This is a genomic window from Iningainema tapete BLCC-T55, assembly GCF_014698965.1.
Taxonomy (GTDB): domain Bacteria; phylum Cyanobacteriota; class Cyanobacteriia; order Cyanobacteriales; family Nostocaceae; genus Iningainema; species Iningainema tapete.
The window spans coordinates 1-47947 of sequence record NZ_JACXAE010000130.1; the positions used below are offsets into that span (position 1 = coordinate 1).

At 40.4% G+C, this 47947-nt stretch carries 40 protein-coding genes; 20 read left to right on the forward strand and 20 right to left on the reverse strand.

Annotation, left to right across the window (positions count from 1 at the left end; genetic code table 11):
- Window positions 1-38: 38 nt before the first annotated feature.
- The 3 genes from ICL16_RS42710 to ICL16_RS42720 all read left to right on the forward strand — a co-directional run bounded on the left by ICL16_RS42710 (window position 39) and on the right by ICL16_RS42720 (window position 2704).
- Complete coding sequence (locus tag ICL16_RS42710; RefSeq protein ID WP_337907227.1) at window positions 39-1106, forward strand: ParA family protein; 1068 nt, start codon at window positions 39-41, stop codon at window positions 1104-1106.
- Window positions 1106-1849: a ParB N-terminal domain-containing protein gene (locus ICL16_RS42715; RefSeq protein ID WP_190838447.1), complete on the forward strand. Its 744-nt coding sequence runs from the start codon at window positions 1106-1108 to the stop codon at window positions 1847-1849. The genes ICL16_RS42710 and ICL16_RS42715 overlap by 1 nt, the downstream gene beginning before the upstream one ends.
- A 207-nt stretch (window positions 1850-2056) precedes the next feature.
- A complete protein-coding gene (locus ICL16_RS42720; protein WP_190838449.1) occupies window positions 2057-2704 on the forward strand; it encodes a hypothetical protein in 648 nt (215 codons plus the stop codon).
- 65 nt (window positions 2705-2769) lie between these two features.
- Here ICL16_RS42720 and ICL16_RS42725 read toward each other — a convergent pair whose 3' ends face one another.
- The 4 genes from ICL16_RS42725 to ICL16_RS42740 form a co-directional block, all read right to left on the reverse strand.
- Window positions 2770-5388, reverse strand: a complete 2619-nt coding sequence (locus ICL16_RS42725; protein ID WP_190838452.1) for a DNA translocase FtsK — start codon at window positions 5386-5388, stop codon at window positions 2770-2772.
- A 36-nt stretch (window positions 5389-5424) separates the two neighbouring features.
- Window positions 5425-7497 (reverse strand): ATP-binding protein, encoded by a 2073-nt coding sequence (locus ICL16_RS42730; protein ID WP_190838454.1) that lies wholly within the window; start codon window positions 7495-7497, stop codon window positions 5425-5427.
- A 52-nt stretch (window positions 7498-7549) separates the two neighbouring features.
- Window positions 7550-8386, reverse strand: coding sequence for a transcription factor RcaD (locus tag ICL16_RS42735; protein ID WP_190838457.1), 837 nt, complete (start codon window positions 8384-8386; stop codon window positions 7550-7552).
- Window positions 8387-8525: 139 nt separating this feature from the next.
- Complete coding sequence (locus ICL16_RS42740) at window positions 8526-8987, reverse strand: MgtC/SapB family protein (protein WP_190838459.1); 462 nt, start codon at window positions 8985-8987, stop codon at window positions 8526-8528.
- Between the two features lie 186 nt (window positions 8988-9173).
- Between ICL16_RS42740 and ICL16_RS42745 the strand changes: the two genes are divergently transcribed.
- Window positions 9174-11504 (forward strand): putative PEP-binding protein, encoded by a 2331-nt coding sequence (locus ICL16_RS42745; protein ID WP_190838461.1) that lies wholly within the window; start codon window positions 9174-9176, stop codon window positions 11502-11504.
- Here ICL16_RS42745 and ICL16_RS42750 read toward each other — a convergent pair.
- The 4 genes from ICL16_RS42750 to ICL16_RS42765 all read right to left on the reverse strand — a co-directional run bounded on the left by ICL16_RS42750 (window position 11501) and on the right by ICL16_RS42765 (window position 16651).
- A complete protein-coding gene (locus ICL16_RS42750) occupies window positions 11501-12673 on the reverse strand; it encodes a baeRF7 domain-containing protein (protein ID WP_190838463.1) in 1173 nt (390 codons plus the stop codon). The two genes, ICL16_RS42745 and ICL16_RS42750, sit on opposite strands and share 4 nt — an antisense overlap.
- Window positions 12674-12849: 176 nt before the next feature.
- Entirely contained in the window at window positions 12850-13506 is a 657-nt protein-coding gene (locus tag ICL16_RS42755) for a DUF1361 domain-containing protein (RefSeq protein WP_190838465.1), read from the reverse strand.
- Window positions 13507-13708: 202 nt separating this feature from the next.
- Window positions 13709-14785 (reverse strand): hypothetical protein, encoded by a 1077-nt coding sequence (locus ICL16_RS42760; RefSeq protein WP_190838467.1) that lies wholly within the window; start codon window positions 14783-14785, stop codon window positions 13709-13711.
- Window positions 14786-14959: 174 nt separating this feature from the next.
- Window positions 14960-16651, reverse strand: a complete 1692-nt coding sequence (locus ICL16_RS42765) for an iron uptake porin (RefSeq protein ID WP_190838472.1) — start codon at window positions 16649-16651, stop codon at window positions 14960-14962.
- 348 nt (window positions 16652-16999) lie between these two features.
- Here ICL16_RS42765 and ICL16_RS42770 point away from each other — a divergent pair, with 348 nt between their 5' ends.
- Window positions 17000-17818: an SDR family oxidoreductase gene (locus ICL16_RS42770; RefSeq protein ID WP_190838474.1), complete on the forward strand. Its 819-nt coding sequence runs from the start codon at window positions 17000-17002 to the stop codon at window positions 17816-17818.
- 71 nt (window positions 17819-17889) lie between these two features.
- Here the strand turns inward: ICL16_RS42770 and ICL16_RS42775 are convergent, their stop codons facing one another.
- Entirely contained in the window at window positions 17890-18366 is a 477-nt protein-coding gene (locus ICL16_RS42775) for a hypothetical protein (RefSeq protein WP_190838476.1), read from the reverse strand.
- Between the two features lie 188 nt (window positions 18367-18554).
- On the opposite strand from ICL16_RS42775, the gene ICL16_RS42780 reads away from it, so the two are divergent.
- Entirely contained in the window at window positions 18555-19379 is an 825-nt protein-coding gene (locus ICL16_RS42780) for a Uma2 family endonuclease (RefSeq protein WP_190838479.1), read from the forward strand.
- 2 nt (window positions 19380-19381) lie between these two features.
- Here the strand turns inward: ICL16_RS42780 and ICL16_RS42785 are convergent, their stop codons facing one another.
- Genes ICL16_RS42785 through ICL16_RS42795 form a run of 3 tightly spaced genes read right to left on the reverse strand, consistent with a single transcriptional unit; the run spans window position 19382 to window position 21740 of the window.
- Entirely contained in the window at window positions 19382-20104 is a 723-nt protein-coding gene (locus ICL16_RS42785) for an energy-coupling factor ABC transporter ATP-binding protein (protein ID WP_190838481.1), read from the reverse strand.
- Window positions 20105-20161: 57 nt separating this feature from the next.
- Complete coding sequence (locus ICL16_RS42790; protein ID WP_190838484.1) at window positions 20162-20824, reverse strand: energy-coupling factor transporter transmembrane component T family protein; 663 nt, start codon at window positions 20822-20824, stop codon at window positions 20162-20164.
- Complete coding sequence (locus ICL16_RS42795) at window positions 20817-21740, reverse strand: energy-coupling factor ABC transporter permease (RefSeq protein WP_190838485.1); 924 nt, start codon at window positions 21738-21740, stop codon at window positions 20817-20819. Before ICL16_RS42795 ends, ICL16_RS42790 begins: the two co-directional genes overlap by 8 nt.
- A 571-nt stretch (window positions 21741-22311) precedes the next feature.
- Here ICL16_RS42795 and treS point away from each other — a divergent pair.
- The 4 genes from treS to treY all read left to right on the forward strand — a co-directional run bounded on the left by treS (window position 22312) and on the right by treY (window position 32966).
- Window positions 22312-25716 (forward strand): maltose alpha-D-glucosyltransferase, encoded by a 3405-nt coding sequence (treS, locus tag ICL16_RS42800; protein WP_190838487.1) that lies wholly within the window; start codon window positions 22312-22314, stop codon window positions 25714-25716.
- Window positions 25717-26012: 296 nt separating this feature from the next.
- Window positions 26013-28142, forward strand: a complete 2130-nt coding sequence (gene glgX / locus ICL16_RS42805) for a glycogen debranching protein GlgX (RefSeq protein WP_190838489.1) — start codon at window positions 26013-26015, stop codon at window positions 28140-28142.
- Between the two features lie 40 nt (window positions 28143-28182).
- On the forward strand, window positions 28183-30027 hold the full coding sequence (treZ, locus tag ICL16_RS42810) for a malto-oligosyltrehalose trehalohydrolase (RefSeq protein ID WP_190838491.1): 1845 nt from the start codon (window positions 28183-28185) through the stop codon (window positions 30025-30027).
- Between the two features lie 146 nt (window positions 30028-30173).
- Window positions 30174-32966: a malto-oligosyltrehalose synthase gene (treY, locus tag ICL16_RS42815; RefSeq protein ID WP_190838493.1), complete on the forward strand. Its 2793-nt coding sequence runs from the start codon at window positions 30174-30176 to the stop codon at window positions 32964-32966.
- A 141-nt stretch (window positions 32967-33107) separates the two neighbouring features.
- Here the strand turns inward: treY and ICL16_RS42820 are convergent, their stop codons facing one another.
- Genes ICL16_RS42820 through ICL16_RS42835 form a run of 4 tightly spaced genes read right to left on the reverse strand, consistent with a single transcriptional unit; the run spans window position 33108 to window position 35729 of the window.
- Window positions 33108-33938 carry an energy-coupling factor ABC transporter ATP-binding protein gene (locus tag ICL16_RS42820; protein WP_190838495.1) on the reverse strand — a complete coding sequence of 277 codons (831 nt, stop codon included), beginning with the start codon at window positions 33936-33938 and terminating at the stop codon, window positions 33108-33110.
- Window positions 33913-34719 (reverse strand): cobalt ECF transporter T component CbiQ, encoded by an 807-nt coding sequence (gene cbiQ / locus ICL16_RS42825; RefSeq protein ID WP_190838497.1) that lies wholly within the window; start codon window positions 34717-34719, stop codon window positions 33913-33915. The genes ICL16_RS42820 and cbiQ overlap by 26 nt, the downstream gene beginning before the upstream one ends.
- Window positions 34703-35020, reverse strand: a complete 318-nt coding sequence (locus tag ICL16_RS42830) for an energy-coupling factor ABC transporter substrate-binding protein (protein ID WP_190838499.1) — start codon at window positions 35018-35020, stop codon at window positions 34703-34705. Before ICL16_RS42830 ends, cbiQ begins: the two co-directional genes overlap by 17 nt.
- Complete coding sequence (locus ICL16_RS42835) at window positions 35013-35729, reverse strand: energy-coupling factor ABC transporter permease (protein WP_190838536.1); 717 nt, start codon at window positions 35727-35729, stop codon at window positions 35013-35015. The genes ICL16_RS42830 and ICL16_RS42835 overlap by 8 nt, the downstream gene beginning before the upstream one ends.
- A 347-nt stretch (window positions 35730-36076) precedes the next feature.
- Here ICL16_RS42835 and ICL16_RS42840 point away from each other — a divergent pair, with 347 nt between their 5' ends.
- The 3 genes from ICL16_RS42840 (at window position 36077) to ICL16_RS42850 (ending at window position 38247) form a co-directional block, all read left to right on the forward strand.
- Window positions 36077-37075, forward strand: coding sequence for a multicopper oxidase domain-containing protein (locus ICL16_RS42840; RefSeq protein ID WP_190838506.1), 999 nt, complete (start codon window positions 36077-36079; stop codon window positions 37073-37075).
- A 232-nt stretch (window positions 37076-37307) separates the two neighbouring features.
- Window positions 37308-37793, forward strand: coding sequence for a transposase family protein (locus ICL16_RS42845; RefSeq protein ID WP_190838509.1), 486 nt, complete (start codon window positions 37308-37310; stop codon window positions 37791-37793).
- Window positions 37794-38043: 250 nt separating this feature from the next.
- The gene (locus ICL16_RS42850) at window positions 38044-38247 is read left to right on the forward strand and encodes a hypothetical protein (protein ID WP_190838511.1); all 204 of its coding nucleotides are present in this window, start codon (window positions 38044-38046) and stop codon (window positions 38245-38247) included.
- A gap of 32 nt (window positions 38248-38279) precedes the next feature.
- On the opposite strand, the gene ICL16_RS42855 is transcribed toward ICL16_RS42850, so the two are convergent.
- From ICL16_RS42855 to ICL16_RS42865, 3 genes are all read right to left on the reverse strand, one after another.
- Window positions 38280-38444: a hypothetical protein gene (locus ICL16_RS42855; RefSeq protein WP_190838513.1), complete on the reverse strand. Its 165-nt coding sequence runs from the start codon at window positions 38442-38444 to the stop codon at window positions 38280-38282.
- Between the two features lie 227 nt (window positions 38445-38671).
- Window positions 38672-38974, reverse strand: a complete 303-nt coding sequence (locus ICL16_RS42860) for a hypothetical protein (protein ID WP_190838515.1) — start codon at window positions 38972-38974, stop codon at window positions 38672-38674.
- Window positions 38975-39433: 459 nt separating this feature from the next.
- A complete protein-coding gene (locus ICL16_RS42865; RefSeq protein ID WP_190838517.1) occupies window positions 39434-39721 on the reverse strand; it encodes a hypothetical protein in 288 nt (95 codons plus the stop codon).
- Window positions 39722-40094: 373 nt separating this feature from the next.
- Here ICL16_RS42865 and cdf31 point away from each other — a divergent pair, with 373 nt between their 5' ends.
- Window positions 40095-40976, forward strand: a complete 882-nt coding sequence (gene cdf31, locus ICL16_RS42870) for a CDF family zinc efflux transporter Cdf31 (protein ID WP_190838519.1) — start codon at window positions 40095-40097, stop codon at window positions 40974-40976.
- Window positions 40977-41031: 55 nt separating this feature from the next.
- Here the strand turns inward: cdf31 and ICL16_RS42875 are convergent, their stop codons facing one another.
- Window positions 41032-41265: a hypothetical protein gene (locus ICL16_RS42875; RefSeq protein ID WP_190838521.1), complete on the reverse strand. Its 234-nt coding sequence runs from the start codon at window positions 41263-41265 to the stop codon at window positions 41032-41034.
- A 618-nt stretch (window positions 41266-41883) separates the two neighbouring features.
- Here ICL16_RS42875 and ICL16_RS42880 point away from each other — a divergent pair.
- The 6 genes from ICL16_RS42880 to ICL16_RS42905 all read left to right on the forward strand — a co-directional run bounded on the left by ICL16_RS42880 (window position 41884) and on the right by ICL16_RS42905 (window position 47877).
- Complete coding sequence (locus ICL16_RS42880) at window positions 41884-42459, forward strand: ferric reductase-like transmembrane domain-containing protein (RefSeq protein WP_202895987.1); 576 nt, start codon at window positions 41884-41886, stop codon at window positions 42457-42459.
- A 34-nt stretch (window positions 42460-42493) separates the two neighbouring features.
- Complete coding sequence (locus ICL16_RS42885) at window positions 42494-43906, forward strand: WD40 repeat domain-containing protein (RefSeq protein WP_190838523.1); 1413 nt, start codon at window positions 42494-42496, stop codon at window positions 43904-43906.
- 439 nt (window positions 43907-44345) lie between these two features.
- A complete protein-coding gene (locus ICL16_RS42890) occupies window positions 44346-45380 on the forward strand; it encodes a ComEA family DNA-binding protein (RefSeq protein ID WP_190838525.1) in 1035 nt (344 codons plus the stop codon).
- 83 nt (window positions 45381-45463) lie between these two features.
- Complete coding sequence (locus ICL16_RS42895; RefSeq protein WP_190838527.1) at window positions 45464-46423, forward strand: FTR1 family iron permease; 960 nt, start codon at window positions 45464-45466, stop codon at window positions 46421-46423.
- A gap of 128 nt (window positions 46424-46551) precedes the next feature.
- Window positions 46552-47361, forward strand: coding sequence for an MOSC domain-containing protein (locus tag ICL16_RS42900; protein ID WP_190838530.1), 810 nt, complete (start codon window positions 46552-46554; stop codon window positions 47359-47361).
- A gap of 213 nt (window positions 47362-47574) precedes the next feature.
- Window positions 47575-47877, forward strand: a complete 303-nt coding sequence (locus tag ICL16_RS42905; protein ID WP_190838532.1) for a hypothetical protein — start codon at window positions 47575-47577, stop codon at window positions 47875-47877.
- Window positions 47878-47947 lie beyond the last annotated feature (70 nt).

Sequence of the window (47947 nt, forward strand, 5' to 3'; positions counted from 1 at the left end):
CTTCAACAATTTCCGGAATCGGTTATTAGCTTGCTTTGGTGATTAGAACAGCTTATCACCATATATACGGGAGAACCGTTTTTCTATGTTCTGGCAAAGAAGTTGAGACTAAGATAGATGAAATCAGACTATTAATTGGCAGAGATAGTTTAAAAGAAATACAGATAGAAGATAATATAGTAACCCAATTACAGGAAAATAATTCAACATTTGAAAATGAGAGGCATTCAATGAAAATAATCGCAATTTATCATAATAAGGGTGGAGTAGGTAAGACAACTGTTGCTATTAACCTTGCAGCAGCATTAAGAACAAAAGGTAAAAGGGTACTTTTAATTGATCTAGATTCTCAAGCTAATTCTACTTTCGCAACCGGATTAATTAAATTTCAGTTTGAAGAAGATGATGATTTAAAAGATAGAAATGTATACCATTTAATAGAATCTGGTGATTTTAACTTTATTCCCGATATTGTTCGTCAGTCCCAGTATTTCAACAATCCAGACATAGACGTTATCCCTTCTCATATTACCTTAATTGAGTATCAGGACAAACTTAACAAAATATCTGCTAGCAGATATAGACTAGTTGCCAAATTAAAACGAGTGGAAAAAGAATACGATTTTGTAATTATTGATACTCCTCCTTCACGAGATTTATATGCTGAAGTTGCACTGATTGCTGCTGATTACTTGATAATTCCTTCTGACTTAAAACCATTTGCCAACCAAGGTTTACCAACGGTAAAGAATTTTATTAATCAAATTAATGAATCTAGAGAAGTTATGGGGAAGCCCCCCATTAACTTAATGGGCGTTCTTGCTTCCAAAATATCGCACAACGCTAAATTCCAACAGTATACTTTTCCCAAACAGAGAAGTGTTATTTCGGAGCGTTATCACCTACCTTTAATGGAAGCAGTTATATATGATAGAACAGTGCTGTCACAATGTATGAATCAAACCATAACAATTGGAGAATTAGAATATCCAGATCCAAAATCGATTCTCAAATATGCAGAAGAGGTTAAATCAGAAGCTCAAAAATCTGCAATGGAATTTGAGATTTTAGCAGATGAAGTTCTCCAAAAAATAGGAGTTAATTGATGATTAATTTTTCGCTTGTAGATGTAAAAAGTATTTCTTCCAATGTACCTCGTTCAAATTTTGCCGAGGCAGATTTAGATCAACTTGCAGATATGATTCTAGAAAGTGGGGGAATTATCAGACCATTAGTTGTGAAGGCAACAGGAGTAGAAAATTACACAGTTATTGATGGACATCTTGAATATTATGCAGCAGTCAGAGCAAAAGAAAAAAACCCTCGTCAAGGTGAAATGGTAAATGCCTTCGTCATATCACCTAAAATAGAGGATACAGTAGCAAAGCAAGCTACAGCTCTTAGAAGCTTAGAATCTTCGGATGAGAACACAGTAAAGCCTCCCGTTGGCACAGGAAATTTAGAACCACGTTTAGCAAATCTGGAATTACGTTATGAAAAGCAAATTAATGAGTTAAAGTCAGAACAAGTACAAGAAAGAGAGAGGCTAGACGACAGACTAAAACAGATTGAAAGTCAGATACCCAAACAGATTGTACCATTAGCGGCATTTAACACTCTCAGTCTAACTGAATTAACTTTCAGATTAAAAAGTGCTGGTTTTACCAATCAAACAGCTACTAAAGTTGCTGAAAGTGTAGAAAAGGAACGTAAGAAAAAACAGTTTGTATCTTTGAGTGATGTAGTGGAAAGAGTAAAAGTCACCAGTGGCAAAAGGCAGGTTAAAGGTATAACTAGCGATAAAATGGTCGATATAGTCGATAGTTGGTCACGACTTTTATTTTTTTAACCGTAAATAGTGCGCGTTACACAGTGTTAAGCACAACAATACTTACAGCGCCCCTTTAAGTCTTTGCGCAAGACATTACTCACTACCTTCTGGCTTCTCATGCCTGAAGCATCACCCTATTCCTCTGTAAAAATATCCGGAAAGCAAATCCTAATAGAAGAATATTTGTTTGAGTATCATTTTTAGCTGTTGGAATTAGGGGCTAACATGGATAAACTGGAATCCAAAATTCTGGAAATTTTGAAGCAAGGCACTCCGATCAGAGCAATACAGATTGCTGCTCTGCTTGGGGTGGAAATACGTGAGGTTAATCGCTATCTATATTCTTCACTAAAACATCTAGTTGTACAAGATACTGAATATAAATGGTCACTTCGGTCACGTCAATCTTTCACTCCTAATACTCAATCACCACAATTTGTCAAGCAAAGTACCGAATATCGCTTAAACAAAAAAGATATTCCACAAAATTATTCATTTCAACCCTCTACTAATCAAAATAAATTACTAAAACCTCTCAAGCAAAACGATCCCTATGAAGTTGTCAAGAGAGAATTTGCTCGTGTACCTTCAAAAGAGAAAATACAAATCATCGAAAGTGCTTTCAGACAAGATAAATTTGCTGAACTAGAAGATGAACAAATAAATGCTCTGCAATCAGTTTTAGAACAGGCTAAGCGAGAAGTGAGTATAGCTAACACTGCTTATTTACAAGGAAAACTAAGTTCTCGCAAAACTTATCTTGTAGCGATCGCCGCTGCTTCTATTACCTTAATTGGTACACTGTTCGTTCTTGATCAAGTCAAACCAAACTCAACGTCTCAACCTACTCCAACCATTCCCCTAAGTAACTAATAATAATGTTATTGATTAAAAAAACTAAGATTTATTAAATAAAATTCCTATGTAGTATAGGATTACTATTTGATTTTTGAAGTTAGCTGAATATTTGTCGCTAACAAGCTTTGTAAGCGCTGTAATTGAGAACCGACTTGGTAAAGTAAATCACCTTTACCTAACAAGTAAGCGGCAGCTGTTTGTTTTCCGCCCAAAACAATAGCTGAGTCTGCTTCACCAGCAGTGCGCAAGGCTACTCTTCCCGGTAGATTTGAGCGGATGATGGGGGTGACAATTTTGGCTTCTGGGCGTTGAGTAGCTATAATAAGGTGTATTCCGGCAGCTCTTGCCATTGCACCGAGCCGTTTAATACTTTGTTCCAATGCTGTGCGGATTTCTTTTTCTGCCATAAAGTCAGCGTATTCATCAAAGATACAGACAATCCGCGACAAAGGTTTTTGGGAACGTTGATTGTAAGCACTTAAATCAGCACACCCAGCTTTTTCAAATCGCTGGTAACGCGACTCCATTTCTGAGACTAATTCTTCCATAAGTTTGATCGCGCGATCGCTATCTTTAACCACTGGTGAATACAACCACCGCATTTGCTCAAACTCTGGAAAAGTAACTCGTTTAGGATCTACCAATGCGATTTGTAGCTGTTGTGGGGAATGACGAACGAGTAAACTGAGGAGGAGCGATCGTAAAAACTCACTCTTACCACTACCAGTTGTACCCCCTACCAAAAAGTGACAAGTATTCGGATCGGATAAATCTGCCTCTATCAACTTCCCCTCTAAATCTACCCCAATGGCAATTTTTACCGCTTTTGCTGGTACTTGCGAGTTTACATAATCCTCAAACTTAGCAGCTTGTCTGTCGGCACGAGGCAAATCAATACTAACATAACCAGCTTGCGGGGCAATTAGAGGTGGATTTGCTAACCCCAGTTGCACTTGTAAATCTGCTGACGATTTTAGTAGAGCATTAACTTTCACACCAAGATGAGGTTTAAGCTTCACCCGAATAAAACTAGGAGCAACAGCAGCCCCGTGGTAATCTACACCAATACCAAAAGATTGCAAAGTCTCAACCAACTTTTCCCCCATCGCATCAGCATTGAGACTAGATTGGTGCTCTCTTGTGGGGTGGAGAGCAGCGCCGTGCTCTGGTTCCCAGAGTTGAGGCGACTGCGGAGCATCCGGAGCGCCTTCTACTAAAGACTCACTTTTATTAACTGCAAAATAACTTTGACACTTTTGCTGCTGTGGACAAATTTCACATAAGTGGGGCTGAGTTGTAGACGGAGGTGGATTAGGATGAGGAGCTTCCCAAGTCAACCATTGCCGCATTTGTTGTAATTTATAAGGAATTAGCTGATGCACCGTACTTTCTAGCTGTTCCCAAGTATACTGATACTCTTTAAATTCTGGCAAAACACAGTACACCGCTGAATCAACAGATACTTTTTTATTTTGACAGAGCATATAACTATAAAGAGCAACTTGGGCTAATTGTGCTGAAGGATCTACCGGTTGATAAGTTTTAAACTCCAATACACACAGGCGCTTTAGTTCAAAGTTGAAGACTAAACAATCAAATTCCCCTGCTACTCGTTGCTGCGTACCATCAGCCAGATTAAATAAATACTCAAGCCTGCGTTCTTCAGAAACAAAGGTGTTACGAATAACTGTATCTGCACTGCAATAACGCCGATTGATTACCAGCAATTCTGCGAAGCGTCTAATTAATCCTTGTAATCCTTGCCAAACTTGCAGCAATGCTGGTGCTTGCCTTGCATCTTGTTTAACGGCTTTTTGTAAGTAAGAGTAAAACTTTAATTCATAAAAAAGCTGTTGCATCGCTGAGGCAATTTCCTCTACCTGCAATTGGTTAGCGGCAGGTTTAAACAATTCTTGAAATCGAGGTTCGTGAGTTGCTAACTTTATAAATTCGTCAGCCAATTGATGAAATGTACTACCAATACCAGTAGCGGTATCTTTTGGTATAAATAAGGTATTGCCTCCTAAATGCTGGTGCAGATAAAACAAGCGGGGACACTCAAAGGCAACTCGGACTTTAGTAGCAGTTAAAGATAAATTTTCAGTTTCTGTAGTGGTTTTTGAGCTATTAGCCACCATATTAAAAATATTACTTACTAAATTGGGGTTATAAATTTCTAATAATCGGCGATGCACAGCAGCCAGATAAACTGTATCCATAGCCGCATATTGTAACTGTTTTTGAGTAAGAGGACGCTGTCCCCAGTCGCTGCCTTGTTCTTCTTTATCGACGTTGGCAAAGTAGCATAGTTCTGTAGCTAAGGTTTTAAGTTGTAAATTAGATACTTGTAATTTGTGCTTAATCTTTCTAGCTATCTTCAGAGTACAGGTAACATTTTGTGCTAGCTGTCCTCCCAAATATTTTAAATCAAAGCTGGCGTTGTGAAATACCTTTTCTATTTGGGGATTAACCATAATTTGGTCAATAAAACATGCAGCTAAATCAGGTTTATCTAATACATCAATAATGTAAGCAGCTTCACCAGTCAAGTCATTGGGTTCAACCAACACCTGAATTAGTGATAGTCTAGGATAGGAAGTCTGCCAGTCAGCGATTTCTGTATCTAACCACAGCGTTTTAGCCAAGGCAAATTTGGCAATTTGCGCTTTTATTTCATTGGCTTCTGTAAGGTACTGCATACGCTAAAATATCAACATCTAGTTGAAAAATTACTTTTAACTAGTAACTAAACAAATTAATTGATCTTGCGGCTTGGCTTTAGAGTCAACAATTTCCAACTTTTGCTCTTGACACAGTTCTTGAATCAACTGTCTAATTTCGGATTCTTTCGCAATAGAAAACCGGGCATTAGTCTCTTTAATCAGAGTTGGTACTCCCATGAAACCTTGAGTTTTTACTAAATTTAACAGAAAACTCTTAACTGGTTGTAAATCATGTTTACCATTACCATTGTCCGGTGACTCACTTTTTTTAGAAACAATCTTTAATTCCTGCAATAAAGTACATTTATGCAAAATCTCGCATTCGCGGGCTAAAGTTTGTAGTTCCAATAAAGTAATGGTTTTACCTACCAGCACCAATTCATTAGCTTCTACTGAATTCACCAAGCTGTGGTAGGTTGCCAAGTAGTGAACAGAAGACAGATTGGGTTTGATATGATGATGATTAGTATATGTGAAAATTTGTTGGTAAAGTTGATTTCCAGCAAGTTTTGGATTTCCTATACTTCCAGCCCGAATTAAGTACATGGTTTGACAGAGATTTTGCTGAATAGCTTTCTGACAGGCATTCATTATATTGAAAAAGCTATTCATATTTGAATCTTCTGTCCAAATTACGCCTACTCGTTCTCGCTTACCAGCTTCTTGATAACTTAAGGAATTACTGGCATACTTCCCACTGATAAGTTTAGGTTTAATTTCCTGTACTTGAAATGCCTGTAATGCTTGTTCCACCATCCGAATTAAATCCGGGGCTGCTAATAGAGATATTTTAGTATATTTTCCCTGAGCTTTTTGATACTCCTGCTGCCATAACAATTGAAATTCTGCTTTGATTTTATCTGGCGGTGGTGGCGGTGGCGGCGGTGGAGTTCCATCAAACCATTGTGGCTGAGGAGCTTGTTTATCCCTGAATAGCCATTCCTTATAATCCTGGAAAAGTCGTTTCCCTAGCTCTAGCACGTTGCGAGGTGTAGCTTTGCGGCTGGGAAACACTTTCTCTAGCACCTTTTGATTTAAAGGGTAAATCGGGGAAACAGGTTTAGGATTAGCTTGATGGTGTAGTGGGTAGAGTCGAGAAGCTAAGAGGGCTTCGGCTTCCTCCAGCGTAATACGTTTCAGTGGAATTCTGATACTAACCCTATCTAAGTCAGAAGGGTACACTCGCTTGTAATTGTCATTCCAAGTAGCTATCTTGATGCTGAGGATAATCAGGAAACCTTTCCACTTACCGTTATAAATTGTAGAGTTGACGTTGAATAAAGCTTGTATATCAATAGAACCATCTGGCAAACGAGCAATGCTATCTAGCTGATCGAAACACAACACAATCGGTTGAGTTTTAGCACAAAGTTTGCTAAAATTCACCAAGATGCCGCGAGCCTTGTCTTCATCGTCAATAGATTGCTTGACTCTTAATTTTTTCAAATTTTCGTCATCTAAGTCATCTCCTTTCAACCATTCACAAGCTAAAGAGTATAATTCTGGGTTAGTCAGGTCATAAAGTACACCGAAGAATTCATTAGCATTATAAATCCCTGTAGTGCCGATAGTTTTTTTGAGGATGTCAATGAATAGTAGGCGATGAGCATCTGACTTTGTTTGCCCAAAGAAGCCTTTAACTGTATCAATCAAACTTTGCTGCTCACTTTTTAAACCTTGACGAATTGTAGACAAGCAGCTTTTGATCCAGAGGATTAATTGCGAATCTGCTTTTCCTACTGGAGCATTAACCAAACTATCAACCGTATGACGTAAAATATGCCGCCAAATGCGATCACTCTGAGAAAATGGCTCAATGTATACAAAAAAAGCTTGATCGTTTAGCTTTTGTTTCAGTTGACCCAAGAAGTGAGTCTTTCCCGATCCAACGTCACCATATAGAATTAGACTGCGAGTTTGATGATCTTGGACAACCTCTGCTAAAACACTTTTTATTTGGGTTAATTGTTGTTGATGAATAGATTCAACAGTAGGGGGTGGCTCCTGCTCTTCCCAAAAGTTACCTGCAGCTGAGTTATCAAATGGGTTAAGCGATTGTTTAATAACCTCATCAAAAGTTGCCATGCTCATGTCCCTGCTGTTGTGATTAACCTGTTTGTGATTTGAATTTATCCCCCTAAATCACTGTGATGAAAAACAAGGAGCCACCGCTGATTTGGGAAATTCCCGCATCAACTTGTTCAGGAGTATAATCGCCTGGTTCTGCCAATGTACTCAATTCAATACTGTCAGATTCTTCTAGACGATAGAGTACCTTGTCTAATTCATCCCGTGATAGTGGGGGTTGTAACTTTTGCCGCAAATGGAAGATTGGCAAATAATTGTCAGTACCAAGCTCTTGATCTAACTTCCGGATAGTTTGTAAAATTTCTTCGTCAGTGAGATTGACAATTGTGACAACAGGTTCCTCTTCGGTAGTAGGTATTGACTCTGGCTGACTACGTAAAGTTTTGCGAAATAAGCTTAAGTAATTATTCAGCAAATCCAAGCTGATGGCTGCAGATCCCTTGGGATTGTAGTCAGAGCGCAAATACTCCTCTCCTCGCTGAGTCAGCCATACTTCAGCTTTAGTCTTTTTCATTTTGTTTTCTACTTCAATCAATCCTCGCTCACTCAAGGTTTTCAATATCTCCCCTTTCTCAGCGGCTTTTAGCGATGACTTGATTTTACTTGGCTCAATTTTGCCAGAAGCTTTACTGATCTTCTCCAGCATCCTCAGTTCTCTATCAGTGATGGGCAGTTGGGCTGGATCGAGTTTCAGCAGGGCGTCTCCTGGGGGTAAAATCTTAACTGTGGCAATCTCGCGGGAAAAGTCTATTAGTTCGCGATCGCCTAAATCTCGACAAATTTTTTCCTTACCTTTAAAATCTTTAAAGCCACTTGCAGTTAGGCTAGTCCGATAATTCGTACATCCCAACAACTTAAGTAAAAACTTTAGCTCATTCGTTTCCATGAAAGTAATCTTACTGAATTGGAAATAGCACTACTCTAGCTTGAAGTGCAAGAATTTACACATATTTTTTATCTTAGCTATAATTTGCGCGAATGGCTAGAACAGTACTTATTGGGCAATAGGCTCAGACAATCTTAGTTTATCTATCTGACCGTTCACCTGTTTTAAAAAATTTCAGAACCAACAAAGATAAAAGTGTCCCTATTAATCCTAGCTGCCACAAACCGCAGCCACAAGCAATTCCCAGCGCTGCCGAAACCCATATAGCTGCTGCTGATGTAAGTCCATGAATCTCAGCTCGCGCCCGCTCTTGAGGAGTTTCGCGAACAATTTCTCCAGCTCCTAAAAATCCCACACCAGTAACAATACCTTGGATTACGCGACCAACAGAATCAGGGCTTGGGTGAGCCGCACCTGTTAGCAGGGGTATGAGTGTAAATATGGCTGAGCCAAAACATACCAGCATATGAGTTCTCAAACCTGCTGGCTTATGCTGTAGTTGGCGTTCTAAGCCGATGATTGCCCCAACTAGCAAAGCAAAGCACAGTCTAATGGTGATGTTTAACCAATCATTTGGCGAAAGGTAGTAATTATTTAACAAAGTTTAGTATGAAAGAAAGAATTTATAATCTATATAAATTATTATTATATTGCTATATATGATGTTAATAGATAATCTGAAACAGTTTTTAGCTTTCTTAAAAAAACTTTTTAATCAAAGCTAAGTACTAAACAAAAGGAGACGTGTTAACTTCCAAATAACAAATTACAACTGATAACTAATTGAGTGGACAAACTCTACTGGCTAGACCAAATTAAACCACAAGACCGCGCTCAAGTAGGTGAGAAGGCATTTCATTTGAGTAAAATTAAGCAGCGCAGCTACCCGGTGTTGCCTGGTTTTGTCGTTTCAGCATCCGTTTTGCGCGAATTTTTAGAGACTCTCAACAGTTTACAAGTTTTGGTCGCTGATTTACCTAATTCTTCTTTGCACTTAGATATCAGTAATTGGCGTCAACTTCAGCAGGTGGCTAGCCGTTTACGTCAACAGATGAATGCCGCTACTTTACCACCCCAACTGTTGAGTACAATTGTCCAAGCAGTTCAAACCTGGGACAAAAAATATTTAATTTTTCGCCCATCTTTTAGTATACCATCAAAAAAACTGGCTAATAGCAACATATCTGGGTTATTAGAGTCCCAGTTTTGTTATTTTGATGATGAAAAAGCGATCGCTCACGCACTGAAACAAACTTGGAGCCAAATTTTCCGTGCCAAAAATCTACTATATTGGCAACATGCCGGAATTAACTTTCAACAAATTAATTTAGCAGTTTTAGTACAACCTTTGCATCATGCGATCGCCAGTGGTTTATTTTCTGCCAACTCCGCAGGCTGGGAAATTCAAGCAACTTGGGGCTTAGGAATAGCAATCTCCTGGGGCGATGTGCAACCAGACGTTCACTATATCAAACCAGAAACTGGCATTATCCAAGAGCAACAGTTGGGTAATAAGATGATAGCTTATCGTCTTGATGACACAACTAGTGGAGCTAGGAGCGATCATACAACTGTTGTGGCTTATCAGCTAGAAGAAATCAAACAGAAACAGTATGCTTTATCACCCGAATACTTACAACAACTAATTCAACTCACAACTGGGCTTGTTAAAGAACGTGGTAACAATTTTACCTTGAAATGGACTATCTCTGTAGAAATGGATTCGCCAACGCTTTACATAACGCAAGTTAGTTCGCCTCAATCAGAAGTAGCTCAACAGTTTTTGATTAAAGGGCTAGGAGCAGCTACGGGACATGCAATGGCAAACGCTTTTGTAATTACTAATCCAAAACAATTAGAACAATTACCGTCACAAGTGATTTTGGTTGCATCAGTAATTACACCTGAATGGTTGCCGTTAATACAAAACTCTATAGCTATTATTACTGAACAAGGAGGGTTAACTAGTCATGCAGCGATTCTTGCCAGAGAATTAGGCATCCCAGCAGTTGTAAATGCTTCACAAGCAACATCCGTGATTCAAAACGGTGAACGATTGCTTGTTGATGGCGATACGGGTGAGGTTTACCGTGTTGAAGCCTGTGAGTGGGGGCACAAGGGAGTGGGGGAGCCTGTGAGTGGGGGCAAGGGATCCCCTTTGGGGTTGGGGGCTGTAGGGGAGTTAAATTCCAAATTCCAAATTTCGTTACCAGTGATTGCTACTCAATTGCTGGTAAATTTAAGTCAGTCTAATTTAATAGAGCAAGTACAAAACTTACCTGTAGATGGGGTGGGGCTACTGCGTTCAGAATTAATGGCTTTATCTATTTTAGACGGACAGCATCCCAAAACTTGGCTTGAGCAAGGACGTAAGAAACAATTGCTAGAGCGCTGGATTGAACAGGTAATACGGTTTGCTCGCGCTTTTGCACCAAAACCAATTTTTTATCGAGCTTTGGATTGGCGATCGCATGAACTGCCTAGTTTTAATCATAGTCTACAATCCCCACTACAAGGAATGCTCGGCAACCGAGGCACTTTTAGTTATGTGGAAAATCCAGAAGTTTTTGATTTGGAATTGACAGCACTATTAGCTGTACAGAATGCTGGTTATCATAACATCCGGCTATTATTACCATTTGTGCGCACTGTAGAAGAGTTTTCTTTTTGTCGTCAAAAAGTTGAGCAAGCGAAGTTAACTTTAGTGTCGCAGTTTCAATTGTGGATTATGGCAGAAGTGCCTTCGGTACTGTTTTTGCTTCCAGATTATGTCAAAGCAGGTGTACAAGGAATTTCCATTGGTACAAACGATCTTACTCAATTATTGCTAGGAGTGGATCGAGAACAAGGACAGTTGGCAAAAGTATTTGATGAATGTCACCCAGTGGTAATGTCCGCGATTGCTCAACTCTTAAAAATGGCAAAACAAGCAGGGATTCCTTGCTCAATCTGCGGACAAGCGCCCGCACTTTACCCAGAAATTATCGATCAGCTTGTAGAATGGGGTATTAGTTCTATTTCTGTTGAACCAGAAGCGTTTTTGAGAACATATCATGCGATCGCTCGTGCTGAACAAAGATTAATCTTAGCAGCAGCACGGCGACAACTAGAAATTTAATATCTGAAAATTGCGGCAACAGGTGAACTGAATGGTACTTGTTCTGGTGGAACAGCGTACACAGTACCTCCATTCAACAAGGTATGAGCAGCGACAAAATCCAGCAAATCCTCATCACCGGTTTCTTCTTCCTGGTGCAAGTATACCGTTTGTGAAGTTGGTTCAAACAAACCCCATTGCTGCTCACCTACAGCAACAATCAATGAATCAACACGTTGATAATATGCCGCTGGCAAGATTTGTTTGATATCATTAGATGCAAGTTCTGAATTCGAGCCAAACAATTCATTAAATCGCTCGATCACTTCTTGCTGCGACTTCTTGTATTGAGCCTCCACAATAGGCCAAGCTTGCTCGTGCAACTCTTTGCCACTCTCGATTTTTACATTACCTGTGATACCTTCTTCCATTAAATGTTGGTAAGAGTTTGCCGAACGGTAAAGAGGCATGAGATATTCTACCCCAGCTAACACCAAAGGCGCTGTTTGATTTCGTAATTTCTCGTGCAATGCCCCATCAATAAGATGAAAGAATTGCAGGATAGCTTCTTGGTGCTGATCGCGATCGGGACTCCCTTGCCCATGAAAAGCACCCGGCTGTGAAAAAGGATTGGAGGTTCCGCCTTTTGATGTTGCAATTCGGAACTGACCCTCTTTTGCAGTATCATCATAGCCAAGAGCTTCATCAAGACTTTTTGGCAGATTTTCTACCTCTACCTCTTTAATGGTGTAGTGTGTTCCTTCAAAGAACTTGACATCTTTTTGACTCAGAGTCAGCAAGTAGAAACGCCCATTACCATTTAATATTGGTAGCAGTGGTTTAACGTGGAAACGATCTGTAACCACAACCAACTCTTTAAAATCGATAGGCAGGGTATAGTAGCGAAAAATATCTTTAGAGATAAATACAGCCAATCCTTGCTCTCCCAATTGATCCCAGAAATTCTGTTGATCCAGTTGATGGACTTTTGCCAGCAATTCCATTGCTTCATTCTGCTCAAGACCGGCATCAATTAAACGTGCCTCAGCTTCTTTAATTAAATTCTTAAAGCGAACAGGATCTTGGCGAACTTCTGGTCCTGCTGGGTGAGTTGGCATGTAAATTGAAACACTATTTTGTGGTGACTGTTCTAGTAATGCTTTAATTTCTTCTCTAGAGATTAAATCCATTATTTAACCCTCCCATTAAATTAATTGACCATGTCAAACCACTCCGTTTTTGATTTAATGATCAGATGGAATGTTTTACCAGGTTTGTTCTGGCTTTAATTTCACGTCAAGGAGAATTAAGTTTCATCCTTCTTGAGATAGGCAATATCAAAACGTTTTGTGGTAAAAACCCTTAGTCATCCAGCCTTGGTAGTGTTTGTATTGATACCCACACCTTGAGATCGCTGTCTAGCCACACCCAAACTGACTCGTTTCATAATCCAGTACAACCCAGTGAGAATAGCAAAGGTGATCAAAATAATGACGATCGGTTGTTTACCCAGAAGTTCTTCTACACCTTTTGTAAGTAGGGCATCCGGCTGAGTAATAAAATCCCAACTGTTGAAACGCAAGAACCGTCCCCAGTAAACGCCAACCGCACAAAGAGCGTGGGTAATTAACTCAACCCATAAAATCCACTGACTCTTATCAATACGATGTAAGTAGTAACCCAAATTAATTAAAGATATGACATAAGCTTCAAATCCAGATAAAATAACCAATACATATACTGGAATAAGTATGAGAGTAATTATCCACACTGATTGAATGGTGCGAATATCATCTATGAGGTGGATTACGTCAGTTAACAGATAAGGGGCATTAGGTAAAAAAGCATAGAAAACCAGGAATCCTAACCACCAAACCCAAGAGCGACCTCTTCCCCGGCGAAATAACCATACACTCAATGCCAATGGGATGAAAGCCAGAAATAAATTCCAAGTCATCCAGCGGATATTAATTTGCAAGACTTGTATAACTTTGTCTACTAATTCAACTGCTTCTACTTTCATACATGCTTCCCCAATATGTGTAACTCTCTTTCTTTTATAAACCTAGATAAGAATGGGATAATCCACAGTATAGCTATAAAAAAATCGGGCAATTTCACCAAACTAGGAATTTCTAATCCGGATTGTTGCCCTTGCCTTGCTATTATATAGATTTCATCCTCACTGGGTTGTGTTCCAGAAAAGAGGTTTCTTTTTTGAAGCACTAACGCAGTAGTACTCGACTACGCGGACCAATAGCTTGCTTGGGTGTAGATGCTCTTGAACGACATTTAGCTATGTTCTGTGAACAAATATTAACATTCAGGCTGGAAGGATCATCAGCAATGCGAACAGCTAAAGAACTTCCATTACTGAACTCCATGTTTGACTCTGTTGTGGGAGTTGAGGAGGTGGGGAGAGAGGGAGTTGGGGAGGTGGGGAGAGGGGGAGTTGGGGAGAGAGGGAGTTGGGGAGAGGGAGAGCTAGGGGTAGCGGGGGAAATGGGGTTGCTATTGCTGTAAGCTACAGGGGGTATGGGTGTGGTAGTTCCACCGCCTGCGACAGGAGGGGTGGTGGGTGTGGTAGTTCCACCGCCTGCGACGGGGGGTGTGGTGGGTGTGGTATTTCCTCCAGAACTTATGGGAGTTGCATTTGCAGGTACTTTAATTGTCAGTTTTACCAATGGGGTATTGGTCATGATCATAGATGTAACTGATGGATTGCCTGGTAGATCGGATTTAAAATCAAATACTGTAGGACTAGTACCACCATTGGCATCACTATATCGCGGACCTTGACCTTGGACTTCAAAAGTGCCTTGATACTGTAGTCCCGTTTTAGGATCGGTGACAGTGCCAGTATAAAAAGCTTTTGTGAGAGCTAACTCATCTTGAACTACAGCTTGAAATCTTGTTCCTGGTAATTTTCCTTGATATGTGTAGGGTGTTAAGTCTCCGCTTGATAGTACTGGCGAAGTCAGCACACCATCGAATGAGACAACCGGAATGCCTTTAAAATCAACGAAGTAGTGTAGAGTGCCATCAGGGTTGGTTTTGACTCCGACATAATTAGATTTATATATCGGAACACCTTTGCGGTAATAAGTGCCTGTGGAATCAGTATCAACACGAGTAGTCTGTTGATTGAAATTAGGGTTAAAGCTAGGAAGTTGAATTGTTCCTGATAATGTACCAGTGGTTTGAATTGTTAATTGAGCCTCCGCGCTTGATGCTCCTATACCAATGATTACTACGGCTAGACTACTGACGCTAACAAATTTACAACCTAGCTTGTATTGCATGTGAGATTAATTCCTTGTAAGTAGGTAAAAAATTTGCCATTTGTCCTTGGTGATGACAAATGACAAAAACAGCCGATGTAATGAGGAGCAAACCAGTTAAATACAGATCGGTTTTCAAGCCGATCGCTTGCGTATGCAATCACTCCCTTTGATTACATTTACACCAGTGGTAAATTAAAACCGGAAGGTTGCTCGGAGCGCTCCAACTACTAAAGGATCGTTGGCGGAATTATGATCCGGGTTAAAAATGACAAATACACCAGGAGTCAGCGCCACATTATCGCTCAATAGAGTGCGATAAAAAATTTCCACATGTATGGATGTATCAGTGCGTCCACCTTCTGTCCCTCCATCAGAAAAATTGGGAAAATTAAATCCGGATGGTAAAGTACTGCTCGTTATCTTTGGGGGTTGTCCGACGAGTATCCCGCCCAAATTGCCAGAACGTAGCAAGTTGGGAAAAGCGGCAAATACCATCCAGTTTGTGGTTTCTACACTTCCAGAAAGATCTACCGGTTGGGAAAAAGTCCAACCACCCCAGCCACCCAAATGCAAGTTAGGGTTAATGCGCCACGCCACAGTAGCTCCAACAGCATGGGTATTGAAAGCCTCTGGTGGTGCAAAAGGAGAGGTTAGTTGGGAATCGCCAATCCCAGTTCCTAGCAAGCCATCAGGGGAGTGGGAGTAGAGATAATGTAGCCCCACATCAACATTATCTGTGGGTGCAATACTGACTTGAGCGCCTGCTGTGTATCTGCCTCCAAATGCTCCGCCAAAATCAATATCACCAGGAAAACTGGGAATTTCTGCGGTATAAATGCCTTGTACACTGATGCGCGAGCTAATTTGCCAGTCAAAACCTATCCCACCTGTGCCGTTACCAACGGTCAAAATTGGGTTACGCTGACCAAATAGAGAAATTGCTCCTTCACCAGAACCTTCTAAAGGGTTGATGCCGCGAAAGGTGTTGATCGGATTAACTCCTGCCGTACCAACAATAATTCCCAAGTTTTCCCCAACTGGAAATCGATATGATAATTCATTAATTACTACTTTGTTTTCTGTATTTGACTCGAAACCCAACCGCCCCATGTTTGTAAATACCAATGGTGCAGAAGAACCTAAAGAACCAGAAGCTAGCCCAGTTAATAGTAAATCTTTGCCTGTAAACGAAGTTGCTAAGGTAAGTTGCACGCCTTGTGTAAAGGTGAGATTTGTTTGTGCCTTGCGCTCTGGTACTCCGTCTCTAGGAAATAAATCTACATCAGTGTCATTTGTGCCTTGAATGCTAAAAATAGCTTGCCCCACTAGTTTGGTAGTGGTGGAAAACTGATTCGCTTGCAAATCTGTGGTTTGGTTTTCTAATACAGCTATGCGCGAGCTTAATACTTTCAACTCTTTAACAAACTCGGTTTGCAACCGTTGCAGTAGAATTAAATCTTCATTATTAACAATATTATCTTTACTGTTAGCGATTATTTTATTAACCTGCTCCACACAAGCCGATAAACTAGCAGCAAACTCATAACGATTAACAGGGCGATCGCCTACATAAGTGCTATTTGAGTATTCATCAATACATTTATATCGTTCCTTGAGGGATCGCAAAGCAGTGAAAGCCCAATCAGCGGTTTGCACATCCTTTAGTTCCGACACTGATGTAACTTCAGCCATCGGGTTCTCCGGCTTATTATTCTCTGCTCCCCCCTCCACCTGTATAAATTCAGGCGTTGCCATTCCTGCGACTGGGAAGATCGCCTCACTCTGTTCTGACTGCTGCACCACTACTGATTTTACTGGCGGCGATTCCTGTAAATTGGGCATTGGTTGCCCTGTTGTTAACACGCCTACTATCAGTCCTAACATCGCTCATTGTATTCCAGTTTACTAACACCAATATTTCCTTTGACAGAGCAAACAGGTGTATTCCAGGAATATTTTGAGATTTTGAGTTATAAAATATACTTATAACAAAAAACTAACAATGTCAAAAGCGTTGCATAAGCGTTAATTACCCACCTAACTATCTCTTAAAGTCATCCTCTGCATGGTTGGTGGAAAACTGCTTCAAACTTTGAAACTTAAGTAGGTAAAATTAAATATAAAATAAATTCTACGTTCAACGTTCCGCGCTTAAGCGCTCTGAGCGTAGGTTATAAGGGCTGAAGCCCGTACTACAAACTTTTATTTACGCCTACCTACTTAGGTATCGTTATGACTTCTATGGAAGTATCAGTTGAAGATTTGGTGTTAGTTGCTGGCGCGACTGGTGGAGTGGGGCAGCTTGTGGTAAGCGATCTGCTAAATATTGGCTTTAAAGTTCGTATTTTGACTCGCAATACTGCAAAAGCTCAAAGGATGTTTAATGACAGAGTGGAAATCGCCGTTGGTGACATCCGCGAGCCGAATACACTCCCAGCAGCAGTGCAGAATGTGACTTACATTATATGTGCTACTGGTACTACTGCCTTTCCCTCTCAAAGGTGGGAGTTTGACCCAGCCCCTAACTTAATTGAATGGGTGCAGCTGTTTGTTGACCCCAAATATAGTGAAGCAAAGGCAAAGAATAGTCCAGCAAAGGTTGATGCACAAGGTGTTAGCAACTTAGTAGCGGCAGCACCACCTGATCTGAAGCGTTTTGTTTTCGTATCTTCTTGCGGAATACAACGTAAGGACAAGTTTCTTTTTAGCATTCTCAATGCATTCGGCGTGCTTGATGCCAAGCACAAGGGTGAGGAAGCAATTATCAGTTCAGGATTGCCTTACACAATTATCCGCCCAGGACGCCTTATCGACGGTCCTTATACTTCATACGATCTCAATACTTTACTGAGGGCAACAACAGGAGGCAAGTTTGGTGTAGTACTGGGCACGGGTGATACACTATTCGGTGATACCAGCCGTATTGACGTGGCAGCCGCTTGTGTGGAATGCATTGGGAACAATCATTGTGAACGGAAAGTTTTTGAACTGGTAAACCAGGGACAAAGACCATCACTGATTGATTGGGACACACTTTTCTCCTCTTTATGAGCGCGGGTGTAATAAGCTAATGAGCATTAATTAAAGGGCTAAAGCCCTTACTACAAACGAGCAAGCGATCGCTACTGCTGCTTACAGTAATTATTCATCCCAGATGCCAGTTTATCTGACTGCTTAGCAGCAGTTTGGGCTTTAGTGAGCGTTGTATCAATGTCTCCTCTAGCCTTTTGGATTGCTGCTTTACCTACATTTGATGAGGAATCTGCTGTCTTAGTTGAGTTGAGAGCTTTAGCAGCTTCTGCAATGGATTGGTTGAAAATCTCAAACACTTTGACAAAACTTGTTTGAAATTCTTGTAATTTTGGATCTTTTAAGTTCATCTCCTTTATTTCTTTAGTAACAGCTTGCAAGTCTTGAGCAAGTTTCAAGCTTGTTGTCACCTGGTTACCTTTACTTTTGTCGATCAACCCGGTTCCTTTGTTAACTGCCTGAATCAAACGCTCACACTGAGATACTTTGCTTTCACTGCAAGCAGCAAGCGTTACAGCAACACTTATGCTAACTAAATTAATAACGATGTATTTATGTGACACAAACATCAACACCCACCAATAATCAAACCCAAACTATAGTACCCAAAGATTCGGTAGTTTTGATGATTATTCAGTAATAATTGCGGGGATTACCAATGTAAAAGTGAGAAGCAAAATTTACGGTGCTGCCAAGAGAACCATTACGAGCTATAATCAAATCTACTCATAGCCAAAAGAAGTAGGGAGCGGGTGTTATGTCAGTTGATGTGACTATGGCTACAAACCCCCAAATCGCAGAGGATTTGGAATGGGAACCCCCCATGCCTCCCACAGATTTAATTTTTGATGACGGAGAACCGTTGGAAAGCAATCGCCACCGTATTGCCATGAACGTTCTGATTCGGTCTATGCTGCAAGCGTATGCTGATCGCAATGACTTTTTCACAAGTGGCAATATGTTTGTTTACTACAGCAGCACCCAAGCTCGAAACCGTGACTTCAAAGGACCAGATTTCTTTGTGGCATTAAACGTCGATGGCACAAAGGAAAGACTGGGCTGGGTTATTTGGGAAGAAGATGGACGTTACCCAGACGTCATAGTAGAACTGTTATCACCGTCCACAGCTGTTTTTGACAAGGGAAAAAAGAAGGATATTTACGAGCAAGTGTTCCGAACGCCAGATTACTTTGTCTACGATCCTTTTAATCCAGACTCCTTGCAAGGGTGGCATTTGGATCTTTCCTCTGGCTATCAACCCTTAGAACTAAACGAGCAGGGTTGGCTGTGGTGTCAGTCTTTGGGTTTGTGGTTAGGAACCTGGCAGGGTACAATTGATCGAGAAACAGCATTGTGGTTGCGCTTTTATGATGGTGAAGGCAATCTAGTTTTATTACCAGAGGAAGCAGCACAAGCTAAAGCTCAGCAAGCTCAACAAGAGGCTCAGCAAGCTCAACAAGAGGCTCAGCAAGCTCAACAGGAGGCTCAGCAAGCTCAACAGGAGGCTCAGCGAGAACGTCAACGTGCTGAACTTCTTGCATCTCGGTTACGAGAAATGGGGGTAGATCCAAATACTCTGTAAACTTACCAATCCACAGGTAAACCTAATCTATCTAGAGTATCAGCATCTTGTAAAAGTGGGTGAATTTCGCTATCTATTTCAATACGACCATGAGAAAGTACTAACCCTCTTTGGGTAACTTTGCTTAACCAATGCAAGTCATGAGAGGCGATTAACATTACTTGTACTGGCAATCTTAACAAAACCTTTGCCAAATGACGCCGCCATGCAGGATCAAGACCGTTGGTTGGCTCGTCAAGAATGAGAATGGACGGCTCTAATGCTAAAATTGAAGCTAAAGCGGCAAGGCGTCTTTGTCCTCCTGAAAGTTCGTGAGCGGAACGGTTGGCGTAAGCTTCTAAACCAAAATCTGCTAGCAACTGTCGTGCTTTGTCAATGGCTACTGCTGGTGGTACACCGTAATTGCGTGGTCCAAAGGTAACATCTTCTAATATAGTAGGCATAAATAGTTGGTCGTTAGCATCTTGGAAAGCAAAACCGATGTTACGACGCACCTGAGGTAGGGTTTTGGATTCTACAGGGATGCCCGAAATCCAAATTTTACCTGAAAGCGGTTGTTTTAAGCCAATTAAGTTTTCTAACAAAGTGCTTTTACCTGAACCAGTGGCTCCCATTAACCCCACGCGATCGCCTACATTTAAGGTAAATGTTATATCTTGTAAAACTGGCTGTTGATTTGAGTAGGCATACACTAGGTTTTGCACCTGAAGGGCTGGTTGTGGCATTTTGTTAATTGTTAATTGTTAATTGCTAATTGTTAAGTGGTAGTCTTCCATCAGCCATTAGCCATTAGCCAAAGTATAAGAGGCTATAGTTAAACAAAGAGCGATCGCACTTACTGCAATAACGGTAAAGCGCTCTTTTGAGCTTAATGTAGCGTCTACTGGTAGTTGTCCGTTGTAACCACGTACTATCATTGCGGCATAGACTCGTTCTGCTCTTTCTAAACTACGGAGATATAAGGCTCCAATCATAGCTGCACTGGTGTAGCGCAACCACCCACCAGTACCACTCAATCCTCGTAGTTGAGCGCTACGCTGCATTCGTGTCACTTCTCCTAGTAAAATTTCTAGATACTGTCCAGTTAAAAGTAAATTTTCTTTTAAAGCTGGAGGTACGGGTAAGCTTTTCAGGGCAATGCCGAAACTATGAGGTGGCAAGGTTAATAAAAAGCTATTCATTGTGATGAGGCAAATCAGGGAGCGAATGAGCAAAAAACTTGCTTTCTCCCATCCCAAAGGTAAGGCTAGTACCGAGAGAAAGATTAATTCTACTCCTAGTAATCCTGTCAGTCGGCGGATTGGTGTGCGCAGAAAAAAAGACCACGCCAGTGCGATCGCGCCATATACTCCTAGATATAACCAAGCATTTTGCTTGAGTAAGGCTGCCCCTACCACAATTACCAAGGACAACTGCAAGCGTAACGGTAGAGAAATTTTAGGCATTTTTGGGTTTGACTAATTGTGCAATGGCAAAGGCAACACCAAAACATACTACCGCCCCGATAATTCCGGCGATACTTGTGCCGATGGCTCCCAACCCTTCTATTCCGTAGTCTGCTAGGGGGGTTGGCACTGGTACACGTACATTCTCTGACAATTTGATAAAGCCCAAATCTTCTGCTACTTTTTCTAAGCCATCAGGCCATGCTGACGCTGCTAATGATAACACACCCGCAATTAAAAAAATACTGACTACTGGCACTAACCACCCTTTGAACTGCTGCTGTTCTCCTGGTAGTAAATCTGGTCTTACTGTAGCAAGATAAGTCAGTACACTCCCTGTAATTAAACCTTCACCGATGCCGATGAGAATATGTACACCTGTCATCGCTGGTAAAACTATTAGTGATGGGGCTGTACCAGAAAGAACTAACTCAATGGCACAAGCGATCGCTGCTACTACTACACTTATACCTGCTGCAATACCTGCTGCCAAGGGTAAGCGCCCTCTAGCTCCGCCTAGTAGTCGTTGTAAAGTTTGGGTTAAAATCCAGCCTACCCAAACCCCGATTACTCCCATGTTAAAAATATTTGCTCCCAAAGCAGTAATTCCACCATCAGCAAATAAAACAGCTTGAATAATTAAAACTGTTGCTATACATAACGTACCTGCCCAAGGGCTGCCTAAGATAATTGCTGCTAAAGTTCCCCCTAATAAATGTCCGCTCGTACCCCCTGCTACAGGAAAATTAATCATCTGCGCGGCAAAAATAAATGCGGTTGTTAACCCCAACACAGGGGCGCGTCGGATACCAAAGGCATTTTGACTCCGCCCCAAAGCAATCCCAAGTGCTGCAACACTTGCCACACTAGTAGCTGCTGCTACGGGCACTGAAACAAAGCCATCAGGAATATGCATATAAGTGTCTCTATTTTTAGATGTACTTGAATTAAACAGAGTTTTTTATATAACTAAGGTATTTTTTTAAAAAAACAAAATCTCATTATACTTTGCAATGCCCCTATAGGGGATTATTTGCTATTGTTTAATTAAATCGTTGTTAGTATTTCTTTGGATATAATTCTCAAGAGTTAGTTACTAGTTAACTTTATAATAACAAAGGTTAATATTCAAATAACCTGATTTCAAGGATAATATAGGTTTCCAATTAGAGGATGTCTTGGTTGTGATGATGTTTTTTAACTTAAAAAATCAGTATAAATATTGTTATTACCTAAGTTAGATTGTGAATTGTTCCGTATTTTATTAATCTAGATTACTGTTGCCTTGACTAACTTAATTGCAAAAAGTTAATTTTTTATAGATAGACATAAACCTAAATTGCACAACTCAGATCTTGCACCATAATCTTTATCGCCCAAGAAATAAACTCTGGGGTTAAGTCTTTCAGTCAGCGTAACTCTGACTTGAGCTATCAGCCTTTACCTTCGTCAAGGCGTACTTTCTCTCTCAAAAACGGTGAAACAATATGCAAAACTCATTTTTGAAAGATGATCCATTGTGGTATAAGAACGCAATTATCTATGAAGTGCCTGTTCGCGCCTTTGCTGACAGTAATGGTGATGGGATTGGTGACTTTAGAGGGTTGACAGAAAAACTAGATTACTTGAAAGACTTAGGTGTTACCGCCGTTTGGGTACTACCGTTTTTTCCTTCACCACTGAGAGATGATGGTTACGATATTGCCGATTATACCAGTGTCAATCCAATTTATGGCACATTGGAAGATTTTAAAGAGTTCTTAGCTGCTGCTCATCAGCGTGGGATTCGCGTCATTATTGAGTTAATTATCAACCATACATCAGATCAACATCCGTGGTTTCAAAGAGCACGTCGCGCACCTAAGGGTAGTTCAGAAAGAGATTTTTACGTTTGGAGCGATACTCCAGAAAAATACCAAGAAGCACGAATTATTTTCCAAGATTTTGAGTCTTCTAACTGGACTTGGGATCCTCTAGCCAAAGCATATTACTGGCATCGCTTCTACTATCATCAGCCAGATTTAAACTACGATAATCCCGCAGTACGTGAGGCAGTATTCGAGGTACTTAAGTTTTGGATGGATTTGGGTGTAGACGGGTTTCGTCTCGATGCTGTACCTTATCTTTACGAACGCGAAGGAACTAACTGTGAGAATCTACCAGAAACCCACGCTTTCTTGAAGCGGCTGAGAGCGCATGTAGACGAAAAATATCCCAACCGAATGCTGCTAGCTGAGGCGAATCAATGGCCTGAGGATGCTGCCCAGTATTATGGGAATGGGGATGAGTGCCAGATGAACTTTCATTTTCCGCTGATGCCGCGTTTATTTATGGCACTGCGGATGGAAGATAATTTCCCGATTATTGATATTCTCAAGCAGACTCCAGCTATTCCCGATAACTGTCAGTGGGGTTTGTTCTTGCGTAACCATGATGAACTCACCTTAGAAATGGTGACAGATGAAGATCGGGATTATATGTGGAAGGTGTATGCACAAGATCCGGTGATGAGGGTTAATTTGGGCATTCGTCGTAGGTTAGCACCTTTGTTGGGTAATGATCGCAGGCAGATAGAGTTACTTAACAGTTTGCTGTTGTCTCTGCCGGGAACCCCTGTACTTTATTATGGGGATGAAATTGGTATGGGGGATAATGTTTATGTAGGCGATCGCAATGGTGTACGTACACCAATGCAGTGGAGTTCTGATCGCAACGCTGGTTTTAGTCGTACCAACCCTCAGCGATTGTATTTACCAGTGATTGTCGATTCTGAATATCACTATGAAGCAATCAACGTAGAAGCACAACGGGCTAATCCCAACTCTCTATGGTATAGCATGAAACGTTTACTGGCTACCCGGAAGCGTTATCAAGCATTGGGTAGAGGAGACTTTGAGCTATTACCAAGCAATAATCGCAAGGTTCTCGTCTTCACTCGCACTTACGAAGATGAACGTATATTAGTGGTAGTAAATTTATCTCGCTTTGTGCAAACAGTCGAATTAGATTTGTCAGCTTTCAATGAGCTAAAGCCTGTAGAAATTTTTGGTTACACAGAATTTCCCACTATTGGAGAGTCACCTTATTTCCTCAGTCTCAGCCCCTACGGGTTTTACTGGTTTAATTTAGTGCTTAAACCTAGCTTTACTCAACCACTCATACCCCAAGCGGAACTACCAACACTGAGTCTCAATCGAAGTTGGCAAAACGCTTTTTCTCAACCAGAGTCTGTGGAGACAAAGAATTTCCTCTCTCAACTGGAATCTATTCTGCCGAATTATCTGTATACTTGTAGCTGGTTTGGCAGCAAAAACCAAACAATTCAATCAACAAAAATTGTTGAAGCAATCCCGTTTGGGAATAGAGAGTTGGGAACTAGCAATAGTTCTTCCCCCTCAACTCAAATTGTTTGGTTACAGGTGGAGTATATTCGCGCCAATCCCGAAACATACTTACTACTACTAGCATACGCACAAGGCGATCCGGCTCAATACCTTTTAACAGAAATGCCTCAAGCTGTGATTGCTCGCACTGAGATGGAAGAGGGAATTTTGTATGACGCTACTTATGACAAAGATTTTCTTGCCTCTTTAGTAGATGCGACAGCAAGTAATGGTTCTTACAAGGGGATATCTGGGGAATTAGTTACCTCGACTACTGATTTGTTTGGGCAGTTGAGGGGAGAAGAAACCTACTTAGAGCCAAGTGTACAGAAGATTGAACAAAATAATAGTCATAACAATACTTATGTAGTTTATGGCGATCGCTTGTTCTTGAAAATTTTCCGTAAGGTAGAGGAGGGTTTGCATCCTGATTTGGAAATCCGACGCTTCCTAAGTGAGAAAAAACAAATAAAACATTTTGCTGCTATTGCTGGCGCGTTAGAATATCGTCGCTCCAATAAAGTAGGAGCATCCTCTTCTCACCCAATGACAATTGGGATTTTACAAGAGTATATTCCAGAAACGCGAAATGCCTGGGAGTTTACCCTCGATAGCTTGCAGGATTACTTTGAAAATGTGACAACTTTACAATCGGAGATTACAGAAGTACCAATTACACTAGATACGTTGTTAGAATTACAGAGTGTTGATGTTCCTGAATTAGCAAACCAAACTATTGGTTCTTACCTAGTGAGCGCCCAATTGTTAGGTAAATCTACGGCGGAACTCCATATTGCACTGGCATCGGAAACACAAAATCCGGATTTTGCCCCAGAACCTTTTTCATCTCTTTACCAACGTTCTATCTACCAATATGCTCGTAACCTTGCAGGGCAAGTGTTCCTAGTGTTAAAAGATAAACTTTACTCCTTACCAGAAAAAACTCAAACACATGCAAGGGCTGTACTGAGAAAGCAAGAGGAGATTCTCGGACGTTTCCAGTCAATTTTGAACCACAAAATTACCGCCAAGCGTACCCGTTATCATGGCGATTATCATCTAGGTCAGGTGCTTTACACGGGGAAAGATTTTATTATCACTCATTTTGAGGGTAGTACGGCTCGTAGTTTGAGTGAACGGCGGATGAAGCGATCGCCACTGCGGGATGTAGCAGGAATGCTACTATCTTTTCAATATGCTGTCTCTCAAGCTTTGCACAATCAAATTGAAAGAGGGATAATTCAGTCCGAAAATATTCCTTTAATGCAAAATTGGAGTAAGTTTTGGCACACTTGGGTGAGTACTGTTTTTCTGAAAAGTTATCTAGAAAATAGTTATCTAGAAACGGAGGGGCAAGAAACTTTTTTACCAAAGACATCAGCAGAATTACAACTACTTCTTGATGCTTTTATTTTGGAGAAGGTGATTAGCGCATTAGGCTACGAACTCAATTATCGCCCAGATCGGGTAGATATTCCTCTTCAATTGATTCTGCAATTGAATGATTAGGAAATAGGGCATGGGGCATGGGGCATGGGGCTAGGTAAGAAATAATTGATTTTCATATGAAGCAGGACGCTTTGAGCGCACGCTTTCCATTGCCCATTGCCCATTGCCCACTTATAATATAGTTGCAGTAAAAAATGTATAACAGGCTACGTTTTACCTGTGATTAATTTCATCTTCTCACACCTGGCAACATCCTCCTTAAGGTAGGCTCGAAAAGAACAATTTGTGACAAATAATTAACAAAGCTGTGTGTAAAAGTATTTTTTACAATTAAAAGTTTGATTCGCGATTAAGTTATGTATTTAGCGCTCTGGCCTGGAAACGTTTATCCCCTGGGAGCCTCCTGGGATGGCAAAGGTACAAACTTTGCTTTATTTAGTGAAAATGCCACAGGTGTTGAACTTTGTTTATTTGATCGAGACGATCAAGAGACTCGTCTTAACCTAACTGAAGTAAGTAACTTCGTGTGGCACGGTTATGTGCCAGGAGTGGGACCAGGACAACGCTATGGGTTTAGAGTGCATGGTCCCTATGCACCTGGTGAAGGACATCGCTTCAACCCCAACAAACTGCTAATCGATCCATACGCAAAGGCGATTGATGGTAATCTTCGGGGTAATGGACCAGAAATATTTGGATATAACTGGCAAGATCCTGAAGCAGACCTATCTTTTTCCGATCTCGATAGCGCCCATCTGATCCCAAAGAGTGTTGTCGTCGATCAGTCTTTTGATTGGTCCGGGGATCAGTTGCTGCGCACCCCGTGGCACGAAACTGTGATTTATGAAACCCACGTTAAGGGTTTTACCAAGCTGCATCCTGATATCCCAGAAGAAATGCGCGGTACTTATGCAGGATTAGGGCATTCGGCGGCGATCGAGCATTTGCAGCGACTGGGGATCACAGCAGTTGAACTCATGCCAGTGCATCACTTTTTGGCTTTTCCAGGACACCTTACTGACAAGGGGTTAACAAATTATTGGGGCTACGACTCGATCAACTATTTTGCTCCCTACTCCGGTTACAGTTCCAGTGGTTCATTGGGAGAGCAAGTTACTGAGTTCAAAGAGATGGTTAAGGCGTTGCATCGTGCCGGAATTGAGGTCATTCTGGATGTCGTCTACAACCACACCGGAGAAGGAAATCATTTAGGTCCCACACTTACTTTGCGGGGGATCGACAATAGCATTTACTACCGTGTAGTGGAAAACGATCGCCGTTACTACATGGACTTTACAGGTTGCGGTAATTCTCTGTACGTGCGCGAACCGCAAGTTCTGAAGTTAATCATGGATAGCTTGCGGTATTGGGTTTTAGAAATGCACGTAGATGGCTTTCGCTTTGACTTAGCGTCGGCTTTAGCACGAGAGCTATACGAAGTCAATAGTCTGGCAGCTTTCTTTGACATTATTCACCAAGATCCAGTACTAGCTGATGTGAAGCTGATTGCTGAACCTTGGGATCTTGGAGATGGCGGTTATCAAGTTGGTCAATTCCCAGTTCTCTGGTCAGAGTGGAATGGCAGGTATCGCGATACAGCACGGGACTTCTGGCGTGGTATTGATGAAAGCTTAGGGCAATTTGCTTACTGTTTTACCGGCAGCCCTGACCTGTATGCACTGAATGGGCGCAAGCCTAATGCCAGTGTTAACTTCATTACGGCACACGATGGCTTCACTTTGAATGACCTTGTGAGCTATAACGAAAAACATAACGAGGCTAACGGCGAAGATAACCGGGATGGGGAAAGCCACAACCGCTCTTGGAATTGTGGTGCTGAAGGTGAAACAGACGACCCAAATGTGCTGCAATTGCGGGAACGACAGCGGCGGAACTTGTTAACAACTCTGATGCTGTCCCAAGGTATCCCCATGTTGCTGGGGGGAGATGAAATGGGGCGGACTCAGAAGGGCAATAATAATGCCTATTGCCAAGATAATGAAATCTCCTGGTTTGATTGGGAGTTGGAACAGGGAAATCAGGAACTGGTAAATTTTTGCCGCGAACTAATCTACTTCCGCCAACAGCATCCGGTATTTCGGCGGCGCAAGTGGTTTCAAGGCAGAGCTATCTACGGAAAGGGCATTAGTGATATTGCTTGGTTCAACCCCGATGGCGGTGAGATGACTGACGAGCAGTGGGAAGTTGGTTATGCTAAGTCGGTTGGGGTGTTCTTAGATGGAAACCAGCTTCCTAGTGTTGGTAAGAAAGGTGAGCGGATTAGCGATGATAGTTTTCTCCTGTTCTTTAACGCTCATTATGAAACAATTGAGTTTAGTCTACCAACAGGACTAGAAAATCGGGAATGGGAGGTGGTAATTGATACCAAAGAACCTCGCTTTATCCAAGAAGAGAAACGTTTCACAGGCAAGCAAGCTGTACCAGTTGTAGAGCGATCGCTCGTGGTACTACGCTGTGTATTTTAAAAAGCTACCCTACTCCCCATTTAGCTATCAGGATTGGCATATGAAAATTGGCGCTCATTATTTAGGTGATGGTCGTTGTGAATTTACGGTGTGGGCACCGGAAAAAGAAGCTGTAGCAGTACATGTGGTTTCGCCTCAAGAGCGAAAGTTGCCGATGGAGCATCTCGAAGATGGCTATTGGCAAGTGACTGCTACTGATATTCATCCCGGAACGCTCTACTACTACCAATTAAGTAGCGGTGAAACTAGACCCGATCCCGCATCGCATTTCCAACCAGAAGGTGTACATAAAGCTTCTGAAGTCATCGATCACAGCTTTACATGGAACGACAGCAATTGGTCTGGTGTTTCTTTAGAGCAAATGATTATTTATGAACTGCACGTTGGTACTTTCACCCCAGAAGGCACTTTTGAAGCTATAATTCCCCGACTAAAGGATTTACGCGAGTTAGGGGTGAATGCCATTGAAATTATGCCGATCGCTCAGTTTCCAGGGGATCAACCAACTGAGAGTAAGTACGCTTATCGTAACTGGGGTTATGATGGCGTTTATCTGTATGCTGTGCAAAACTCCTATGGGGGTTCTCTTGGATTGCGACGATTGGTTGATGCTTGTCATCAAGAGGGTATTGCTGTAATTCTTGATGTGGTTTATAACCACTTTGGTCCAGAAGGCAATTACATGAGCCACTTTGGACCTTACTTTACACAAACTTATCGCACTCCTTGGGGCAGTGCGATGAACTTTGATGATGCCCTGAGCCATCATGTGCGTAACTTTTTCATTGAAAATGCTTTGTACTGGCTGCGAGATCATCATATTGATGCGCTACGCCTAGATGCTGTTCATGCTATCTACGATTTAGGCGCGAAACACTTTTTAGAAGAATTGGCAGAAAATGTTGATTCTTTGTCCACAGAACAAGGACGAAAAGTTTATTTGATTGCTGAAAGTGATTTAAATGATGTCAGAGTTATTCGTCCTCCTGAGTTAGGAGGATATGGAATAGATGCTCAGTGGAGTGATGATTTTCATCATGCTCTACATGCTTTGTTGACGGGGGATGATATTGGGTATTACCAAGATTTTGGCAAGTGCGAACATTTGGCGAAGGCTTACCAGGACACTTTTGTGTATGACTGGAAATATGCGCCGCACCGGAGAAGATTTCATGGTAATTCGGCACGCGATCGCTCTCCCAATCAGTTTGTAGTTTGTATTCAAAATCATGACCAAATAGGTAATCAACTATTGGGTGAGCGATTATCTAAACTTATACCTTTTGAAGGGCTGAAGTTAGCTGCTGGTGCTGTGATACTCTCTCCTTACATTCCAATGTTGTTTATGGGTGAGGAATATGCTGAGGAAGCACCTTTTACTTACTTTGTTAGTCATGCCGATCCCGATTTAATTAAGGCAGTTAGAGAAGGACGCAAACAAGAGTTTTCTGCATTTCACTATGATGGAGAACCACCAGATCCTGAGTCTCCAGAAACTTTTAAAATGTGTAAGTTGAATTGGGAAAAACGCAAAGAAGGTAAACATCAGGTTATCTGGTCTTTTTATCAAGAACTGATTCGATTGCGTAATACCATTCCGGCTTTGGTGAAGCGGGAGCGCCAGAATATTGAAGTTGATTTTCAAGAAGATGAGAGAGTTATTTGGTGGCGCAGGTGGAGTGATGATAGTCAGATTCTTGCCATTATGAATTTTAATTTAACTGATGTTACTTTTCAGTCTAAGTTTAGTAGTAATGGGGGTAAGAAGATTTTGGATTCTGCTGATGAAAAGTGGCATGGTTCTGGTTCTGTTTTGCCGGATAGTATTAGTTCGGGGCAGGCTTTGACGCTGAAAGCTCAGAGTTTTGCTCTGTATGAGGTTTAGGGGGATTAAGGAACCGAGAAGACGCCTTCCCTTCGGGACGCTACGCGAACGCGCAGCGTCTCCGCTAGGAGAAGAGCGCCAAGAAGAAAGAGGAGAATAATGAGTAAGTTATTCTCCTTAAAAATATTTCAAGAGTGGAGGTTTTTATGCGAATTCCAACGGCGACTTATCGAATTCAGTTTAATTCGGCTTTTAGGTTTGAGGCTGCAAGGGCTATTACAAGTTATCTGGCGGAGTTGGGAGTTTCTGATCTTTATGCTTCTCCTATTTTCAAGGCGAGAGCGGGAAGTCCTCATGGGTATGATGTAGTTGATCCTACTCAGTTGAATCCGGAGTTGGGAACTCAGGAGGATTTTGAAGCTTTAGTTGAAGATTTGAAAAAGTATGATATGGGTTGGTTGCAGGATATTGTACCGAATCATATGGCTTATGATAGTCAAAATCGGTATTTGATGGATGTTCTGGAATATGGTCCTGATTCTACTTTTGTTGAGTACTTTGATATTGCTTGGAATTCTCCTTTTGCTGGTAGTCGTGAACCTATTTTGGCGGCGATGCTGGGCAATTTCTATGGAGATTGTTTGGAGAATGGTGAGATTCAACTGAGCTATGATGAGAATGGATTAAGTGTTAATTATTATAGTTTAAAGTTACCGCTTAAACTTGAGTCTTATGCTAAGTTTTTGAATCAAAATTTAGGTAAATTAGCTAAAAGTTTAGGTGGGAGAAGGCATCCGACTTTTGTCAGATTGCTTGGGATCCTCTATATGGTAAAAAATATTCCGGAGGAACTGACGATTCATCAAAGACGAGATCAGTCAGATTTTGTTAAAGGTTTACTTTGGGAACTTTACACAGATAATTCCGAAGTTAAAAGCTTTATTGATGAGAATTTACAACTGTTTAATGGTGAACCGGGAAAGCCTGAGAGTTTTAATCTTTTGGAGAGTCTTCTTTCTGAACAGTTTTATCGCCTCTGTTACTGGAAGGTAGGGGCTGAAGAGATGAATTACAGAAGATTTTTTACTGTTAATGAGTTGATTTCTGTTCGGGTAGAAGAGTTTAAGGTATTTAATCATACTCATTCGCTGATTTTTCGGTTAGTGTCCGAGGGTAAGTTTACTGGCTTGCGGATCGACCATATTGATGGTCTTTACGATCCTACACAATATTTAGAAAGGTTGAAAGAAAAAACTGGTGATACTTACATTACTGTAGAAAAGATTTTGCAGTTTGGCGAAGATTTACCTAATCATTGGCAGGTTCAAGGAACTTCAGGGTATGATTATTTAGATTATATTAATAGTATTTTCTGTCAAACGGAAAATGAAGATAAATTTACTCAAATCTACTCTGATTTTACAGGAAGTAAGACACCATTTGAGCAAATAGTTCCAGATAAAAAACACTTAATCATAGATAGAAATTTAGCTGGTGATATTGATAATTTGGCTTTTCTTTTAAAGGCGATCGCAGGTAAATATCGCTATGGTAATGACTTTACAATCAACGGTTTAAAGCGAGCGCTTGCTGAAGTTCTCAGCCGCTTTCCCGTTTACCGAACTTATATAACTGAGGCGGGTATATCTGAAGTAGACAGAGCTTACATTCAAGAAGTGATTGAAGCTGCCAAACCATATACTCCATACTTAAACAATGAATTGAACTTTATTGAAAAATTGCTGTTGCTGGAATACGATGATTATCTCACTCAAGCTGAGAAAGAGCAGTGGCTCTACTTTGTGATGAGAGTGCAACAGTATACGGGACCTTTGATGGCGAAGGGCGTTGAAGACACTGCTTTATACGTCTATAATCGCTTCATTTCTTTGAACGAAGTAGGTGGTGAACCAGGTCATTTTGGCATTAGTGTTTCAGATTTTCATGAGTTTAATCAAAAACGGCAAACTGCTTGGCTCCATGCCATGAGTGCTACCTCTACTCATGATACCAAGCGGGGTGAAGATATCAGAGCAAGGCTCAATGTTCTCTCGGAAATTCCTGAGGAATGGCAAAAACAAGTCCGTGTATGGAATGATATTAATCGAGCGCACAAGAAGACTTTTAAGCGTTCAGCCATGCCAGACAGGAACGATGAATATCTTTTCTACCAAACTTTAGTAGGGGCATTTCCATTTTTTGAACACGAGCGTGCTGACTGTGTTGGGCGTGTTAAAGAATACGTACTCAAAGCGATCAGAGAAGCGAAAGTTCACACTGCTTGGCTGCGACAAAATAGCACTTATGAAGATGCCTTTACTGATTTTGTCACATCAGTTCTCGATCTTTCACCAGATAATCCCTTCTTAAAAGAATTTGTGCCGTTTCAACAACGGGTTGCTTTCTACGGTATTTTCAACTCCCTATCACAAACTTTGCTGAAAATTGCTTCTCCTGGAGTTCCAGACTTTTATCAAGGTACTGAACTATGGGATTTCAGTTTAGTTGATCCAGATAATCGCCGCCCAGTTGACTTTGAAACGCGCCACTCTTATCTTCAAGGAATTAAGGAGCAGGCTAAGACAGATATTATCAAATTAATAGATGAACTATTTGCGACTAAGGAAGATGCCAGAATCAAGATGTTTCTGACTGTACAAGCTTTAAAAGCCAGAACAGAATATCTAGAAGTTTTTCAGCAAGGCAGTTATTTACCTCTTGAAGTTAGTGGCAAGTTTAAAGAACATGTTGTTGCTTTTGCTAGAAGCAATGGTAATAAATTTGCTGTTACTATTGCTCCCCGCTTTTTCACAAAGCTAATTCAGCCCGGAGAGTATCCGCTTGGTAAAGAAGTGTGGGATGATACGAGTATTGAGTTACCATCAGATGCACCTTCTAGTTGGAAAGATGCTATTACTGAGCAAAAGGTTCAAGGTGATGGGAAGTTGCTGATTGGTGAAGTACTAAAGCATTTTCCTGTAGCTTTGCTTGTTGGTTAATATAGTGCTTTTCTCAAGCCTAAAATACACCTAAATGTGGGGTGTACATCCGGAGCGCCCTTTAATTTGGACGGGCGCTTATGCCCATCCCACAAGAAAAAATGTAAAAATAACCTAGAAGCCCATCCCACAAGAAAAAATTCAAAAATAACGAAATAGGTTTAATATTCTTTGTCGCAGTCTTTCTAAAACTGGTCCTTCTTCGACTATGGGATCGGCGTATAACATTTCATATATGAGTGGTACTCCTAACTGTAACTCTTCTAAGTGATCGCGTTGGGTAAACACATCCTGCGGCTTTCCTTCTAAGACGAGTTGTCCCCGCTCCATCACAAATATCCAGTCTGCCCAACGATACACTAAATCAAGATCGTGGGTTGCCATTAATATTGTCGTCCCGGCTTTATGAATCTTCTTCAGAGTAGCTATAAGGTTACGGGTATGTAAATTATCTAAGTATGCTGTTGGTTCATCTAGTAATAATAGTTCTGGTTGTAGTACCATTACATCTGCTATGGAAACTCGCTTTTTTTGCCCTAAACTAAGATGATGTACTGGTCTAGTTGCTAGTTCAGTTAACCCAAATTCTATTAAAGCTTGCTCGACTCGCTGTTTAATTTCTCTATCTGCCAAACCTAAGTTACATAAGCCGTAGGAAATATCTTCTTCAACTGTAGAGGCTACTAGTTGCTGCTCTGGATCTTGAAAAATTAGCCCAACTTTTTGACGTAACTTCATGAGAGAGTTCCGCTCATATTGTAGGGGGCTACCGTTAAAATAAACTTTACCTTTTTGGGGTTTATATAACCCGTTGGCTAATAAAAATAATGTTGTTTTACCGCAACCATTTTGACCGATTAATGCACATCTTTTATGAGCGGGAATTCTTAGGGTTAAACCATTGAGCGCAGATTGATTTGCTCCTGGATAAGTATAATGCACCTGCTCAAATTCTAGTAACCATTCCTGCATTCTGCCACCATTCCAATCCTATTAATATTGCAGTGCCGATAATTGCTTCTATGGTATAGCGCTTGGATTGATGATAGCGATGGGGATGCCAAAATCGCAATTCTCCATTGAAACCCCTTGCGGCTAAACTCAAGGAGACTTGACGATAATTTTCTAGAATGCGCTTGAGTAATTGTCCAATTAAAAGTGCTAAACTTCTCATGCTCACTTTAAAAGTGCGGTAGCCACCACGAGCTTGTTGTGCCGTTAATAACTCGGTGGCTGTGTTTAACAGTACGAAAATAAAGCGGTACATCAGCAATAAAAGCTCGATTAAAAGTATGGGAAAACCAATGCGACGTAAAGTTTGTAATAATTCTGTGAATGGTATCGTTAGCATGATAAAATATAAGCAGGAAAGTGAGGCGATCGCTCGCGTTAAAATTGTCAATCCCTGCTCAATTCCGCTGTGACTGATATACACGTAGTAATATCCTATATTAACTCCAATTACTGAATCAGAGCCTAAATCCAATTTGGAGTCTACGCCATTGATGACTAAAGCTGGTAAACTAATTACCCAGAATAAAGTTGCAACATAAACTAATTTTAGATACGTTTTAGCGGGAATTCTTGCATATATTACTGTCCAAATACTCATCCACATAGCAATTATGATTTGAACTAGAGGATGAGCAAAAGCAGTAATTATCAGCAAAACACCAGCAAACAGCAGTTTTTGTTCCGGCGGTAACCAGCGCAGGCGATTTGTATAAGCTAGTGTGTCAATCTGAATTTTCATTACGTTCGGAGCGCCCTTTGTATAAACCAATTACATAACCAATCACACCTGCCCCCGCTGCTGCTTGTACACTAAACAATAAACTTTCTACTTCCCCACCTGGTAACTCAATTACTGAGTTAAACCAGGGTTTGTATTCAGGTTGTATCTCTTTAATTGCCGATTCGGCTTTGCCATCTGCACCGCCAAATTCTGTACCTTTAATTAGTACTAGCGGTGCTACTACTAATCCGACTACTGCTAACAGTAATAGCCAATTATTGAATTTTGGATTTTGGATTTTGGATTTTGGATTAGTCATTTTTGATGAGTTGTAACATTTCTAGTTCTTGGCGACCATAGTTGTAAAGCCAATTCCATACCAATACTGTCAAAAATCCTTCACTAATGGCTAAAGGTACCTGAGTAATGGCAAATATTCCGGTGAATTTAATCAATGAAGCCATGAAGCCTCCTGTGGCAGCCGGAAATGCTAGAGCTAGTTGCACAGAAGTTACCAAATAAGTGGCTAAATCTGCTACAGCGGAGGCGAGAAAGATTGCTAACCTTTGTCTACCAGTTTGCATCACTAAACGATAGATGCCAAAGGCAACAAATGGTCCGGCGATCGCCATTGAAAATGCGTTAGCGCCAAGTGTAGTCAAACCGCCATGAGCTAGTAACAGTGCTTGAAATAACAGTACCAAACTACCCAATACTGACATCGCTAAGGGTCCAAATAGCACTGCTCCCAGTCCTGTACCTGTAGGATGGGAACTGCTACCTGTTACCGAAGGCATTTTTAATGCTGATAGCACAAAGGTAAAAGCTCCTGCTAATGCCAGAAGTAATTTTAATTCAGGAGTGGCTTGAGTGATCCGAGAAAGCGATCGCAATCCCAAGACAAAAAATGGTAATGCTACCACCCACCAAAAAATTGCCCAACCAGGCGGTAAATAGCCTTCCATGATGTGCATGGCGTAGGCTGGTTTGGGTAGGCAGACTATGAAGTAGAAGCTTACAGCCGCCATCAAGATCAGACTTACTGACTTTGATGTGCGGATTGTCTTGAGCAGATTTTTTACCACGATAGTACTGAATAGATGCAATCTTGTACGCATTAAGTTGAAATCGGCGAGTTTTTTTGACCAAAGAATGGTAGTTGTACCTTTTAGTTCCTGCTGGTTTAGCTCAAATTCACTATTTTGTTAACAAAATCTTTATTATATCCTAAATTTTCCATTTGTTGATAAAAAGATCTTGCGTTGGTCAGGAGGTGATATTTAATTGTTTTAATTGCGAAAATATATAGGTAGGATGGTTTATTTAATGTAAACAATTTGCAATAATATAAATGTTGCTCATTGTTTGCAATGTCATGCCCAACCACTTTGTTTTGGATAATACACTATTGCATCGGCGGCGTTTACTCAAGCTAGCATTAGCGAGTGCTGGGATGGCGGGAGTAGGGGCATTATGGCATGGGCTAAACGCCAAACAAAAGCAACAGGTGAAGATACCACCGATGTCCATGGTAGCTTCCCACCAAGCGGTAGCAAACCCTATGAATATGGCACGGAGTTTTGACTATGGCACTGTAAAGCGAGAAAATGGTCGCACAATCAAAGAATTTAGGTTAACTGCTGGTACTTCGGTAATTCAACTCAATAGTGCTGTAGCTTTCAATGTGTGGGATTTAAATGGTCATATTCCCGGACCTACTTTAAGGGTAAAACAAGGCGATCGCGTGCGGGTACTTTTCCATAACAAAGCGGGACATTCCCATTCTCTTCATTTTCACGGTGTTCATCCTGCTTCTATGGATGGTATTCGTCCAATTAGCAACGGTAAAGCCACAATTTATGAGTTTGATGCTGAACCTTACGGAGTACATCTTTACCACTGCCATGTTGAACCAGTAACCCGTCACGTTGCTAAAGGGCTGTACGGAATGTTTATTGTCGATCCACCCACTCCGCGTCCCCCTGCTGATGAAATAGTACTCATTATGGCAGGGTATGATGTGAATGATGATAGTCGTAACGAATTTTATGCCTTCAACGGGTTGCCCCACTACTACGATCATCACCCCATCAGCATTTACCAAAATCAGCTAATTCGCCTGTACGTTCTCAATCTGATTGAATACGATCCGGCAGTAACTTTTCACCTCCACGCCAACTTTTTCAAAATTTATCCCACTGGAATGACTTTGAAACCCACTGGTGAATCGGATGTAATCACGATGGGAACGGCGGAAAGGCACATTTTAGAATTTGCTTTTCGCTATACTGGTAAGTATATGTTTCACCCTCATCAGGATGCGATCGCAGAAAATGGTTGCATGGGTCAGTTTGAAGTAGTCGCCAACATCTGATATCCTTAACCAAGTAGTTACACGAAAACAGATTTTACTTGACATCTGCCGCCAGGGATGCTTATATCCGCACATAGTAAAAGCGACGCAGCGCGTCGTCTAGTTCAAATTTGGAGGGCAGATTTTTCTGCTGCTTCCTTCATTGAGATATTTTGTTGCAATTACTAAACATTTCCCAGCACCACTTGATCTAATCCTGGTACTGACTGTATTACTTGGTAGCGTTTTGACAATGAATTCACATCTTACAAATCTGCTTGATTTACCAGGCGTAACCGTAGAGTCCTGGAATTCAACTGAAAATTCCGTATGCTTTCAGTTGAGCATTTTAGCTAAAGGCATTAACTGTCCCCATTGCGGTAATTATACTGAAGAGTTGCATCAAACTAGACCAATAATTGTTAGAGACTTACCAAGCAGTGGTAAAGATGTTTACTTGAAGTTACCTCGGCGTCAATTTTATTGTCGAGTTTGTCAAAGCTATGTCACAGAGAGGTTACAGTTTATCGATTTACGGAGGAACTATACGCAAAGATACGAAGAAAGTATCTTTTACCAAGTTAATAATTCTAACATAGAGTACGTAAGTAAACATCAGCACCTTGATGTCGAAAAGGTAAAGAACATTTTCAACCATATTGCGCAAAAACGAAAGAAACAGGATTTCGCACAAAGGAATAAAGAGATACTGTGGCAAGGAAATCGGAGAAAAATATAAAGAAAAGTTATCACCACTGAACAAAAGAATAAATGTATTATTTTGTTTATAGTGGATTTTTTCTCCAAAACTATGTATGCTCAAATAGGTGTGTAAAACACCTGTAAAGCAGACATGCTTTCTGATAAAGTTTCTCTGAAGAAACGCCAGGGCATCCCGTTAACTCATATTGGGAGATAACTTTTTCGTTCATTCGTAGTTTTCCCCCACCATGAATAGTTGTTTTTTGAACACCAACAGAGGATTTGTAATGGTGCAATCAATTCTTGAGAAACTATTTTTGCCCAATGCTTGCTTGCATTCTGGTTTTTGGCATATATGTAGGATGACAATACACGCTTTTGACACTCTACTAGCAAGGGTTCTAGCAATCTACAATCAGCATATAGCTTGGACGTTACTGGGGAGTGTGAGAAAGATTTTGCCACAGATGTGTAGTCTCACATATGGTTAACATCTCCAAAAAACATGCTCACAGAGGTTCCCTCACCGTTCATACAAGGATTGCAGACAACGCACAATTAGATTTGCTCGATGTCTAGTGAAGTGCGATCGCATTTTTAAGTATCGCTCAATCACCTCAGATATCTGCATATTAATGCAGATATCTGTTGAGGCATTGCAAGTGTCGCTGAGCCTGATTGCGTCCATTGCATTGCTATGTAGATTGTTGTCTCAACATACTAATAGGGACACAATAATATTGTGTCCCTGCTGTTTACTTTATGCAAAATTTGACACTTAGAAGAGTAGAGAGGCGATTCACCTGTCTACTCTCATAAAAACATTACTGAAAGCTTTTTAATCCGGGAGTGATTGCACTTTCAGCAATGTTTTCTCGGAACTACCTAAATAATTTAGGTAGTAAATTAAACAATTTATAATCCGGTTAAGAAATTCGGAAAGTTAAGCCCAAAGCTAGGTCCAAAAATTTGGGAATCTCTTTGGGTGTCATTGAAAGCGATCGAGGCAGAAGTTGATTGAGAAGTTCCTTTATGAGTACCTTGATCTACGGCAGATGTAATTACTGATGTTTGAGCTATACCGCCAACATTATTTTCAAAGGATGCGGAAGCATTACCTGTAGCAACAACCCCCTCTCCGCCTGTGATGTTAGCTGTATCTTCTTCAGATAGGTCTTGAAAAAAGATTTCCAGGTTGTTTGTGTTAGAAGTTGTCATTGCACTAAACCTCAAATTTTCAGATTTTTTTAGGGGGGTTAACTAGTAATCTTTAGTATTTGTTTACCACCCAAAATAAAAGTAACATTACTACTATTTAAAAGTCAATACTTTTAAATAAAAAATGTGGCAATATTTCATCCGGAAACTTTTATTTTATTTTGATTAATCATAGTATTTTTAAATTAGTTTAAACATAAATATAAAATCTAATTTTTAATTAAATATTCACTTTAAAACTACGTAAAAAGTAAATTAATAATAACTGGCAAAGGTATAAAAAATTTAATTTAAATTGAAAAACTCCCTAACTTTTTTCAGAAGTTAGAGAGCCGAAAAACAGCTATTTTGACTTAGCAAATATAAAGCTAATATTTGATTTTTGAAATACATGTATGATGGGCATTGCCCACCAGACAATTTTCACCTAGCAAATACATCATCTAGGTATTTGGATTGTTATTCAAGACCTAAAATTCTTAGTGCTACACGTAAGCTACTATTATTGGTAATCGCTGTGCGCTCTACAAATAGGTTATTGTTAGGAGCTAAAAGGTTGGGAATTCTATCTATTACAAGTACATTTCTATTAGTGGAAGGCTCAGTCAGTTTTATTGTAGAAGGCTCAGTCAGTTTTACTTCAGCAGAACTAGTTACCTCTACTACACCTCCTGAAATCATAGCAGCATTTTCTTCGCTCAGTTCTCTAAAAAGAACTGAGCTTTTATTTTTTGCAGTAACCATCATTGTACTAATCCTCAAATTTTTCTTGTTTTAACCATCCAAAGGATGCTTTTAATACCCTAGTAATAAAATAGCAATTTAAAACATAATCTTCAATATATCTAAATGATAAATTTAAAATAAATTTGCTAATTTTCCTCCGGAAGATTTTGAGGAAATTAATATAAATAGAAATTATCACCTTAGTAAATTGAAATAAATGTATTCTTTTGATAAAAGTAGATTTTTAGAACAAAAATATGTATGCTCATATAGGTTATAAAATTCCTGTGAAGCGTTTACATTTTCAGTGAATATCTGAATAAACACCAGGGCATCCCATTACTTCACACCATCGAGAGAATTTTAACTGAGAAGTTGATATCGGAAATACTCCATGACTTACCATAACCAAGCCGCAGTAAGAAAGGTTTTAATCATTACCCTACTGCTTAACTTACTTGTGGTTGTATTGAAAGCTTTCGTAGGAAAGTATACAAATTCTCTCAGTTTGATCGCTGAGGTTTTGCATAGTGTGACAGATATTGCCAACAATATTATAGGATTGGTTGCAAATCACTACTCTTCCCCAGATGCTGATCGCAAGCATCCCTACGGGCGCGAAAAGTTTGAATCTGTGGGTGCTTTGGGAATTTCTGCCTTTATCGGTATCACCTGCTTTGATATTTTTAAAGGCGGAGTTGAACGAATTATCAGCAGCAATCAAACAGTCAAGATTTCACCAACAGAACTGTGGATACTATTGATTGTATTGGGCGTTAATATTTTCGTTGCATATTATGAAAGTGCTGTAGGAAAACGAGTAGGTAGTCAAATTTTGATTGCTGACGCCAAACATACGATGAGTGATGTTTGGGTAACAATCTCTGTTATTGGTGGTTTAGTTGGTGTCTGGCTAGGTTTTCAGTGGTTGGATCTAATATTGGCTTTTCCAATCGCCTTGTTAGTATTTTGGAGTGGATGGTCGGTTTTCAAAGACAATTTACCTTTACTTGTAGATCAGATGGCGGTTCCACCAGAAGTAATTAACAATATCGCCCTTTCAGTTCCCAGAGTTGTAAACTGCCATAATATAGCCTCTCGCGGGGTTTTAGGTCGCCAAGTCTTTATTGAAATGCATTTAGTCGTAGATGCATTGGATACAAAAACAGCCCATCGTGTCACGGAGGAAGTAGAAAAGCGACTGGAGCAATGGTTTAGTCCAGCACGGATTGTCATTCATGTTGAACCACCAGTGTATCCCGTCAAGTTTGGGTGAAGGGTTATGAGTAAACTAGAAACCCGACTTCTTTAAGAAGTCGGGTTTCTGAAGTTTAGGAATTACCCGCAGCTACAAAAGATCTAGACGATGATAATGACCGACTATTACCGTTTTCTTCAACCACTCTTGTAATTGCGTTTGTAAACACAAAAATTGCCCCAGAACCTTGACCTTCTGCAAAGGCATTAGCCAGAGCAAAACCTCCACCTCCAGAAATACAAGCTGTTTGTTCTATGCAAAGTTCTTGAAAAAGAACTGTATTTTGCTTTGTATTAGCGCTTATCATTGCACTACTCCTCAAATTTTCAAGCTTTTATTTGTGTTATGGCAGTCCTAGATGATTTGTAAATCTTAAGTTAAGACTGTTGACTATCAACTGTTAACAGTCCAAACGAATTGTTCACAAGTCTAATAAGATTGCAATATTCTGTCAATTATTTTGAGAGCTTAGATCTCTGCACAATAAAATAACAACTTATTAATAAAAAGTCAATGTTTTGTGCAATACTAATTACTTAAGGGTGTGAATGAAAATTTCCGATGTGTAGAGACGTAAAATTTCACTTATCAGTAGCAGGCATAAAAAAAAATTATCACCATTTAGTCAAAGAATAAATGTATTCTTTTTATGAATGTAGACTTTTATTCTAAAAGTATGTATGCTCATATAAGTGTGTAAAACAAATGTGAAGCACAAGAGATTTCAATAAAGTTTGTCTGAAGAACTATCAGGGCTAATTAATTCTATACATGCTCGCCATGTACTCAAGTACATAGCTAATAGCGCCAATTCCGTTAAAACGGAATAAAAATCAACAATTTAGTCGGTTTTAACTGACTTTAGCTATAAGCCTAGAACTTCAGTTCTAGGCTGAAGGCGGAAGTAAATTATTAAGTTCCCACAATGGAAATGGACACATCACCTTTAGATAATATTTTGGGATTACTGGCATTAGTTAGCTATGTTGCCACATTACTTCCCACAATTATGAGAATTGTTTTTCCACAGATAAAAAAGAATAGCATTCCTAAATGGTTACTGAAACATCGTCGTACCATAGGTATTATCACTTTCTTTTTTGCTTTGGGTCATGGACTTTTAGTAATAAAAAAAAGAACTTTTGATCTTTTTGACCCGAAAACATATTGGATTTATATTCAAGGAGCAGTAACTTTAATAGTTTTTGCACTTCTGGCTATAACTTCTAATGACTGGAGTATTAAAAAGCTGAAGAAAAACTGGAAAAGATTGCATCAACTTACTTACCCTTCTATGTTTCTTTTAACTTGGCATGTTTGGGGTAAGATGTCAGGTCACTGGACGTATATAACACCGATTGGAATTGTCGCAAGTACCGGAATTACCGTTTTGTTTCTGATCAGACTTTGGATTGAACGTCAAGGTAAACAACAAAAAGCTCAAGCAAAAGTGCCACCCAAAGCAGTGGTGTCAGCAAAAAGCACTATCAAACTTAATTAACTGTCTCTAAATGTAAATGGAGCGTCTGTCTATAATGTCAAAGCTAATTTACTGGAAAGTTTCAGCAGCCTTGGCAGTAATGGCAATGGCGGCTACTGTTGGGATCGGATGGTCTAAATCACTTTCTGAATTCAAACTTTCACTAGCATCTAATTCTTGGCTCACGACTCAAGCTGCTCACACTCTCCAAGGTCATTCCACTTGGGTGTATGCGATCGCCATCAGCCCGGATGGTAAAACTCTAGCGAGTGGTAGTCATGATGGCACGATCAATGTTTGGAATCTGCAACTTTGTCAATTACTTCATAGCCAAAAAGCACATAGCGACTCAATTGAATCTCTCGCTATTAGCCCAGATGGCACTATCCTTGCCAGTGGTAGCTGGGATAATCGGATTAAGTTGTGGGATTTAAAAACAGGCACCTTGCTCAAAACCCTTGAAGGTCATACAGATGATGTCAAGACAATTGCCATTAATCCGGCGGGGACTTTACTAGCTTCTGGTGGTTCTGACAAAACTATACGCTTATGGAATTTGCAAACTGGCAAACTACTCCAGACACTTCAAGATGGCGACTGGGTGAGATCTGTGGCTTTTAGCCCAATACCCGAAGCTCATATATTAGCTAGTGGTAGTGAGAATGGCACCATCAAGATTTGGAACTTTGTTGATGGTAATGTAGTGCGCCTGCTTGTGGGGCAAAAGGGTACTGTACATTCTGTGGCTTTTAGTCCGGATGGACAAACTCTAGCTAGTGGCAGTGCTGACCGAACTGTCAAACTATGGCAAGTTAGTGATGGTAAAGTGCTACGCACATTTACAGGACAAAAAGGAGCAGTTTGGTCGGTGGCAATTAGTCCAGATGGACAAACTTTAGCGAGTGGTAGCTATGATAAAACTATCAAGTTGTGGCATTTACCCACCGGCAAACTATTAGGCGACTTAGCAGAACATTCTAAACCTGTTTGGTCAGTTGCTTTTAGCCCGATCCCTCCAAACTCCCCTAATCAAGGGGGGCTGGGGGGGATACTCGTCAGTGGTAGCGGAGATGAAACTATCAAAGTTTGGTCTGTACCAGTTTCCAGTTACCATAGTCCCGCCACATTAGGATCAGCTAAATCCCTAGAGTTAAAAGAAACACTTTCGGAAATTACTGACAAAGAGGCGATCGCACAGTTAAAGCAGAAGCTTTACGACCAAATTCGCCCCAATTGGCAACCAACTTCCATGATGAAAACTGATTTAGTCTATCGTGTCCTCATTAACGAACAGGGCGTAATTGCAGATTACCAGCCACTTAATCAAGAAGCTTCTAATTTGGTGCTAGAAACTTACCTGCCCAAGTTGCGCAAAGCCGACGTCTCACACACACGTTTTGGTTTATTCAAAGTAGTGTTTAAACCCTCTGGGTTACTTGAGGTTAGCCCTTGGCAAACGGCGATGTGAGAGGTGAGCTAATTAGAAAATAGAATCTTTATATGTTTTTGATATTCCATAGCATGATGCATACCTCTTTGCCAAGCGTCCAAATTGCTTAGCTATTGTAGTCATCTGACAACAGTTTGTATAAGTTAATCCACCATACTTAGCTGCGTAAAGGCTTGTGGAATAACTGATGTAAACAATTTTTGTTCTTGCACTCTTACCTCTTTGCTGTACCTAATTTAGGTATGCAAAGGGGTTTTCTCTGTTTTTAATGGTTTTATAGCTAACAAAATTGAAAATCTCTACAGAGTAGTATTAAAATTTTCCCAACTAGTTGATAAATACTTTCATTACATGCAAAATAAACTTAGCAAAATTTAGGACACAGCGTCCAACTCACTTGTTGAGACTGGTTGCAACTGTTTTCATGAAGACCCTTTAAACCCTACTGAGCGGAAAAATGTTAAAATTTCATCACATTTGCTTAGCCTTTGCCACTGCGTTAATAGTCACCATCAGTTCTTGTAACGGTACGCCCACAACACAAACTACGACAGCACCCAATGCTAACACTGGTTCCCAAGCAACTGAAGCAGTCAGTCACACAGGACATGGCGGCAAGAAAAAAATTAACATCAATGATGCGATCTTGTCAGAATTGGATAAATTTGAAGCACAACTGGGTATTCCCGCATTATCAAACAAAATTCAAGCAAGTCGTCCCTATACATCTCCAGAGGAATTAGTTTCTAAAAAGGTAATTACTCAGGAGCAATTCGATCAAATCAAAGATCAGGTTACTGTTCAGGAAATAGTACTCACAGGTGAGGCAAAAGATGTGGACTACATAACCAAGCTAGGGTTAATGAAAGGACATCTTTTGGTAGCAAAAGAGTTATTAGATCAAAATCAACCACAAAAAGCTGAACCTCACATCGGACATCCAGTAGAAGAAATCTATACTGATGTGGAAGAACAACTTAATGAGCGTAAAGTCAAGGAATTCAAAACAAGTTTAATTAGTTTGCAAGATTTTGTCAAATCAAACCCTAAAAATGCCAAAGTAAAAACAGATTTTGCCTCATCAATGCAAGCAGTTGATACAGCAATCGCCGCTTTACCACAAGATCAACTCTCAAAACCAAAATTTGCACTACAGGTAGTGAATGGATTGCTAGATGCAGCCAACTCAGAGTATGGTGCAGCAGTTGCTAACGGTAAAATTTCTGCCGAAATTGAATATCAAGATTCTCGTGGCTTCGTCATCCATGCCAACGAAATCTACAAAGGCATATCCAGCCAAATGGCAAAACAGCATCCTGAAGCACACAAAGTGATCGTCGCTAGTATGGCTGAACTAACTAAAATTTGGCCTACAGTTACCCCACCCACAACCCTAGTCAAGACACCTGCTGATACAAGCAAACTGGTAAAAACCATTGAACAAAATTCCCAAAAAGTGATTGATACAGACAGTAAACAAGCACAGAAATAAACAATGGTTCATGGTTAATTGTTGATTGTTCTATAAACAATTAACAATTTCCCAATTAACAATTTCCCAATTAACAACAAACAATGAATTTTAGTACTGCCTTACCCACTTTTGTCATTACACTCCGAGAAGGAGTAGAAGCAGCCCTCGTAGTAGGAATTGTACTAGCTTTACTCAAAAAAGCGCAACAATCCCGCCTTAACCCCTGGGTGTACGCAGGCGTTGGCGTTGGTATTATTGTTAGTGCGCTGATTGGTGTAATGTTCACTTGGATGATACAAGTAGTCAGCGCAATTAATCCCCAATACTCATCGGTAGTTGAACCATTGATGGAAGGTGTGTTCAGCGTGTTAGCAATTTTTATGCTCAGCTGGATGCTAATTTGGATGACGAAACAAGCCAAATATATGAAAGCTCTGGTTGAAGGAGCAGTAACAGATGCATTAAAAAAAGACAAGGCAGCAGGTTGGGGAGTTTTTACTTTAGTTTTCATTGCCATTTTACGTGAAGGCTTTGAAACTGTCTTGTTCGTCGCTGCTAACTTTCAACAAGGATTAATCCCCGCCATTGGCGCACTTGGTGGTGTTGCCACGGCTGCCGCTCTAGGTGTACTTCTCTTTAAATGGGGTATAAAAATCAACATTCGCTCCTTCTTCCAAGTCATGGGAGTTTTATTAGTATTGATTGTGGCTGGATTAGTAGTTGCTTCTTTGCAAAAATTTGATGAAGCTGCTTCTACCCTTGCTCTAAGTAGTCGCGCTTCTCAAAGCCTTTGTTTCTATTACGAACGATTTACAAAAATTCACTCGTGCATACTGGGTCCAATGGTCTGGAACACTTCCTCAATCTTACCCGATGACCAGTTCCCCGGCATTATTTTCTCCGCTTTGTTTGGTTACAGACACCATCTCTACGTTGTGCAAGCAGTGGGATATGTTGTGTTTCTGGTGACTGTTGGAGGTTTCTATTTGCGTAGTATTACGAGTAATGCTCCAAGTAAAAAGGGTCAATCAGTGCGTCAAAAACCTATCCGTTCCCGATAAAATTTTAAGTATCACGCAAAGGCGCAAAAAGTTTCTTTGTGTATTTGCACGGCAGTTGCTTCAACGGAGGAAACCTCCGCAACGCACTGCCTCGTCTTTGCGTGAGAAATTAATTTATCTGCTATCATATGAACAACTTTCGCGTTGAACAATTATTTATCCACCCATTTAAAGGTTTATCACCACACTCGTGCGATCGCGTCAACCTACAAGTAGGACATGGTATACCAGGCGATCGAGCTTTCGCCTTGATGTATAAAGAAGAGTCAATATATACCGACTCGACAAAAGTACCGTGGCTAAAAAAGCACAACTTCGCCATGCAAAACGACTGGCATGGACTTGCAGCCTTAGACTGTTTTTACGATACAACCAATAGCACTTTAACTGTCAGACGTAAAGGTGTAGAGTTATTAGTAGCAGATACAGAAACTGATGCAGGCAGAGAACAAATTGCTACCTTTTTCACTGGATATTTAGCAGGAATTTACCCAAGTCAATCGGCGCGACATCCTGAACGCGCCCCTTTACAATTAGTAGGTGAATTCGGTAAAACGCGCTATCCTGACAGAGAAGCAGTGCATATTTCTCTTGTTAGTAAAGCAACTATTGACCATTTAAGTGAGTTAGCTGGAAAAACAGTTGATATTCGTCGTTTCCGCCCAAATATTGTTGTAGATGGTGTACCTGCTTGGGGAGAATTTGACTGGGTAGGACAAGAAATGCAACTTGGTACAGCTAAAATCGCCATTACAGCCAGAATCAATCGCTGCTTAAATATAGATGTTCATCCAGAGACAGGAGAACGAGATATTGCTCTACTGTCTTTACTCCAAAAGCACTTTAAACATACACAAACAGGTGTCTTGGCACAAGTTATCACTACTGGGACTGTGAAAATTAACGATAAAATTGCTCATGTATACGGTAAAGAGTAGTTTCTCAGCAATTAAAAGTCTAGGAAATGTCGCAGGGATTTAGCTATTGAGCGAGTGTTGAGAAGTATTTTCTATTAAAATGGACTAAAATTTTATTATTAATTACTAAAATGGTCAACTACCTAAAGGGTATATTGTTTTGTTAAATAAATATGTCATGATGGTAACAAAGTAGTGTTTGTGTACTACTTTGATAGTAACATTCGCTAATTTATGGCAGAAAATCAACTTGAGAGCCAAACTATAGACCCTACAGCATCTACTCATGAAGAATTATTAGCGGCAAAGGAAGAAATAGAATTTTTACGTAACTTGGTAGAAAGTCAAAACTCGCATATTTGTCACCTAGAGCAAAAATTGCTTGAGGTAAACCAAGAGTTAGAAATTACAAACAATGAATTAGGTATGTTGCTGATGTCAGGGGTATGCTTTGATGAAGCTCTCGTAATGACTAAAACAATTTTGAAAGGTGAAAAATCAGCTAGTAAAATAGTAGCAAATTTACTCACTTTGTAACTTTTCACTTCCCCCTAAAAACAAGAGTCAAGAAACAGCAGGAATAGAAGGTGGAGAAAAGCCCTTACGA

Coding starts and splice junctions, on each gene's coding strand:
- ICL16_RS42885 (WP_190838523.1), top strand. CDS start 42,494: ATGTCAAAGCTAATTTACTGGAAAGTTTCAGCAGCCTTGGCAGTAATG.
- glgX (WP_190838489.1), top strand. CDS start 26,013: ATGTATTTAGCGCTCTGGCCTGGAAACGTTTATCCCCTGGGAGCCTCC.
- ICL16_RS42820 (WP_190838495.1), bottom strand. CDS start 33,938: ATGCAGGAATGGTTACTAGAATTTGAGCAGGTGCATTATACTTATCCA.
- ICL16_RS42755 (WP_190838465.1), bottom strand. CDS start 13,506: ATGAAAGTAGAAGCAGTTGAATTAGTAGACAAAGTTATACAAGTCTTG.
- ICL16_RS42855 (WP_190838513.1), bottom strand. CDS start 38,444: ATGGACGCAATCAGGCTCAGCGACACTTGCAATGCCTCAACAGATATC.
- ICL16_RS42785 (WP_190838481.1), bottom strand. CDS start 20,104: ATGCCACAACCAGCCCTTCAGGTGCAAAACCTAGTGTATGCCTACTCA.
- ICL16_RS42835 (WP_190838536.1), bottom strand. CDS start 35,729: ATGGCGGCTGTAAGCTTCTACTTCATAGTCTGCCTACCCAAACCAGCC.
- ICL16_RS42760 (WP_190838467.1), bottom strand. CDS start 14,785: ATGCAATACAAGCTAGGTTGTAAATTTGTTAGCGTCAGTAGTCTAGCC.
- ICL16_RS42895 (WP_190838527.1), top strand. CDS start 45,464: ATGAATTTTAGTACTGCCTTACCCACTTTTGTCATTACACTCCGAGAA.
- ICL16_RS42900 (WP_190838530.1), top strand. CDS start 46,552: ATGAACAACTTTCGCGTTGAACAATTATTTATCCACCCATTTAAAGGT.
- ICL16_RS42735 (WP_190838457.1), bottom strand. CDS start 8,386: ATGGAAACGAATGAGCTAAAGTTTTTACTTAAGTTGTTGGGATGTACG.
- treZ (WP_190838491.1), top strand. CDS start 28,183: ATGAAAATTGGCGCTCATTATTTAGGTGATGGTCGTTGTGAATTTACG.
- ICL16_RS42715 (WP_190838447.1), top strand. CDS start 1,106: ATGATTAATTTTTCGCTTGTAGATGTAAAAAGTATTTCTTCCAATGTA.
- ICL16_RS42795 (WP_190838485.1), bottom strand. CDS start 21,740: ATGCATATTCCTGATGGCTTTGTTTCAGTGCCCGTAGCAGCAGCTACT.
- ICL16_RS42765 (WP_190838472.1), bottom strand. CDS start 16,651: ATGTTAGGACTGATAGTAGGCGTGTTAACAACAGGGCAACCAATGCCC.
- ICL16_RS42730 (WP_190838454.1), bottom strand. CDS start 7,497: ATGGCAACTTTTGATGAGGTTATTAAACAATCGCTTAACCCATTTGAT.
- ICL16_RS42875 (WP_190838521.1), bottom strand. CDS start 41,265: ATGATAAGCGCTAATACAAAGCAAAATACAGTTCTTTTTCAAGAACTT.
- ICL16_RS42780 (WP_190838479.1), top strand. CDS start 18,555: ATGTCAGTTGATGTGACTATGGCTACAAACCCCCAAATCGCAGAGGAT.
- ICL16_RS42905 (WP_190838532.1), top strand. CDS start 47,575: ATGGCAGAAAATCAACTTGAGAGCCAAACTATAGACCCTACAGCATCT.
- cdf31 (WP_190838519.1), top strand. CDS start 40,095: ATGACTTACCATAACCAAGCCGCAGTAAGAAAGGTTTTAATCATTACC.
- cbiQ (WP_190838497.1), bottom strand. CDS start 34,719: ATGAAAATTCAGATTGACACACTAGCTTATACAAATCGCCTGCGCTGG.
- treY (WP_190838493.1), top strand. CDS start 30,174: ATGCGAATTCCAACGGCGACTTATCGAATTCAGTTTAATTCGGCTTTT.
- ICL16_RS42860 (WP_190838515.1), bottom strand. CDS start 38,974: ATGACAACTTCTAACACAAACAACCTGGAAATCTTTTTTCAAGACCTA.
- ICL16_RS42830 (WP_190838499.1), bottom strand. CDS start 35,020: ATGACTAATCCAAAATCCAAAATCCAAAATCCAAAATTCAATAATTGG.
- ICL16_RS42865 (WP_190838517.1), bottom strand. CDS start 39,721: ATGATGGTTACTGCAAAAAATAAAAGCTCAGTTCTTTTTAGAGAACTG.
- ICL16_RS42790 (WP_190838484.1), bottom strand. CDS start 20,824: ATGCCTAAAATTTCTCTACCGTTACGCTTGCAGTTGTCCTTGGTAATT.
- ICL16_RS42725 (WP_190838452.1), bottom strand. CDS start 5,388: ATGCAGTACCTTACAGAAGCCAATGAAATAAAAGCGCAAATTGCCAAA.
- ICL16_RS42845 (WP_190838509.1), top strand. CDS start 37,308: ATGAATTCACATCTTACAAATCTGCTTGATTTACCAGGCGTAACCGTA.
- ICL16_RS42850 (WP_190838511.1), top strand. CDS start 38,044: ATGGTGCAATCAATTCTTGAGAAACTATTTTTGCCCAATGCTTGCTTG.
- treS (WP_190838487.1), top strand. CDS start 22,312: ATGCAAAACTCATTTTTGAAAGATGATCCATTGTGGTATAAGAACGCA.
- ICL16_RS42750 (WP_190838463.1), bottom strand. CDS start 12,673: ATGGATTTAATCTCTAGAGAAGAAATTAAAGCATTACTAGAACAGTCA.
- ICL16_RS42770 (WP_190838474.1), top strand. CDS start 17,000: ATGACTTCTATGGAAGTATCAGTTGAAGATTTGGTGTTAGTTGCTGGC.
- ICL16_RS42775 (WP_190838476.1), bottom strand. CDS start 18,366: ATGTTTGTGTCACATAAATACATCGTTATTAATTTAGTTAGCATAAGT.
- ICL16_RS42840 (WP_190838506.1), top strand. CDS start 36,077: ATGCCCAACCACTTTGTTTTGGATAATACACTATTGCATCGGCGGCGT.
- ICL16_RS42890 (WP_190838525.1), top strand. CDS start 44,346: ATGTTAAAATTTCATCACATTTGCTTAGCCTTTGCCACTGCGTTAATA.
- ICL16_RS42880 (WP_202895987.1), top strand. CDS start 41,884: ATGGAAATGGACACATCACCTTTAGATAATATTTTGGGATTACTGGCA.
- ICL16_RS42720 (WP_190838449.1), top strand. CDS start 2,057: ATGGATAAACTGGAATCCAAAATTCTGGAAATTTTGAAGCAAGGCACT.